Consider the following 57,671-nt stretch of genomic DNA (forward strand, 5'->3'; position numbering starts at 1 on the left):
GATTTGTGTTTTTTCATCAGCTGTAAATTTAGCCATAGAAAAACTGCACCTCCAATTGTTAGACTGTGTCTAACAATTGGGGTGCAGTTCAATGACGTTCTTTTTCTTTTAAAAAATTGTTACCTATAATAAAGGCTTATAAAAATAATCTCTTATTTACGGAAATAAGAGGTTTTTTAAATTACTTTTCGAATCATTTTAAGAGTTTATATATTGAAGGTGAGGAAAAAGAATCATGAAGATAAGAAAAGCGTTAGTAAGTGAAGCAAATGAATTAAGTGAACTCGCACTACACTCAAAAGCAACGTGGAACTATAGCGAAGCATTCATACTTGCTTGTAAGGAAGATTTAACAATTACCGATGAGTACATAAAAAATAATTTTGTATATGTTTTAGAAAACGATAATACGAAGATTGGGTTTTTCTCATTTTTACGTAACGATAAAGCTCTCGATTTCTTATACATTCATCCTCGTTACAAAGGAAAGGGCTATGGGAAAATAATGTGGAAGTTTGTAATAGAGCAAGCAAAGGAACTAGGAATAAAAAGCTTTACGATTGATAGTGATCCGAATGCAAAAGGATATTATTTGAAAATGGGAGCAAAGTTAATCGGAGAGACACCATCAACGGTTTTTAAGGACCGATTACTGCCCCTTTTGAAATATGATGTGTAAAACTATTAATAGTAGGAGAAGCTGAGAATGGATCATATAAAGGGAAAAAGAATATATGAAGCACTAATGAGATCTTGGTCAATTGAAACAAGTTCAAAGTGGACAAGTGAAAATCCAGCAAAAGGACAGTGTGGTGTAACGGCTCTAGTTATTCAAGATATATACGGAGGGAAAATCAAAAAGACAAAAGTTGGAGAGGAGTGGCACTTTTATAACTTTATAAATGGATATAGGTTTGATTTTACAGAGTCTCAATTCAATGAAAACCTGAACTATTTGGATGTGGAATCAAACCAGGAAGAAGCATTTGCAGATACAAATGAAAAACAATATAGCATTTTGAAGGAAAAGATAATGAAAGAATTGAAATTATCTTTTGACTCTTAATCTTTAATAAGTTACTATAATGGTGGTAACTTATTAAAGGGAACTTCATAGAGTTGAAAGGGGAAATACTTTTGAAAACAACTTATGTAAACGCTACAATCGTAACGATGAATGAACAAAACGAAGTGATAGAAAATGGATATATCATTGTAGAAAATGATCAAATTATAGATGTAAAGAGCGGAGAATTCGCTAATGATTTTGCAGTAGATGAAGTAATTGACATGAAAGGAAAGTGGGTATTACCAGGGCTTGTAAATACACATACACACGTTGTAATGAGTCTCTTAAGAGGTATTGGCGATGATATGTTATTACAACCGTGGCTTGAGACGAGAATTTGGCCACTTGAAAGTCAGTTTACGCCAGAGCTTGCGGTCGCTAGCACGGAATTAGGATTACTTGAAATGGTGAAAAGTGGTACAACATCATTCTCTGACATGTTTAATCCAATTGGAGTAGATCAAGATGCAATTATGGAAACGGTATCAAGGAGTGGAATGCGAGCTGCTGTTTCAAGAACTTTATTTAGCTTCGGAACGAAAGAGGATGAAAAGAAAGCAATTGAGGAAGCTGAGAAATATGTGAAGCGCTACTATAACGAAAGTGGCATGTTAACTACGATGGTTGCACCGCATAGTCCATATACATGTAGTGCAGAACTGTTAGAAGAATGCGCACGTATTGCAGTAGAAAATCAAACGATGGTTCATATTCATCTTTCAGAAACAGAGCGTGAAGTACGTGATATTGAAGCACAGTACGGAAAACGTCCAGTAGAATATGCAGCAAGTTGCGGGTTGTTTAAACGCCCAACAGTTATTGCACACGGTGTAGTATTAAATGAAAATGAGCGTGCATTTTTAGCAGAACATGATGTTCGAGTAGCACATAACCCAAATAGTAATTTAAAACTAGGTTCTGGTATAGCAAATGTAAAAGCGATGCTAGAAGCAGGAATGAAAGTAGGAATTGCAACAGATAGTGTGGCATCTAACAACAATTTAGATATGTTTGAAGAAATGCGCATAGCGACTTTACTACAAAAAGGTATTCACCAAGATGCAACAGCATTACCAGTTGAAACAGCTCTTACACTTGCGACTAAAGGAGCTGCTGAAGTAATCGGCATGAAACAAACAGGATCACTTGAGGTTGGAAAGTGTGCTGATTTTATTACGATTGACCCATCTAATAAGCCGCATTTACAACCAGCAGACGAAGTATTATCGCACCTTGTATATGCTGCTAGTGGAAAAGATATTAGCGATGTAATTATTAACGGAAAACGTGTCGTTTGGAATGGCGAATGTAAAACGTTAGATGAAGAGCGTATTATATTTGAAGCGAGTCGTTATAAACGAGGTTTACAAAGATAGGTATTTTTAGGCTGTGGGGAAGGTCTTCTCCACAGCCTGTTTTTGTACCTTTCCCTGTGCTATGTGTCAACACTGATAAAAAGAGGGAAAGGAGAAATTTTTTATGAGTGTTGATTAATAAAACAGAAGAGAATGGTTTAGATAAAATCACTAGTTTCAAAAAAGCCTTCACGCAATAATGATTGCATGAAGGCTTTTGATGTTTTCTTATTTTTTTGTCTCATTGACCCATGTAATAATGTCCTGGATGACGTACTCGGGAACATTTGCAGGGATTTCGTACTCACTTGGAAGACTCAATTCCCCGTCACCCTCCGTGAAGAAATGATTCAATTGCGGATATTCTTTGAACTGAACATTCCTGCGGTTTGAAAGTCCCTCCTGCCATTTTGTATAATCTTCTTTTACTGTTACTTGATAATCGCGTGCCCCTTGCAGAATCAGCAAAGGCTCTTTTCGTGATTTTGCCTCCTCAACTGGACGCCACCTAGTAACGTCATACATAAAATGAGGAGACGGAAATGGAAAATTGTAGCCAGCTGGCGGATGGTCAGGATCGAAAGTAGGATCCAGGATAAAAGCGAACTGTCTTTTTAGTTCATCGATTACTTCCTTTGGCGCCCCAAGGTATTGACTCACATCAATGGCAGTGTCAGTCAAAGGGCGTGCAGGTGGTGCGAGTAAGATGCTTCCTCGAACAAGTGAGGAAGGCGCTTTGCTCAGTATTCGCGGCATTGTGCCAGCACCTTGGCTATGTCCGAGAATGAAAATATTATTTGGATCAATGCCTTCCTGCTGCGCTGCTGATTTTGCTGCATGTATGGCATCATCTGTAGTATCACGGTCTAACGTAACGGGTTCTGCACTCATCTTTAATGCGTGTTCAAAGGTGCGTTTTTCATAGCGTAACACCGCAATTCCGTTGGACGAAAGGCCCACCGCAATGTCTCGTAAGATTTTTGTTCCCAGATATGTACTATCGCGATCATGGATGCCAGCACCATGAACAAGAACAACTACGGGTACCTTTTCACCAGGCTTATGTTTCGGAACCGTTAATGTGGCAGGTAACGGATAGGTAGAACTTCCAATGACGATTTCACGTTCTTTATAGGAAGCAGGTTGATCGTAGCTAGGCTGCGGGATAATATAAGATTCTGGAGGCGTCCTTACCCCAACTTCATCTACTTTCCCACCAGGTGTGAATTTAAGGAGTAACGGTATGGTAGCTCCTTGGGTGGTTCCTGGAATTTCCACCGTCTGATGGACCAAATTTCGTTCTTTTATCACGGGGGTTCCCATACTTTTTATCCCGCTCCAGTCACTTTGTTTCCACCAGTTTTGTAATGTGTTTGCTGTAAACTTAGATTGAAAAGCAGCAGACGTCAACTGAAGTGCCTCTGCATACTTACCTTGCTGGAGATATTCAAAAAATAACGATGTACGCTCTGTTAAAGAGACTCGTTCCTTTTCTGTAGATTGTTTCGCATGTGTATTTGCGTGAATAGCTGTTGTAAGCGGGAAAGATGCAATGTCAAAAGAAAAGAGCAGGGTAAAGGAAAGTGCTGTTTTTTGTATTTTCTTTTTTTTATTCATATTTTAACCTCCAATATGTGATGGTAAAAACAGGCATGGTAATTATGGTTCTGGTGCAAAAAGGCCTAATCCATTGATATGTTCATCTAAAACCAACCGTACTGATTTTGTCTTAATAACTCTGGTAACTCTTAATCTCTCTTTCTTCCTTCACTTCATATTTTGACTATACGAAACAAAGCTCTCGTTTTTCTTACTTGATCCTTACAAAAACCTTAAGTGTATAATGTTTGTCAAATACCACTTTCTATCTGAACTTCTTTTTATGTGTTAACACTGATAAAAAGAGAATAAGGAGAGATTTCTTAGGGTGGTACTTTAATAATCATTGTGACGAATGTGTATCAGTTTCTGTTGAAGAGTTAGTTCCGAAAGAACATTTCCTTCATACAATTGAGGGCACAATTAGTTTTGATTTTATTAAGGAAAAGCAATCCTTTTTAAAAAGGATCACTTTTTTCTTGAACGAATAAATATTCAAAAGAATGTCGCATCTTTCTGTTCATATTTCTGCTATAATATAAAACGCTTTATAATATTTTATACTTAAGGAGAACAACTCATGAAGCGAAAAAAGAGCCATTTAATGGTAATGGCACTTGTTACAACTTTATTATTAGCAGCTTGTAATAATAAAGCGAATAAAAGTGATACAGAGGCAAAAAAACAAGTATTAAATGTAACAGTATCAGAAGAAATTCCTTCTCTTGATACTGCGAAAACGATGGATGGTACATCAGCACACGTTATGCAAAACATATTTGAAGGTTTGTATGTATTAGATGATCAAGATCAGCCTATTCCAGCAGTAGCAAAATCGTTTAAAAGAAGTGAAGATGGTAAAAAATATACATTTGATTTGCGTAAAGATGCAAAATGGTCAAATGGAGACAGTGTGACAGCAAATGATTTTATGTTTGCATGGAAACGTGCAATTAACCCTGAAACAGCGTCTCAATATGCGTACATGCTCTTTCATGTAAAAAATGCGAAAGAAATTAATAAAGGAACAATGGCTCTTGATAACCTTGGAGTTAAAGCAATAAATGATTATAAGTTAGAAGTGGAACTCGAACAGCCAATTCCGTATTTTTTACAGTTGTTAGCACTACCTATTTACTTACCACAGCATGAATCATTTTTGAAAGAACAAGGAAAGAATTATGCATTGGAACCTAGTAATCTCATATATAACGGGCCATTTGTATTAGAGAAATGGAAGCATGAACAAGAGTTTCAATTAAAGAAGAATGCTACATATTGGGATCAAAAGAAAGTGAAATTAGACGAGATAAACTTTCAGATTGTAAAGGATACAATGACAGCTGTTAATTTATACGAAGCTGGTAATTTAGACCGGGTGCCTATTAATTCTCAATTTGTAGATAAGTATAAAGGGAATAAGGAATTACATATGTCGAGCGAACCTGGAATGGCTATGCTACGTTTTAATGAGAAAAATAATGCGTTAGCAAATAAAAAGGTGCGTCAATCTATTTCATTAGCGTTAAATAAAGAAGATTTCGTTACTCACTTTATTAATAACGGGGCAAAGTCTGCAAGCGGACTTGTACCGGCTGGTCATATAAATGAAGAGACTGGTAAAGATTTTAGAAAAGAAAACGGAGATCTTTCTCCATATGATTTGCAAAATGCGAAAAAGATTTGGACAGAAGCGAAAAAAGAACTGGGAGTAGACGAAGTAAACCTCGAATTTTTAACATATGAACAAGATAATGCAAAACGTATGGCAGAATATATAAAAGGTGACTTAGAAAAGCATTTGCAAGGATTAACGATACAAATTAAACAACAGCCATTTAAGCAAAAATTACAGTTAGAACAAACAGGAGATTACGATATATCTATGGCAAATTGGGGACCAGATTATAAAGACCCAATTAGTTATTTAGAACTCTTTACGACGGATAATCAGAATAACAAAATGAATTATTCTAATCGACACTACGATGAATTAATAAAAAAAGCGAAAAGCGATCTAGTACTAGATCAGAAGAAAAGATGGGAAGCATTGCAAGAGGCCGAGCGTACTTTATTAGAGGATACTGCAATCGCACCACTTTATCAAATGGGATCAGCTTACGTACAAAAGGATTATGTAAAAGGAATTGAGAAGCATCAATTTGGTGGTGTTTATACTTATAAGAATGCTTATATCCTAAATTAATAAATACAAAAAACCTTACTTTTTAAAAGTAAGGTTTTTTACACATACATTCTATTAAACTGATTTTAATAAAGAATAAAAATTCGTATCAAATGGGATATCATCTTGATACATATAATTTTTTAGAACGCCTTCTTTTTCAAATCCTAATTTTAATAGCACTTTATTGGAAGCTTCATTTTCAAGAAAGACAATTGCTCCGATCCGTTTTAAATGAAGTGTGTGGAAACCGTATGATATAACTTCAGAAACAGCTTCCGTCGCATATCCTTTTCCCCAGTGTTCAGGGAGAAAGGCATAACTTATATTGGCTCGTTTATGTTCAGAAGACCAATCATGAAACCCAATTGTTCCAACGAGCTCTTTCTTGTCCTTTAATTCAATTCCCCATTTTATTCCGCTTCTTGTATTGTAACTGAGCTTAAAGTTATGAATGACTTGTTTCACTTGAGCAACATCTTGTAATGGTTTTTGGCCATAATAGCGCAGTACGTCAGTATTAGAAAAGCATTGTAGTATACCCGGTGCATCTTCTTCGGTAAGTTCTCGTAAAATGAGTCGGTCGGTTTTCAATATAGGAAACATGCTTTCACTCCATTTCTTCTGAAACTAGAATTTGTTGTTATTATATAATGTAATCTGAAAATAAAGATTATTCAAGAGGGAAGCATGGTTTTGATCTGTGGTAAAATTGATTGTGGAATATATTTCAAAAAGAGGTTTGTATATGGAGAAAAATTCAATTTTAATTGTAGATGATGATCAAGATATTGTTCGATTTGTGAACGTGAATTTAATGCAAGAAGGTTTTAAAGTTTTTAGTGCTCATAATGGAGAAGAGGCTTTAGAAATAATAAATAATAACAAAATTCAACTTGCTATTTTGGATATTATGATGCCACAAATGGATGGAATAGAATTGTGTAGAAGGATTAGAGAGAAACATAGTTTACCAATTATGTTTTTAAGCGCAAAATCATCGGATGTAGATAAGGTAATAGGATTTAGTACTGGAGCAGATGATTATATTGTGAAGCCCTTCAGTACAATTGAATTTATAGCGAGAGTGAAAGCTCAATTAAGAAGGTATACATATTTCAATCAAAATGCTGTCCAAGAAATAGAAAAGAAAATAAACATTAGAGGTTTAGAAATAGATGAAGTGTCTAGAACAGTAATGTTATATGGAGAAACAATCAATCTTACGAGAACCGAATATGATATTTTGTACTTAATGGCAGCTGCTATGAATCGTGTATTTACTATTGAAGAAATATATGAAAGCGTTTGGAAAGAAAGGGCCTATGAAAGCAATAATACAGTAATGGTTCATATTGCAAGATTAAGAAATAAAATTGAAGAGAATCCAAAAGAGCCGAAGTTTATTCAAAATGTTTGGGGAGTCGGATATAAAATTGAAGATTAAATCATTACAAGGCATTAGAGCTAAGTTTTTTATCGCATTCATATGTAGCATCTTATTAGCAACTGTAAGTATAATAACGTTTCAAATATTAATTGGAAATATATATGGTCAAGTTACCGAATTAGAGAAAAAATATTCATTTTTATATTTAATAGCTTTTTTAACTTTTACTACAATATACTTTGCATTCATGACAAAAACAATGATGAAAAGATTATCTGAAATTAACAAGAGTGTGAAGCAAATAAGTAGTGGTAATTTTGAAATACATATACCTATTTCAAAAAATGACGAGATTGGTGAATTAGCAGCGAATGTTAATAGAATGGCTAAAAGTTTAAAAGAGTCTATCGAAAATGAAAAAAAAACGCAGGAAACGAAAAATGAAATGATTAGCAATATTTCTCATGACTTACGAACACCTGTAACATCTCTAATCGGTTATGCGGACCTGTTAGGAAATCAGCTTCATTCAAATAGAGAAGAATGTGAACAGTATGTAAGTATATTAAAGCGAAAAAGTTATGAATTAAAAAATCAAGTAGATGATTTATTAGAATATTGTCAAATAAATTATAGGGAGATTGAATTACATAAAAGTGTAGTAAATATGAAAGCGTTCATTGAACAAATCATGATTGATTTTGTACCACAACTAGATGATGCCGATATGAGCTTTTGTATTAATGGTGATAAGGAGTTACATGTGGAAATGGATGTAGGGCTTATGGTGAGGCTGTTCGAAAATGTAATTAGTAATAGTATTATGTACGGGAAAGACGGAAAACAGATTTTGATTCAAATTTCTAAAAGAGACATGAATGCTGAAATAGAAATTAAAAATTTTGGACAATGCATTCCGAATGAGAACCTTCCTTACGTTTTTGAGAAGTTTTATCGTGGTGAAAAATCACGTAGCTCTCATACGGGTGGAAAAGGAATGGGACTTGCAATTGCGAGAAGTATAGCAGAGCTTCATAAAGGGGATATCACTGTGTGTAGTAACGAGAAAGAAACTGTTTTCGCCATCGTTTTACCGCATTATAAAGAATTGTAAGAAAGTCGTAAGTATTTCTTTTATATGTCGTAATTTTCACTTCGTATTATGTAGAACAAAGATATGAGGGTGGGGGTACAACATGTGGAAGAGATATGTATTAGTAATGTTAGTTGCGTTTTTAATTATAAGTTGGAGTGTAGTTTATTTAACCCATGGTTTTATATCAGTCATTGTTTGGTGGAGTATACAAGCCTTTAGCTTAGTATCAATCTTTATTTTGATTGGATCAGTATTACTATTTTTGTGGAAAGGCATTTTCAGAAAGCGAATAGATAGAACACTACTCTTCATCGTTTTTTTCTCTATAATTGGAGCTTGGCCTTTAGGATGGTTTGCTAATATAGGGGGACTTGCTTACCCAGCAGATGTACAATCTATGAGTCCTAAAGCAGTCGTTCGATTTCCTTTGGATGAACGAGCATTAGTGGGCTGGGGAGGCGATCGGTTAGAAACGAACTATCATGTTATAAAACCAAATGAACGATGGACATATGATATTCTTATTCCGCCTTCTGAAGTGAGAAGTAGTAATTTAGGGGATTATGGAATATATGGAGTGAAAGTAATGGCACCAGCTTCTGGAACAGTTGTATCTATCAATAATGATGAAAAAGATGTAGTTCCAGGAGAGGATGATTTTCAGTCAATGGCGGGGAATCATATTTATATACGACTAGATGAATCAGGGACATTTTTGATTCTTGCCCATTTAAAAAAAGGATCAATTAAAGTGAGGGAAGGGCAACATGTAAATGAAGGAGAGGTTCTTGCCCAAGTCGGTAACTCCGGAAGTTCAAGTGAGCCGCATTTACATATTCATCATCAAAGGCAGGATCCATCCAAGGTGAGCATGTTTTTTTCGGAAGGATTACCACTTTACTTTCGAACTGAGAAAGGTGCGATAATGCCAGAAAGAGGTACATACATAAGTGGCAATAAAAAAAGGTATTCCAGTTTTATTGGAATACCTTTTTCTATTACCCTACAAATGTTTGATACAGTAAGAAAATATTTAAAATGATAACAAGTGCAGCAATGATCCAAGCGATAAAGGTTGTTATGCGGTGGTTGACGAGCGCACCCATAATTTTTTTATTGCTTGTAAACATAATAAGTGGTACTAATGCAAAAGCAATACCGAATGATAAGACGACTTGGCTCATGACTAGAGCGTAAGTTGGATTTACACCTAAAGCGATAATAACTAATGGTGGAATCATTGTAATAAAGCGGCGTAAGTATAACGGAATATGCATTCGAATGAAACCTTGCATAATAATATCACCTGACATTGTACCGACAGAAGAGCTAGATAGTCCTGCTGATAAGAGCCCAATTCCAAATAAAGCAGCCGATACTGGACCGACTAACGTACTGAACTGGTTAAAAGCAACATCAAGATCTTCAACATGCAAGCCATTTTTAAAGAATAGTGCAGCAGCAACAATTAACATACTCGCATTAATTGCTCCAGCGATAACCATTGCAATAATGATATCAATAAATTCGAAACGGAAAATCTTTTTCTTTTGTTCATCAGTTGTTCCAACCACGCGGCGTTGTGTCAATGCAGAATGTAAATAGATTGCATGTGGCATAACTGTCGCGCCTAATATCCCTGCTGCAAGTAGTATACTGTCTACACCTTGGAATTTCGGAATCAATAGTCCTGAAAGAAGGGGACTTAATTCTGGTTTTGCATAAAAAACTTGAATCCCAAATGCTATTACTACAATAAAAATCATCCCTGTAATAATTGCTTCTAGTGGGCGAAATCCTCTGCGTTGAAACTCAAGAATAATAAATGATCCGACTGCTGTAATTAAAGCAGCTGGTAACATAGGAATTCCAAATAATAAATACAATCCGAGTGCTGCCCCGATAAACTCAGCTAAATCTGTAGCCATAATAACGAGTTCACCTTGTATCCATAAGCCGATAGACACAGGTTTTGGAAAGTGCTCGCGAGCTATTTCAGGTAAATTATTTCCCGTAGCAATTCCTAATTTAGCTGATAAAGTTTGAATTAATACTGCCATTAAGTTAGACGCGAATATAACCCATAATAGTAAATATCCATATTGTGAACCAGCTGCGATATTTGTAGCAAAGTTACCAGGATCAATATAAGCTACAGATGCGATAAATGCGGGCCCTAAAAACGGTAACAGTCTTTTCCAACCTTTCGTTTCGCCACTTAAAGCTAAGTGTGCTGATTGAACAGTTGTACTTTGAGAAGGGACTTGTTCATCTTTTGATATATCTTTATTCATAGTAGTTTTCCCCTTTGAAATGTTAACTTGATGAAATTATTGTAAGTATTCTTGTTGTTTATTTCAATACATTTAAATGTATTAGATGATATTTTTATTTGAACACAAATGTTTCCTTAGTGCAAATTATATGCCTTGCTGCAATGGATGGTGTCGTATAATAAAAAATTGGGAGTTTATGGTGTGATGACGTGGGGAAACATAATGAATTAAAGGGCTGTTTTTGAAATTTATGTGAACAAAAAGCTGATAATACAGCATATTAATTGATGGAATTGCATTTGTATGATATATAATATATTGGGATTACAACATAACCACAGGGTTTTGGTGTGTAATCTTGTTTTTTATTTTTGTTAACTGATAGAAAATAGTATAAAGAGAAGAAAATGGATTCATTTTCTTATTATATATGTTTTGATATGAACGTTAACTTATACATGATTTTAAAAATTAGATAGGTGGTAGAAACACATTGGCAACTACAAAACCATATAGAGTATTACTATATTACATGTACACAACAATTGAAAACCCGGAAGAATTCGCGGCAGAGCATTTAGCATTTTGTAATTCACTTGAATTAAAAGGTAGAATTCTTGTAGCAACAGAAGGAATTAACGGAACTTGTTCTGGTACTGTAGAGCAAACTGAGAAATACATGGAAGCAATGAACAATGATCCACGTTTTGACGGTATCGTATTTAAAATAGATGAAGAAGAAGGGCATGCATTCAAGAAAATGCACGTACGTCCTCGTCCAGAATTAGTGACACTTCGTTTAGAAGACGACATTAATCCACACGAAATTACTGGTAAGTATTTAGAGCCAAAAGATTTTTATGAGGCAATGAAACAAGAAGATACAGTTATCATTGATGCACGAAATGATTATGAGTTTGATTTAGGACACTTTAAAGGTGCGATTAAACCTGATATTGAATCATTCCGTGAATTACCAGATTGGATCAGAGAAAACAAAGAAACACTTGAAGGTAAAAAGATTTTAACGTATTGCACAGGTGGAATTCGTTGTGAGAAGTTTTCTGGTTGGTTAGTTCGTGAAGGTTATGAGGATGTAAGTCAGCTTCACGGCGGTATTGTAACGTACGGAAAAGACCCAGAAGTACAAGGTGAGCTTTGGGATGGACAATGTTACGTGTTCGATGAGCGTATCGCTGTACCAGTAAACCAAAAAGAACATGTTATCGTTGGTAAAGACCACTTTACAGGTGAACCTTGTGAGCGCTATGTAAACTGTTCAAATCCAGAATGTAATAAGAAGATTTTATGTTCTGAAGAAAACGAAGCGAAATATTTACGTGCATGTTCTCATGAATGTCGCGTAAGCCCACGTAACCGCTACGTAGTACAACACGAATTAACGGAAGAGCAAGTAGCTGCTGCATTAGAGAAAATCGAAGCAGGAAAGTAAGCTAAATGAGTGTAATAAAAAAGTACTCCAAATTTTAGTTTGGAGTACTTTTTTACTATGTAGTTTTTCTTTTATCAGTTTTTGTCGGTACGTCTATATATTATAAAAGTCGCTGATATAATCGGAAAATCGCTCGTAATAATTTCATTTTCTGAATCCTGCCATGTATTTGTAATTTGAAAATAACCTTCTTTACTTCTTATCATCTTTCTCTTTCACAGCAGAAAGGACAGTTTGTTTTACCCATGCTTTTCTTCGTTTATGTTGTAGGCTCCATTGGTATAAACTTTGCGCACCTAAAATAAGTGAAATGACGATACCGCTAATTGCTATTAAAAGTGCGAAAAATTCAAGTGGTGACGATATTTTGTTTGTATCGGTGTTTCTTAAAAGATCAATCATAGTAAACCCTAACATTTGTCCTACTACAGAGTAGAGCGTTAAAATTAATAGTAAAAGGCTATCTTTTTTAGAAGCGACGTTTTCTTGATACTTAAACAAACTATCAAGATTTTGTTTTGCATTTGAGTATAGTACTTCAATGTTAAATAGATTTCTTAAGCGGAAGAAAATATCTTCACTCTGTGATTGGGATACTAGCTCTAAAGAAAAGTAATTCGCTGTAAACGAATTGATTGAATAAATTAATTTCTCTATTTCATTTGTATCTTGTTCAATATTTAGTTCAGCATAAGCGTTTGCCATTTTTAATAAAACAACTTTATGAAATAGATTCAATAACAAGGCGTAATAAAACTCCCCGTACATTTGACTAGCAAGTTTAGCGAATTCGTGTTCACCCTCGTTTGTTATACATGTGAAAATATGTTCTTCCATAATAAAGTAGCGATTTGGAGCCCATCTTTGATATGAATGTTTTAATAAATAATCTTGAATATAAGGAATATTATTTGCGCTAATATACGGCTTACCATCGTCTGTTAATCCGGAAAGACTGGAAGCTCGATATACATCAACTACATGAAGGGCCGATTCTTTATTTATGGATAATAAAGTTTGTACATACATTCGTTGATCTTCAAAGAATGGGAATGTTTGAAAGTAAGAGCTCCGCAATCTCTTTTTCTCAAAGAAGTCTGTTAGGCCATGAAATAAATCGCCGAATATGAGCTTCTCTACTTGTGAATATTGTTTGCCATTACATTCAATACAGATAGTTTCAGTTGTATCATTTTTAGTTTCAAGTACACGGAAGCGGGCGGCAAATTCAATTGCTTCTGATAATGTCATGTTTGGAGCGGTTTCTACTCCTGTCCGAATTGTTAAAAAGCCAAGCTCATAAGGACAAAGTGTTACGTCAATAGAATGAATCTTGAATGGAACGGAAATCAAATTTGTTGTTAAGTGTCCAGTTAAGTTAAGGTCTTTAGAATAGCGCTGCAATCCTTTTTGATGCTCTGAATGAGGAAAGAGTATTTTATTTGTAAATGAAAGATAGTATGCTTCCATATTTTGATGTGAAACTTGAAACTTTCCGTAGTATGTATTTTCATTTTCAAGATGATCAAGTCGAAAAGGGCGAAAACCATTTTTCTGTAAGAAAGGGAACATATTTTGTTCATATCCAGTTTTAAAAGAAAACGGGAATATAAATTGAAATATAGCTGTTGTTACATCTTTTTCCTCGATTGTTCGTATTGCCTCCATTTACTTTGTTTCCTTTCATATATGCTATAAAAACAACATGCCCAAATTCATTTGAAAATAACCACTGTTTTACACTTGATTAAGAATGAAAATTCTGCTTATTTAGCAAGGGACATGTATAATGTTATGTATACGAAATGTTATAAAATTGTATTTTGAAAAGGGGGATGTTGTATGCGTATTTTAGTATTAGGAGCGGGTGGCGTCGGTGGGTTTTTTGGTGGCCGATTAGTTGAAAAAGGGGAAGATGTTACGTTTCTTGTCCGCAGTAAAAGAAAACAGCAATTAGAGGGAACGGGACTTGTTATTCGTAGTGTGAACGGGGATTTTTCCTTTCAACCGAAATTAATAACGAAAGAAGATCGAACTTCTCCTTTTGATGTTATTTTATTCTCAACAAAAGCGTATCACTTAAACGAGGCAATTCAAGATTTGAAGCCGTTTGTAGGTGAAAATACTATGATTATTCCATTGTTAAATGGCATTGCTCATGTATCACTATTACAAAAAGAATTTGGCGTGGAAAAAGTGATTGGCGGTTTATGCTTTATCGAGACGACGCTAAACGATCAAGGAGAAATTGTACAAACTAGCGCTGCCAACAGACTTGTGTTTGGAGAAATGAAGTCTCAAGATTCAGAGAGAATACAGCATATCGCTAAAGCATTTGCAGGTACGAAATCTAGTTTTGTTTTGAGTGAAAATATTACACAAGATATGTGGCATAAATATTTATTCATCACTGTAATGTCAGGTGTGACAACATTAATGCGTGCACCGATAGGACCGATTCGTGAAAGCGAAGGTGGCCGCGATTTTATCCAAAACTTATTTGAAGAATGTGTGCAAATTATGAAATATATAGGGGGACCAGTTAAGGAAGGTATTGCCCAGGAACATATGAAAACAATTGATAAAATTTCGTATGATATGAAGTCATCAATGCAGCGGGATATGGAAAAAGGTTCGTCTATTGAAGGGAAGCACTTACAAGGATACTTACTAGGTGCAGCAGAACAATTTCCTATAGAAGCACCATTATTGAGTGCGGTATATCAAAACTTAAAGGTGTATGAAGAAATGACCTTTAATAAATCAGCAATACAATTGGATGTATGAAAAAATAAAAAAGAAAGCAATATATAAGTGTATTGCTTTCTTTTTTATGACAATTTATTTATTTCTTTTCGTTCTATCTGTCAAATTTATTTCCTGTTCACGTTTACCGTATAATTGATTAATTTCATTTGCTAACGCATCTAAATAGGAATCGGAAAAAATAGGCTTCTTTTCTTTAGACATGTGGGTCTCCTTTATCGATTTTTTAGTATTCATTATGTATATTTACCGGCGGATTATACGCAATCATTTAAATTTTTTCTTTTTAAAAATTTTTGTTTACATTTTGAAAATAAAGGAGTATTATAATCCACAGTTTCAATTTTCTAAATCGCTGAAACCGCATGGTGCGGGGGACCCGTTTTTATGGATTAGTTCTTAATCCAATGGGGTGAATCCTTGAAAAAGGTAGGGCTACTCATAGGCCCGAATCCGACAGCTAACCTCGTAAGCGTTATATTGAGAAGGAAGGTGGAGCTTGTGCGACAAAAAAAATAATGTCTACAAGTTTATTTCGCTATGGCTTGTAGACGTTTTTTGTTTTCTGAAGAAATAGTTTGCTGGCTGTAACAAGCAGCATCGTTCGTACAAAATTATTGGAGAGTGGACAGCAGTGGTTTCATCTATTAAAAGATTTTTAATTGGAAGACCGTTAAAATCAACTGAGCTAGGAGAGCAAAAGCTTAATAAAACGAAGGCACTAGCCATTTTATCTTCTGACGCATTGTCATCCGTTGCATACGGACCAGAGCAAATTTTAATTGCTTTAACAGGTCTTGGAGCGATTGCTTATTGGTATTCCATTCCGATAGCTGTTGGGGTATTAGTGTTATTGACAGCCCTTATTTTATCTTATCGTCAAATTATTTTTGCTTATCCGCATGGCGGGGGAGCGTATGTTGTATCAAAAGAAAATTTAGGGATGAATCCAGGGTTAATAGCTGGAGGGTCTTTATTAGTCGATTATATTTTAACTGTTGCAGTAAGTGTATCTGCGGGTACAGATGCGATTACATCTGCTTTTCCGAGCTTACATGCACATAAAGTAATTATTGCAGTTATATTTGTTATATTGATTACGATATTAAATTTAAGAGGTGTAACGGAATCAGCTTCCGTTTTAGCATATCCAGTTTATTTATTCGTTTTAGCACTATTCATATTAATTGGGGTAGGGATTTATAATATTTTAACTGGTCACGTGTCGCAGGCCTTACACACGCCGATTGGAACACCAGTTGCGGGAGTTAGTTTATTCTTACTGTTACGAGCATTTGCATCAGGTAGTTCGGCTTTAACAGGTGTTGAAGCAATTTCAAATGCAATTCCAAACTTTAAGGATCCTGCGCCAAACAATGCAGCGAAAACATTACTTGCAATGGGTGCATTACTTGCCGTTTTATTTTCAGGAATTGTTTTCTTAGCTTATTATTACGGAATTTCTCCAAGTAAAGAAGTAACAGTTGTTTCACAAATTGCTGAACAAACTTTTGGGCGTAATTTCATGTACTATTTCATACAGGGTACAACTGCTTTAATATTAATTCTTGCTGCTAACACAGGGTATTCTGCATTTCCGTTATTAGCAGTTAACCTTGCAAAAGACAAATTCATACCGAGAATGTTTACGATTAGAGGAGACCGCCTAGGTTACTCAAACGGTATTATTATACTGGGGATTGCTTCGATTATTTTAATTGTAGCTTTCCAGGGGCAAACAGAACATTTAATCCCGTTATATGCAGTAGGTGTATTTATTCCATTTACACTTTCTCAAACTGGTATGGTATTAAAATGGCTTCGTGAAAAGCCTGAAGGATGGGCTTTGAGATTAACGGTCAATTTAATTGGAGCAGTCATTAGTTTTATTGTAATGAGTATGTTCTTTTTAACTAAATTCGCACAAGTTTGGTCGATACTTATTTTCTTACCTGCAATCATATTCCTATTCCACAGAATTAAGAAGCACTATGATGCGGTTGGTGATCAGTTAAGTTTAAAAACTTGTGAACCTCTAGTTCCGATTAAGGGAAATGTAATTGTCGTTCCGGTAGCTGGTATGACTCATGTAGTAGAAAATTCATTGAATTATGCTAAGGCTCTTTCTGCCGATCAAGTTATCGCTGTATATGTTGCTTTTGACAGAGAAGAGGAGAAGAAATTCGAAGAGAAATGGAAGAAGTGGCAACCGGAAGTTAGGCTTGTTACATTACATTCTCATTATAGAAGTATTATTCAGCCGTTAACAAAGTTTATTGATACAGTGCAATATAAAGCGAGTGAATCAAATTACCGAGTTACTGTCGTTATACCACAGTTCATTCCGAAAAAAGGTTGGCATAACATTCTTCATAATCAATCTAGTTTACTCATTCGTGCGTATTTACTCTATAAAAGAAATGTTGTTATTACGACAGTTCCATATCATTTGAAAAAGTAAGAAGATTTTTTAAGGATAGCTTCATGAAAGTGAAGTTATCCTTTTTGTGTATATGCTATGCATAATTGCATATGACTCTAAAAGATATATTGATATAATTTTTATATCTATGGATAAGTAGGATTTTTTGTTGTGATATATGGATATTTCAATTGAAATAGTGAAGCGGATTATATTTTGAAATAAGGACATGAAAGCTTGAAAATAAAGGGAATGAAAATACTTCTTTACGTTATATAAATAGCTGTGTTTAAATGACCTTACAGTACAAAACTTATATGAAAACAAAACGAAACTTCATATTTACGTACGTTATTTAGTTTAAAATGAATAATATTTTCATGTAATATATTCACTGTGTGAATGTGGAAATGGCTATAAAATAGAAATTTTATACAATGTTATTCATACTAATCACATATGGAATGTTTTATAACAATAAGTAAGTACTGTAGCAATAAAAGTTGAGAGAGGTGGTTCATACATGGATCGCGGTGAGAACGTTCTCTATTTTAACCATCTCAAATTATGTGCAAGAAAATAGAATAATAAAATGCGATAGTAATAGTTGCTAATACATAGGAGGAGTTAAAGTGAAAAAGACTTTAATTACAGGGTTATTGGTTACAGCAGTATCTACGAGTTGCTTCATTCCTGTAAGCGCTTACGCTAAGGAGGGGCAAACAGAGGTGAAAGCAGTATATGCACAAAATGTAATTGCTCCAAATACATTATCCAATTCAATTAGAATGTTAGGATCACAGTCACCGCTAATACAAGCATACGGATTAGTTATTTTACAACAGCCAGACATTAAGGTGAATGCGATGAGTAGTTTGACGAATCATCAAAAGTTTGCGAAGGCAAATGTAAGAGAGTGGATTGATGAATATAATCCGAAGCTAATCGACTTAAATCAAGAGATGATGAGATATAGTACTAGATTTAATAGCTATTATAGTAAGCTCTATGAACTAGCAGGAAACGTAAATGAAGATGAACAAGCAAAAGCAGATTTTACAAATGCATATGGAAAATTACAACTGCAAGTACAAAGCATCCAAGAGAGTATGGAGCGGGATTTATTAGAGTTAAATCGATTTAAAACGATATTAGACAAAGATAGTAGCAACCTATCAATTAAAGCCGATGAAGCAATCAAAACATTACAAGGATCAAGCGGAGATATTGTGAAGTTAAGAGAAGATATTAAAAGAATTCAAGGGGAAATTCAAGCTGAACTAACTACTATTTTGAATAGACCTCAAGAAATTATTAAAGGTTCTATTAATATCGGTAAACAAGTATTTACAATTACAAATCAAACTGCACAAACGAAGACAATTGATTTTGTTTCTATCGGTACTTTAAGTAATGAAATTGTAAATGCTGCAGATAGTCAAACGAGGGAAGCGGCTCTTCGCATTCAGCAAAAGCAAAAAGAGCTACTACCACTTATTCAAAAGCTATCACAAACTGAAGCAGAGGCGACACAAATTACATTCGTTGAAGATCAAGTAAGTAGCTTTACAGAACTAATCGATCGTCAAATCTCAACTTTAGAAACGTTATTAACGGATTGGAAAGTTTTAAATAATAATATGATCCAAATTCAAAAGAATGTTGAAGAAGGCACATATACAGATAGTAGTTTACTTCAAAAACATTTCAATCAAATTAAAAAAGTAAGTGATGAAATGAATAAGCAAACAAATCAATTTGAAGATTACGTTACAAACGTTGAAGTACATTAAAAATAAGTAACGATATAGGGAGAGAAGAAAAATGACAAAAAAACCTTATAAAGTAATGGCTCTATCAGCACTTATGGCAGTATTTGCAGCAGGAAACATCATGCCAGCCCATACGTACGCAGCTGAAAGTACAGTGAAACAAGCTCCAATTCATGCGGTAGCAAAAGCTTATAATGACTATGAGGAATACTCATTAGGACCAGAAGGCTTAAAAGATGCAATGGAAAGAACAGGTTCAAATGCTTTAGTAATGGATCTGTACGCTTTAACAATTATTAAACAAGGTAATGTTAACTTTGGTAATGTATCGTCTGTTGATGCTGCTTTAAAAGGGAAAGTGATTCAGCACCAGGATACAGCTAGAGGAAATGCGAAGCAATGGTTAGATGTATTAAAACCACAGCTTATTTCAACGAATCAAAATATTATTAATTACAATACGAAATTCCAAAACTATTATGATACTTTAGTTACTGCGGTAGACGCAAAAGATAAAGCGACTCTTACGAAAGGGTTAACTAGATTATCAAGTAGTATTAATGAAAATAAAGCGCAAGTAGATCAGTTAGTAGAAGACTTGAAGAAATTCCGAAACAAAATGACGTCCGATACGCAAAACTTCAAGGGTGATGCAAATCAAATTACATCTATATTAGCTAGTCAAGATGCAGGAATCCCGCTTCTGCAAAATCAAATTACAACGTACAATGAAGCGATTAGTAAATATAATGCAATTATTATCGGTTCATCAGTTGCGACAGCTCTAGGGCCAATTGCCATTATTGGTGGTGCAGTAGTCATTGCTACAGGTGCAGGAACGCCGCTAGGAGTCGCGTTAATTGCAGGTGGTGCAGCAGCAGTAGGCGGTGGTACAGCTGGAATCGTATTAGCGAAGAAAGAGCTTGATAATGCACAAGCTGAAATTCAAAAAATAACAGGACAAGTTACAACTGCTCAATTAGAAGTAGCTGGGTTAACGAACATTAAAACACAAACGGAGTATTTAACAAATACAATTGATACTGCAATTACAGCGTTGCAAAACATTTCAAACCAATGGTACACAATGGGATCAAAATACAATTCTTTACTTCAAAATGTAGATTCAATTAGTCCAAACGACCTTGTTTTCATTAAAGAAGATTTAAACATTGCGAAAGATAGCTGGAAAAACATTAAAGACTATGCAGAAAAGATTTATGCGGAAGATATTAAAGTAGTAGATACGAAAAAAGCTTAATCAAATACGAATCGTTAGAGCATTACGTATTGATGAAAGATTTGAAGCTCCTGTTCAGTTGTGAGCAGGAGCTTTTCATACCCTTATAATGAAAATAGGTGAAAAGAATGCAGAAACGATTTTATAAAAAATGTCTTTTAGCGTTAATGATTGCTGGGGTGGCAACGAGTAACGCATTTCCTTTACATCCTTTTGCAGCAGAACCAAATGTAAAAACATTACAAGAAAATGCGGAAAATTATTCTCTCGGACCAGCTGGATTCCAAGATGTAATGGCGCAAACGACATCGAGCATATTTGCAATGGATTCATATGCAAAATTAATTCAAAATCAGCAAGAGACTGATTTAAGTAAAATAAATTCCATTAATAGTGAGTTTAAAGGAAGTATGGTTCAGCATCAAAGAGATGCAAAAATTAACGCGGCGTATTGGTTAAATTATATGAAGCCGCAAATTATGAAAACAGATCAAAATATTATTAATTACAATAATACTTTTCAAACGTATTATAATAGCATGCTAATAGCGATTGATCAAAAGGATAGCGTAAAGTTAAAAGCGGATTTAGAAAAGTTGTATGCGGATATTGTAAAGAATCAAAATGAGGTAGATGTATTATTAGGGGATTTGAAAGCTTTTCGCGATAGAATGGCGAAAGACACAAATAGTTTTAAAGAGGATACAAATCAATTAACAGCGATTTTGGCAAGTACGAATGCTGGTATTCCAGCTCTAGAGCAACAAATTAATACATATAACGATTCAATCAAAAAGAGTAATGATATGGTCATTGCTGGTGGCGTACTTTGCGTAGCGTTAATAACATGTCTTGCTGGCGGACCGATGATTGCTATTGCGAAAAAAGATATCGCCAATGCAGAACGAGAAATCACCAATTTAAAGGATAGAATTTCTGGAGCACAAGCAGAAGTGGCAATATTGACAGATGTAAAAAATAAAACAACAAATATGACTGAAACAATTGATGCAGCAATTACAGCACTGCAAAATATATCAAATCAATGGTATACAGTAGGGGCAAAATATAATAATTTACTACAAAACGTAAAAGGAATCAGCCCTGAAGAATTTACCTTCATAAAAGAAGATTTACATACAGCGAAAGATAGCTGGAAAGATGTAAAAGATTATACAGAAAAATTACATGAAGGTGTGGCGAAGTAAACAGTGGACTAGTTCCGCTGTTTATTTTTTTATCCTGTTTTTGTGAGAGTTGGATTTGTAATTTGATAGATAAATTTCTGATTAAGCTTTTTGTATTTAATGTTTTAATGAAAAAAGCTATACTGTAAGCAAAACTAAAAATTGGAAAGGAAATACTAGAACATGGAAAATTATCTATTATTTATCCTTACAGCAATGTTAATCATAATGATGCCTGGTCCTGGTTTTGCACTAGTTACAAAAAATACTATCTCGCATGGTAAAAATGGTGGGATAAAGACTGTTTTAGGAACGATATCTGGAATGATGATTCATACAATAATGGCTACGTTAGGACTTTCTGCTATCTTAATGAAATTTGCTATGTTATTTACATTTATAAAATATGCTGGGGCAGTTTATTTAATTTACTTAGCTGTAAAGTCAATTAAAAGTGCCTTACATAAAAAAGAAGATATATCTGGTTCAGTAGAAATGGAATCTAAGGATATTGGGGCAATTAAAAGCTTTAGACAAGGATTTACTACGGCAATTTTAAACCCAAAAACTGCTGTATTTTTCCTTAGTTTTTTACCCCAATTTATTGTAAGTAATCAAAATCATTTCCTACAATTTCTTTTATTAGGAGTCACATTTACGACTTTGACAGCAATATGGTATTTACTTTATATCTCACTCATACGTCAATTAAGAACTTTTTTAAGAAAAGAAAGAGTGAATCGTACAATAGAGGGTATTACAGGCGCGGTATTATTAGTATTTGGAGTTAGATTGTTTTTCCAAAAATAAATATATATATGAAAAGAGAAATAATTACTATTGATTATTTCTCTTATTTACTTATTCCAAAACTACTATTTTACAATTGATTTCACACCCTAATACTAATTTTATACACATATCTAATTTGAACTTTAAAACTGACTTCTTCAATAACCTGACCGGTTTGCTTTATAAGAAAAAATCAAGGTAGTTTAGATAACTAACAAAATGTGGAGGTTGCCCCTAAAAATGAATGATTGAAATATGATCTATACTAAATTTTGAGAATAAAAACCCGTTACTATTTTTCAGTTTTACTTATTGTCTAACGGTGCAGATTAATGGAACAGATAAAGGAGTTTTGCTTACCGTAAAGAAAGGATAAATAAAGAAAGAAAAATGTAAGGGGATGAATAAAATTTTAGAACGAAGCAATCATATTATTCAAATTAAACCTTGGGAAGATAAGGACCTTGATTTACTTTTTCGTATTAATACCCCAGTGATGATGCAGCATCTTGGAGGTCCAGAAAATGAAGAACAAATTTTGAAGCGACACAAACGGTACCTTGAACTGGTTAGTAGAGGATGTATGTTTAGCATTTTATTGTTACCAGAACGAGAATCAGTAGGTTCTGTTGGCTATTGGCAAACTACTTGGAATGATGAAAGTGTGTACGAAACTGGCTGGAGCGTCCTTCCCGCATTTCAGGGGAAAGGAATAGCGACAATTGCAGTAAAGTTGGCAATAGAAGAAGCATCGGCTGAGAATAAGTATAGGTATATTCATGCTTTCCCTTCAGTTAACAATCCAGCTTCAAATGCAATTTGTCAGAAGCTTGGATTCAAATTAATTTCCGAATCCGAATTCGAATATCCTCCTGGTAACTTTATGCAATGTAATAATTGGCGTTTTAACTTAATTTCCAGTAAATAGCCTTTGTAAACTAACAGGGGCGTTTATTTATTAGGCGTCACCGCATATGCCCATTAAGCTAAGATTTTAAGACATTCTCATAAAAAGAATGCGACTCTTTTTTTCGTTTTTTGGTACTATAAAACCATTAAATTGATGGACATATAGCGGTACTCCTAACTGAATAGTATAATTATTTATATTAACAACTAAGACAATCAAACGGATCTTAGTTGAAGAATAAGCCATAATAAAAGGCTGTTTAATATATTAAAGAGTTTATGTTCTTTTGTTTTTTAAATTTAAAAGTAAAGAAGAATATAAGAATTAGAGGAGGGAGAAGATTGAGATTTTTTACGATATTTGCATCAAGAAATGATACAAGTGATGTAGAAGGCTTCATTACTCAAGTTTTTCAAAATGGGTTCAAGGTTGAATGCAATAAAAATGAATATACGATTCAATCGAAAAGGCTATTTGGCAAAAATAAAATTATTATTCGGGTGGATTCTGAAGAAGCATCTCCTGATTATTTTTCCAATAATATTCCTGGAATGATGCACATGTACGATCAAATCGAATTTCAAGAAGAACATCTTAAGAGAATGGTTTTGGCACAGATTTCTGTAATTAATACTATAATCGCTATAGAGACGAAGAAGGATTATAGTGATGAGTACGTGGAGCTGTTTCTTAAATTACTTAATGAGGTGAACGGTATTGGTTTTATCCCTGATCGAACTCTCATTGGGAAGGATGGAAAAGTAATCGTATTTCCGGATGGATCCTCTGGTCCTTCAGAATTTACTCCTCAAGCATGTACGAACAAAATAAGGGGACAGAATAGTACTTCTACCGATGGGGAGAAAAGAAAACAGAAATCGATAAGCTATCTGCAAGATAAAGGGATTCCATATATCGAAGGATTGCCTCAATTGCCTCCTTTGACAAGTATTCAGTTAAGAAGTCGAGAAGAGATTACGAAGAGAGCAGTAGCTTTGCTGATTGTTATACAATATGCTTGTGATGTTGCTCAAGAAGGTGATTTGAAAACTTCCAAAGAGTTCGTCATGGAGCTGCTGAACCAATTTGATGTGGTTGAATCATTAACGATGCAGGAAAGGAATTTTCTAAATTCAGAGCAACCTGACAAGAAAGAAGCGATACAGATTGCATGGCAGTATGAAGCCCAATGGGTTTTGCTGTGGTCAATAGGCCTTGTGAATACACTGAAATTTCCAAAAGAAATCTGTGACTGTCATTATGCAATTAAACTTGTTTCTGATTGTAGTTCTTTTAATGAATTTTATCAAAAAACAAAATTGCGAAATGCAGAAGAGATTTTGGACGAGGCTGACCTCGTTTATCGGCTTCATTGGGCTTGTGTGAATGATAGAATTAATGTGAGGGAATCAACTGCAGGTATGCAGGAAAGTATTGTTATTGAAAGAAGAAGGGGCTTGTTTTGGCTAATCAATTATAAAAATGAAGAGTGGGATTGCATCTCCATGGATACATAATGTATATTCTTTGTTCAGTAGAAGTTTTGTATTTTATCTAATAAAATTATTGCTTCATTAGTTCAATCTCTTACAGAAAAAACGAACGGGAATTCCATAAGTATGAGAAAAACAGTCTTTGATATCCTAGTCCTCATATACAACTTTTCTATGTTAAATAACTTGATTCTATCATGCATTTTGAACGGCTTTGTTATCGTTACTGCAGAAAAAATGTGAATTAAATGTTAATCGATTTACATGTTTCAAGCGTATCTATATTGAGTTTGTAAATCTACACAATAAGTTTTCATTATATATAATAAGTGTAGTAAAAGTTCAGTTAGATAAAAATTCGGTAGTCGAATTTTTTTGCATAAAGCTGTATAATGCTTGTAACGAAAAGGAAATACAGGAAAGGATATGTAATGAGTTACTATGGATAAAGATAAACAACAATTAAGCGTTGAAGTTGCAAGATTATATTATCAATCAGATTATAGTCAGCAAGAAATTGCTAACAAATTAAATATTTCAAGACCGACGATTTCTAGATTATTAAAGTACGCGAAAGAAAAAGGGTTTGTTCAAATTAGTATAGCTGATCCATTTGCTGATTTAGATAACGTTGGAAATTTACTGAAAGAAAAGTATAACTTGTTAGAGGCACATGTCGTATTTTCTCCAGTGCCAGAATATGCAACGATTACAGAGTATATTAGTAAATATGCAGCTGAGTATATGGAAAAGACGGTTAAAACTGGTGATATCGTTGGTGTAAGCTGGGGAATGACGATGTATGAAATCGCTAGGAAAATAGTGCCGCAACATGTAAAAGGTGTAGAAGTTGTTCAGTTAAAAGGTGGTATTAGTCATTCGAGTGTAAATACATATGCGAATGAGACAATTGCTTTATTTGCAGATGCTTTTCAAACGACGCCAAGAAATCTACCCCTTCCAGTTATATTTGATAATGCAGTGACAAAAGAATTAGTAGAGCAGGATCGACATATTCATCACATTATCGAAATGGGAAAACAAGCGAATATTGCAATTTTTACTGTAGGAACAGTGCGAGACGAAGCGCTATTATTCCGATTAGGTTATTTCGATAAGGATGAAACGAGTTTACTCAAAAAACAATCAGTCGGTGACATTTGTTCACGATTCTTTGATGGGGACGGAAATATTAGTAGTGAAGAGATTAATCAGCGGACTATTGGAATTGAGTTAGAAGAACTGAAATTAAAGAAACGCTCTATTTTAGTTGCCGGTGGTAATAGAAAAATAAAATCAATTGATGGTGCGTTACGTGGCGGGTATGCAAATGTATTAATTATTGATCAGCATACGGCGAAGGAATTGTTACATTATCAAAAAGGTTAGAAATAAAAGGCTTTCTCAAGATGTTAATTTTGAGAAAGCCTTTTATTTTTTACTATGAGTAAATCAAGGTGTAGTATCTTGTGAAGTATTTGTAAGAAACGCTCTTCATTTGATCTCCCTTTTCAAAGGTTATGGAGTTAGTCATAATATCTCTGTCTACAAAACTCCATCCATCTTGCTCTATCATTTCGATAAAAGGTTCCATTTTTCCGCGTTTTACTAAGTATGGCGATTGATCATCTATCGAACTTACTTCTACCATCTCTTTATTTTGAATAACCATTTTAGACATAGCTAAAGCAAATGGAATGGGGTTTCCTTCTTGGAAAATGACATCCCTTTTATAAAAAATAAATATGGATAGTAAGGTGCATACTAGCAATGTGAATATAAAGAATTTCGACTTAAACAAGTGGTTCACATCCTTTATTTAGAAGCTTATACTACTTTCAATGTATTACAAGAAATTTCCTTCTGAAAAAGAATGAACAAAATTTCAAAAGTGTATTTACATTTGTTCAGCTAAGAGTTAGAATGAAGTTGTTAAAAGATATGAGGAGTGAAGATAATGAATATTGCAAAGTTAATTGACCATACAATTTTAAAAGCTAATACTACAAAAGAAGATGTTATGAAAGTAATCGAAGAAGCAAAGGAATATAAATTCGCTTCTGTTTGTATTAATCCTACATGGGTGAAGCTAGCTGCTGAAGAATTAGCTGGACATGATGTAGATGTTTGTACTGTAATCGGTTTCCCATTAGGAGCAAGCACTACTGAAACAAAAGCTTTCGAAACAAAAGATGCTATCACAAAAGGTGCAACTGAAGTTGATATGGTAATCAACGTAGGCGCTTTAAAAGATGGCGATAACGAGTTCGTTGAAAAAGATATTTATGAAGTAGTACAAGCAGCAAAAGGAAAAGCTCTTGTAAAAGTAATCATTGAAACTTGCCTATTAACAGATGAAGAGAAAGTACGCGCTTGTGAATTATCAGTAAAAGCTGGTGCTGACTTCGTAAAAACTTCAACTGGATTCTCAACTGGCGGAGCAACTGCTGAAGATATCGCATTAATGCGTAAAACAGTAGGACCAAACGTTGGTGTAAAAGCATCTGGTGGCGTTCGTACACGTGAAGATGCAGACAAAATGATAGCTGCTGGAGCTTCTCGCGTTGGAGCAAGTGCTAGTGTTGCAATCGTATTAAATGATGCAAAAGGTGCTACAGATAACTACTAATCATTAATGAAGTCAAAAGCAATAGATACACAAAGTAAAGTGTATCTATTGCTTTAACAATTGAAAAAAATGTAAGCGGATACGAATGGGAGGAGACGGCTTATGAAATACTTAATTGGTATTTTTGGCCTCGTATTGATTTTAGGTATCGCTTGGCTTGCTAGTAATAATAGAAAGAAAGTCAAATATCGCCCAATCATAACGATGGTTATATTACAATTTATTTTGGGGTTTTTATTATTAAATACAAGTGTAGGGAATATATTAATTAGCGGAATAGCAGATGGTTTTGGAGAGTTATTAAAATATGCCGCTGATGGTGTGAATTTCGTATTTGGTGGATTAGTAAATCAAAAAGAGTTTTCGTTCTTTTTAAGTGTATTAATGCCAATCGTATTTATATCAGCTTTAATAGGTATTTTGCAACACATTAAAGTATTACCTATTATTGTGAAATCTATCGGTCTAGCATTAAGTAAAGTAAATGGAATGGGGAAACTAGAATCATATAATGCAGTTGCATCTGCGATTTTAGGACAATCTGAAGTGTTTATTTCAGTTAAGAAACAATTAGGGTTATTGCCAGAGAAAAGAATGTATACATTATGTGCATCTGCAATGTCTACCGTTTCAATGTCTATCGTCGGATCATATATGGTGTTATTAAAACCGCAATATGTTGTAACCGCTTTAGTTCTTAACTTATTCGGTGGTTTTATTATCGCTTCTATCATTAACCCGTATGAAGTTACTGAAGAAGAAGATATGTTAGAAGTACAAGAAGAAGAGAAAAAGACTTTCTTTGAAGTATTAGGGGAATACATTATAGATGGATTTAAAGTTGCGATTACAGTAGCAGCTATGCTAGTTGGTTTCGTTGCTCTTATCGCATTCATTAATGCCGTATTTAAAGGTGTAATTGGAATCTCATTCCAAGAAATACTTGGTTATGTATTTGCGCCATTTGCATTTATTATGGGTGTACCTTGGCATGAAGCAGTTAATGCCGGAAATATTATGGCAACAAAATTAGTATCAAATGAATTTGTCGCTATGACAGATTTAGCACAAGGGAACTTTAATTTCTCAGACAGAACGACAGCGATTATATCGGTATTCTTAGTTTCATTTGCAAACTTCTCTTCAATTGGAATTATTGCAGGGGCAGTTAAGAGCTTAAATGAAAAGCAAGGGAATGTAGTCGCAAGATTCGGTTTGAAATTACTTTTCGGTGCAACATTAGTAAGTTTCTTATCAGCAACAATCGTTGGTTTATTATTTTAATAGATTTATATCATATAAAAAGGAATGGTGATTGTAATGAGAATGGTAGATATTATTGCAAAAAAACGTGATGGCAAAGAATTAACGACTGAAGAAATCAAGTTCTTTATTAATGGATATACAGATGGAAGTATTCCTGATTATCAAGTGAGTGCACTTGCAATGGCAATCTTCTTTAAAGATATGACAGATCGTGAACGTGCGGATTTAACGATGGCAATGGTGGAGTCTGGAGAAACAATTGACTTATCAGCAATTGAGGGAATTAAAGTAGACAAACATTCAACTGGCGGTGTTGGTGATACAACAACATTAGTATTAGGACCATTAGTAGCTGCTTTAGATGTGCCAGTAGCAAAAATGTCTGGTCGTGGTTTAGGACATACAGGCGGAACAATTGATAAATTAGAAGCGGTAGAAGGATTCCACGTTGAAATTACGAAAGAGCAGTTCATTGATATTGTAAACCGTGACAAAGTTGCTGTTATTGGACAAACAGGAAACTTAACACCAGCCGATAAAAAGATTTATGCATTACGCGATGTAACAGGAACAGTAAACTCAATTCCTTTAATCGCAAGTTCAATTATGAGTAAAAAAATTGCAGCTGGTGCTGACGCGATCGTACTTGATGTAAAAACAGGTGCTGGCGCATTTATGAAAACAGAAGAAGATGCAAAAGAATTAGCACATGCAATGGTACGTATCGGAAATAATGTAGGACGTCAAACTATGGCTGTTATTTCAGATATGTCACAACCTCTTGGATTTGCGATTGGTAATGCTCTGGAAGTGAAAGAAGCGATTGATACGTTAAAAGGTGAAGGTCCAGAAGATTTAACAGAATTAGTACTTGTATTAGGAAGTCAAATGGTCGTACTTGCGAAAAAAGCAAATACATTAGAAGAAGCTCGTGAAATGCTAATTGAAGTTATGAAAAATGGAAAAGCAACTGAGAAGTTTAAAGAGTTCTTAAGCAATCAAGGCGGAGATAGCTCAATTGTAGACAATCCAGAAAAAATGCCACAGGCGAAGTATGTAATTGATGTACCAGCTAAAACTTCAGGTGTTATTTCTAACATTGTTGCAGATGAGATTGGTATTGCAGCTATGTTACTAGGTGCTGGCCGTGCAACAAAAGAAGATGAAATCGATTTAGCGGTAGGATTAATGTTACGTAAAAAGGTTGGCGATGCAGTAAAAGAAGGCGAGCCATTCGTAACGATATATGCAAATCGTGAAAATGTAGAAGATGTAAAAGCAAAAATTTATGAGAACATTTCTATCGCTGAAACAGCAGTGGCTCCTAAATTAGTTCATACAGTGATTACTGACTAATCATTATTACACTTACTTTGAGGAGGAAATAATATGGATAAGAAAAAATATATTGAAGAAGCAAATAAGATGTTAGCAAAAGCATATATTCCGTATTCAAAATTTCCTGTTGGTGCAGCGTTAGTTACGAAAGAAGGTAAAATCTATACTGGTTGTAATATAGAAAATGCCTCTTACGGTTTATGTAACTGTGCAGAAAGAACAGCGATCTTTAAAGCAGTATCAGAAGGGGAGCGCGATTTTAGTTACTTAGTTATTACAGGCGAAACGGATGGACCGATTTCACCATGTGGTGCTTGTAGACAAGTGATAGCTGAATTCTGTGAACCGAAAATGCCAGTTTTACTAACGAATGTAAAAGGCGACGAAAAAGAAGTGACTGTTGAGCAATTACTTCCAGGCGCTTTCTCGATAGAAGATTTAAAATAAGTTGAAAAGCCATTCCGCAATTATGAATTGTGGGATGGTTTTTTTATTTTCAAAAATTGAATGTAATATTTTGTTCATATTCCGTTCATAAACTTTGCTTAAAATAATTGCAGCGAATATAGAAAGTTTACAACAGGAGGAATAGAATGAAGAGATTATATAATGCGGCATTCATTTACTTAATTATTGGTTTATTTTCAGGAGTATTTGCAAGAGAGTATACGAAAGCACAAGGAATTAAAGGATCCACAATGTTGCAATTGGTGCATACACATGTATTAGTGCTCGGTTTCGTATTCTGTTTAATTGCTTTAGCTTTATGTAAAGTGTTTCATGTACAAGAAACAAAGAGCTTTCGTGCATGGTTTGTTGTTTATAATGTAGGATTAATCTTTACTATTGCTACAATGCTATGGAGAGGTCTTCTGCAAGTAAATGGAACTGACTTTAACGGTTTAAGCCATATGGCTGGATTAGGTCATGTTATTATAAGTATCGGGCTCGTTTGGTTTATGATTTTGCTCAAAAAGTCTGTTAAATAGATAGGAGTGGGGAGAGTATGATAGCACTTTTATCAAGTATTGTAGCGGTTTGTATGGCTGTTGGTGTCATGTTTCTGCGCTTTAAAGCAGCGAAAAAACCGGTAACGAAAAAGAAAATTATATTACCGCCAATTTTTATGAGTACTGGTGCAATGATGTACTTCTTACCAGAGTTTCGATTAACATCGTTAGAAATAGTAGAGGCAATTAGTGTAGGACTTATTTTCTCTATATTTCTAATTAAAACAACTAAGCTCGAAATAAGGGCCGAACATATATTTATGAAACCGTCAAAAGCATTCATATTTATTTTAGTCGGATTATTGGCTGTACGAGTAGCGTTAAAATCATATTTAAGTCATTCAATTGATTTAGCACAGTTAAGCGGAATGTTTTTCTTACTCGCATTTGCGATGATTGTATCGTGGAGAATTGCGATGTATCGTTCATATGCTAAATTAGAAAAGACAATAAAAAGAGCTGGAATTTCTAAATAGGAATTCCGGCTCTTTTTATGTTTTATACGATTGTTTTTCTCGCTTTAATTTCATTTGCTTAATTTTAAACGTATTTGAGCATCTTGTAATGCAGCTGGTGTAACGTTAAGACCATGTTGATCAACAATTTTTGTGTTTAATAAAATGGAATCTAAGCTTCCACGAAATGTTTTTGTATAGTTTTGACGCAACATTTGTTGTTCTTGTTTTTCATCAACTGTTAATCCAGATGCTTTTTCTTTTTTTGATAATTCGTTAATACGGAATAAAATGTTTTTCATTTGATTCACCTCTAGTTAGATTTAATTATATTAGTTACTTACTAATATATAGTTATTGTAACGCTTAATTTTTATTATGTCAACACCATCTAAAAGGTTAAAAATTGACGAAAAATTATAACAATAATAAAATGAATAACAGAGGACAATTAGCTTTACAAGTATACATAGAACGCTAGGGGGATTATTATGAAATCAACATTTTTTGCTCAAAATAGAGAACGACTAGTAAACACATTACCAGATGAATCTATGACTATTTTATTTGCTGGACAAGCACCTCATATGTCAGCGGATGCACATTATAAATTTGTGCCGAATCGAAATTTTTACTATGTAACAGGGATCGATGAACCAAATGTTATTTTCATGTTGAAGAAGTTTGGAAATAGTGTAGAAGAAACACTTTTCATTGAAAAATCAGATCCAGTAATGGAAAAATGGGTCGGTAAAACAGTTTCTAACGAAGAAGCAGAGAAAATTTCAGGTATAAAGAAAGTTGTATATTTAGATAGCTTTGAAAAGACAATGTCAAATATACTTTTTACAGAAAATGTGAAGCATCTATATTTAGATTTAGAGCGTCGTGAGTGGAATGGTACGGAGACAAAGACGCTAGCATTTTCTAAACATGTAAGAGAACAGTATCCACACGTTTTAATTGGTAATGTATATCCGAATATTTGTGAATTACGAGTGTTTAAAACAGAAGAAGAAGTTGAAATCATTAAAGAAGCGATTGCTGTAACGAAAGAGGGCATTTACAACGTACTTAAGCATGCAAAAGCTGACATGATGGAGTATGAACTAGAAGCTCAGTTTGATTTCACACTGAAATCATCTGGCATTAAGCATCATGCGTTCAATACAATTTTGGCAAGTGGAAAAAATGCTACAGTTCTTCATTATGAAGATAATGATGCACAAATTCAAAATGGTGATTTAGTACTGCTTGATTTAGGTGCTCAAAAAGACTACTATAATGCTGATATTAGTTATACATTCCCGGCAAATGGAACATTCTCTAGTCGCCAAAAACAAATGTATAATATTGTATTAAAAGCATTGAAAGAAACAACGAAACTCATTAAACCAGGAGTAAAGTTTGCTGCATTAAATGAGCATACAAAAAAGGTACTAGCAGAAGAGTGTAAAGCAATTGGTTTAATTCAGGAAGACGAAGAGTTATCAAAATACTATTATCACGGTGTCAGCCATTTCCTTGGTTTAGATACGCATGATGTAGGAACATATAAAGAGAGAGTGTTAGAAGAAGGTATGGTTATAACAATTGAACCTGGACTTTATATTGCAGAAGAATCAATTGGAATTCGTATTGAAGATGACATTCTTGTAACGAAAGACGGACATGAAAACTTGTCAAAAGATATCATTAGAGAAGTTGAAGAGATTGAAGCGTTTATGAGAGAAAATAATGTGAATGTAAAAGAAGATGAAGTAGTTACGAAATAATGATCGGGAAAGACGCTCAAGTTTGAGCGTCTTTTTATTTTGTTCATTTTAAACCGCAATATTTTCTCGGAAATCATCTTCTAATTATAAAGTTGATTATATTCCAAGTGTCAATGTATATGTTGATCATGCCCGGATGAAGGTGGGGGAGTATGATCTGGGAATGTCACGAATACGGCAACGATAATTACTACGCTAATTGAAAGTAATAATAAAAAACGCTTTTGGATAAAAGTAGAAAAGGTTTCTGATAAAAGTTGAATCATACATGACATAGTTATTGTTATCGTAAGTAATAGGCTAATGAATAGTATACTATGGGCTTGTTGAGCATTTAACATTTCTGTAATCATTGCTCCCATCATACTTGCCATTAATCCAGAGAACATTCCTTCTAAAGCAGTATATAGGTGAAAACGTAGACCGACTAAAAAACCGATACAACCACTAATCAAAATTGCAAGCAAAGTAGAATATAGTAAATCACCTTTAAAAAGAATACCTAAATAAAAGCCGATACTTAAACCCGTACTCATACTAAAAGACATAATAAATACCATATACTCCATTAGGGTACCCTTACGTTTAGAAATGTATGATGTAATAAGAATCGAGATACAACAAAGTGTTAAGGCGGCTAATGTGTAAGCGAACATTATGATACCTCCCTGTCCTATCATTCATTTCATCATATGTTCATATGGAGAGTACTTATGCTTATTTATATCTGCATATTATCTGCACAATTTAAAATAAAAGTAAGCAGTAATAAAGGAAAGGGCTCTCGGTATTTGAGGTCTATAAGCATGAGAAAGAAATTTTTATATAATGAGTTTCTATTGTGAACCTACAAAGAATAAGCGTATAATATTATAGTTATCCCATTGTAGGGAGTAACCCGCGAATGATAAATAAGATTGTTGTTTTATCATCGCTTCTAAACAGATAGACAATGAAAGTAACACTGGAATACAGATAGGGAGTTATAAAATGAAATTAATTATTGCCGAGAAACCAGATCAAGGTTTGGCTCTTGTTTCACAGTTTAAATATCGCCGGAAAGATGGATATTTAGAAGTAGAAGCGAATGAGTTATTTCCAAATGGAGCGTACTGTACATGGGCAATTGGTCATTTGACGCAGTTATGTAATCCAGAGCATTATCACGCAGAGTGGAAAAAATGGTCACTTAATACGTTACCGATGATTCCAGAGCGTTTTCAATTTGAAGTAACAAAGTCAAAGTATAAGCAATTTAACGTTGTGAAACAGCTGTTACATAATTCACAGGTAACAGAAATTATTCACGCGGGCGATGCTGGGCGTGAAGGGGAATTGATTGTACGAAATATTATTAACCTTTGCAACGTGCAAAAGCCGATGAAGCGTCTTTGGATTTCATCTTTAACGAAACAAGCTATATACCAGGGATTTAAAAATTTACTAGATGAAGCAGATACAATTAATACGTACTATGAGGCGTATACAAGGTCATGTGCGGACTGGGTTGTTGGTATGAATGCTTCACGTGTCTTTAGTATTTTGCTAAAGAAAAAAGGAATGAACGATGTATTTTCCGCTGGTCGTGTACAAACACCAACGTTAGCGTTGATTGTAAAGCGTGAGAAAGAAATAGAAAACTTTAAGTCTGAGCCATTTTGGGAAGTGTTCGCAACCTTTAATATAGAAGGAAAGAAGTATGAGGGGAAATGGGAGAAGGATAGTGAATCCCGCTTAAAAGATCCTGATATGGCAAATAAAATTGCAGCATTTTGCCAAGGGAAACCGGCTGTAGTAAAAGAAATGAAAACGGAGCGTAAAGAGTTTCAGCCGCCGTTTTTATTTAATTTATCAGCACTGCAAGCGACAGCTAATAAAGCTTTTAAATTTTCACCGAAAAAGACGCTAGATATAACACAAGCACTATATCAAAAAGGGATAGTTTCTTATCCTCGTTCGGATTCTAACTATGTTACACAAGGAGAAGCAGCGACGTTCCCTGATATTTTGCAGAAGTTAAGTCAGTTTGATGAATATAAAGGCTTATTGCCAGCACCAATTGAATCGATTATGAATAATAAGCGTTATGTGAATGAAAAAAAAGTTACAGATCACTATGCTATTATTCCGACAGAGCAAGTTACAAATCCAAGCAAACTATCAGGTGATGAAAAGAAAATTTACGATATGATCGTAAGAAGACTGATTGCGGCGCATTATGAAGTAGCAATCTTTGACTACACAACGATTACAACGCTTGTAGATGAACGGGCTGAATTCATTTCAAAAGGAAAACAGCAAATTCAAGAAGGTTGGCGTAAAGTTATATTCCAAGATGATAAAGATGACGAAACAATTCTTCCAATTGTAGCTGAAGGTGAACAAGGAAAAGTTGTAAAGGTGAAAGTGAAAGAAGGAAAAACACAGCCGCCGAAGCGTTATACAGAAGGACAACTTATTACGTTAATGAAAACAGCCGGTAAGTATTTAGAGAATGAAGAGCTGGAGAAAGTATTAAAGAAAACAGAAGGTTTAGGTACTGAGGCAACACGTGCAGGTATTATTACGATGCTGAAAGACCGTAAATATATAGATGTGCAGAAGAACCAAGTGTATGCAACCGATAAAGGGAAAGTATTAATTACCGCAATCGGTGATAAAATACTAGCTTCACCAGAAATGACAGCGAAATGGGAGCAACGCCTTGCGGAAATTGGTGAAGGCACAGCATCACCAGCTACATTTATGGAGCAAACGAAAAAGCTATCAGCGAAAATTATTGAAGATGCAGTGGAAATGTCAGAGAAGTGGGATTTCACTGGATTACATGTTGAATCGATTGAACGAAAAGGATCGAAATTTACAACAGGTAAAAAGGTTGGTAACTGTAAAAAATGTGATGGCGATGTGATTGATAAATCAACGTTTTACGGTTGTTCTAACTACAACACGACACAATGTGATTTTACTATCTCAAAGAAGATATTAAGTAAAACAATTTCGCAAAAGAATATGACAAAGCTCTTAAAAGGTGAAAAGACCGATTTAATTAAAGGCTTTTCAAAGGGCGAGAAAACATTTGATGCGAAGTTAGAATGGAAAGATAATAAAATTAATTTTGTGTTTGAGAATTAAGTGGTTTTAACAAATAAAAAAATATGATAATTAAACTGTATCCTATAGAATAGACACTAAAAAAAGTCTATTCTATAGGATATTTTTTTGAATAAGTAGTACTATTTATTTTATTTAAAATAAAATATACAATAAAAAAATCTTTATAATTGATAATTATTTATTGTAAAACGATAAATTTTGTATTAAAATCAATACCATGATAAATCAGTGAGGTACTTTTTATAGAAAGGTAGCAACGCTGTTTTTTTATTAGAGGAGGTAAAACTATGAACAATCACAATTTGATTATTGAAAATATGGATAATCCTCATGAGTTGGAGAGAATGTATAGAAAAGACCCAAAAGCTTTTAAAAAGTCATTCTCACAAGCATGGGATGAAAATCCTGACTCGCAGGTTCTAGCTACTTGGTATGAAAGGATGCATTTCAAGGAAACGGAAAATGCAGAAAAAATATCGCTGTTTCAAAAAGGTTTCTTATTCATGGGCATGTTAGCTATTCTAGCTGGGCTAAGCACCAGAATCATTTTCCACTTTGTCGAGCAGGAAGCAATTGCTCCAATTAACCTAGCTTTTGGTGTAATTCCTTTTATTGTTGCTTATTTTATTTACAATAATACTCCGAAAAAAAGTATTATTTATTTCCTTGCGGCGTTGTTCCTAATTTCCGGATTGTATCTTAATATGTTGCCATTAAATTATAAAGACAGCAGTATCCTTGCGTATTTACATCTTCCTATATTGTTATGGGTCTTATTGGGACTTGCGTTTACGGGAAATGAATATTCAAGAGGTAGTACAAGATTAGCGTATATTAAATTTAATTTAGAATATGGTCTTCTCTACGCGAGCATGGCTGTGAGCGGAATGGTACTAGCGGTATTCACCATGAAGTTATTTAGCTTCGTTGACTTGGATATAGGAGAATTCTATTTTAGTAATGTTGTATTATTTGGAGCTGCGGCTTTAGCTGTAGTAGCTGCATACTTAGTATCAATGAACCTTAAACTTGCTAAAAATATTACACCATATATAGCTAAAATTTTTAGTCCACTTGTACTGATTACATTGTTGATCTATCTTATAACGGTTATATGGAGTGGAAAAAATCCATTCTTGGACCGCAATTTCCTAATGGCCTTCAATGGAATACTTCTCGGTGTATTGGCTGTTACTATATTTTCCATCGTTGAGAGTGACTCGGACGAGAAAAAGAGCATTTCAGATTATATAAATTTTGCCTTAATTGTTTTGGCGCTTATTATTGACACTGTCGCATTGTCAGCCATCGTATTCAGACTTTCTTCTTACGGGATTACACCTAATAGACTTGCTGTTTTAGGCGTAAACATACTGATTTGGGCAAATCTCATTTGGATTATGTTTTCCTATATGCGTTTTCTACAAAACAAATCAGGACCGACAGCTATCCAAGACGCCGTTACGAAGTATTTGCCAATCTACGGACTTTGGGCAGCTTTCGTCATATTTACTTTTCCTATAATTTTTAATTAGAAAGACTTTGTTAATATAGCGTGTCTAAAACGTATAAAGTCCTTAGAGCCGATAATTATCGTTACTTCTATAATTTCTCGACAATAAAAAACGTCCTAAAGTAGGACGTTTTTTGTTATGTATATCGCTTTTTTTTCTTAATAAACAACAACACTTGTGAAACACAAGCAAGTACTGGTAGTTCAATCAACGGTCCGATAACGAGTGCAAGTGCAATAAGAGGTTCATCTGGAAAAGCTGTTACAGCAATAGCGAGTGCAACAGGTGAGTTTCTTGCTAATGTTGTTAAATTTAGACTTACTGTATCTTTATAAGATAAACGCATCATGCGTCCGATAAATTGTCCTAGTACAAAATTAATGATGAAGAACAATAGAACAGGAATGAGTAATAGTAAAACGACATTCATATTTTGTAGTAAATATTTTCCTTGTGATGCAAACATCGCTACGATTGCTAAGCTTAAAAATACAATTTGAGCAGAGCTGAAAAACGGAATGAGTTTATTCTCGAGTGTTTCAGTTTTTTTCAGTTTATTCATAATGAACTTTGTAGCATGTGCAAGTACAAATGGTAAGACGATTACGATAACTATACTTTCTACTACAACAGAAACAGCTACAGTCTTCATGACACCAGCAAATAAAAATAAATAAATGGGAAGGAGTAGTACTTGCAATATTAAATTTACAGGCAAAATTGCAGTAGAAAGTGCTACATTTCCTTTCGCTATTTCAGTAAAGATTAAGTACCAATCTGTACATGGAGTAACCATTAACATAATAAATCCAACCCAAAGTGCTGGATGATCTGAAAGAAATAGAGCTCCTAACCCCCAAGCTAGTAGAGGTGTCCATAAAAAATTAATGGTAAGGCTCGTTCCAGCGAATTTTAAATTACGAAATCCATTTTTTATTTCTTTCAATGGAATGCTGAGGAATAATCCATATAGCATGAAAAATAAGAATGGGACAATAAAGTGCTCTGCATACATATGTATCAAATTAAATTGTCCGAGTACGATGCCGCATGTAACAGCAAAAAGAATAATAAAAGTTTGAATTTTTTCTATAGTGCTCATGAGTAAATCCTTTCTAAATATGAATTGCCCTCTCTACATTCATTATACAAACAATAAAGTTACAATGGGTGTTTAAATTGTATTTGGATTTTGTTTTCAATTCGAGATATTATTTTTTATTTAAAGTTACTTGACTAAAGTAAGTGGTGTGTATTACAATCACTTACATAAGGTAATTAAATAACAAAAAGTTTTGGGTATCTTTACTTAAGGTATCAATTGGAACTTTTTATCCCGCTTTAATGGGCAGTAAGACCCCCACCTCAAAATTCAGAGAAAGCAAAGAAGTTAGGTGGGGGATCAACTGCCCATAAAAGTCCGATTGGTTCAACTAATAATCAGTGGGGGATGAAGAAAACCCCCACTGATTAAAGTTTCACTTTATTAGAATAAGAATTTTTATGATGATGAATAATGAATATGATAAGAAAGTTTAGGTGAAGAAAATGGGATTATTTAGCTCGTTATTTGGTAAAAAAGAAGAAAATACAAAAGTAGAGGGGAATAAAACAATGTCAAAAGTATTATTTGTAAAAGCAAACGATCGTCCAGCGGAGCAAGCAGTTAGTTCAAGAATGTATGAAACATTTGTAAGTGCTTATAAAGAAGCGAACCCAAATACAGAAATTACGGAGTTAGATTTATTTGCATTAGATCTTCCATATTACGGAAATATCGCTATTTCAGGTGGATATAAACGTAGTCAAGGAATGGAATTAACAGCAGAAGAAGAGAAGGCTGTAGCAACAGTAGATCAATATTTAAATCAGTTTTTAGAAGCTGATAAAGTTGTATTTGCGTTCCCACTTTGGAACTTCACAGTACCAGCACCATTAATCACATATATTTCATACTTATCTCAAGCTGGAAAAACGTTTAAATATACAGCGAATGGTCCAGAAGGTTTAGCTGGTGGTAAGAAAGTAGTTGTATTAGGTGCTCGTGGTTCAGATTACTCTTCAGAGCAAATGGCTCCTATGGAAATGGCAGTTAATTACGTAACAACTGTACTTGGATTCTGGGGAATTACAAATCCAGAGACAGTTGTAATTGAAGGACACAATCAATATCCAGATCGTTCACAACAAATTGTTGAGGAAGGATTAGAAAACGTTAAAAAAGTAGCTGCAAAATTTTAATTTATGATAGTAAATGGAAAAACCAACATGGATGACCATGTTGGTTTTTTAGTCTGTTTTCTATGTTAAAAAATGTATATTTATAAAATAAATGAAAAGTTTGAAAATAGTATTGCAAAATATTATATATCAAATTATAATGAGTTCAAGAATAGTTGATACTCGAATTAAATATTCAGAAAATTCAATTAGTTAAAAATGGAAAATGAGATAAGGAAATTTGAATGGAGGTTATATTATGACGAACAAAGTACCGTTTTCGTTCATAGTAGTTATTGGTTTAATGTTATTCGCACTATTTTTTGGAGCAGGAAATTTAATATTCCCGGCAATGCTTGGTCAATCGGCAGGGGAGAATGTATGGGTTGCTAACGCTGGATTTTTAGTAACGGGTGTTGGATTACCATTACTAGGTGTACTAGCTTTTGGTTTTTCGGGTAAAGATGATTTACAGTCATTAGCAAGTCGTGCTCACCCAGTGTTCGGGATTGTGTTTACAACAGTTTTATACTTAGCGATTGGCCCGTTATTTGCAATACCAAGAACAGGAAATGTTTCTTATGAAATTGGTCTTAAACCGTTTATGCCAGAAGGGTTAGGTTCTACACCTTTAATTCTTTTCACAATTGTATTCTTTAGCATCACTTGTTTTTTTTCGCTAAATCCTGCGAAAATTGTCGATATTGTTGGAAAAATCTTAACGCCAATTAAGTTAACTTTCATTGGTATTTTAGTAATCGTTGCTTTTATACATCCAATTGGAGATATGCAAGCACCAGTGGAAGCTTATACATCACATGCATTCTTTAAAGGGTTCCAAGAAGGATACTTAACAATGGACACGCTTGCATCATTCGTATTTGGAATCATCATCATTAATGCAATTAAAGAAAAAGGTGCGAAAACGAAAACACAGATTATGATCGTTTGTGCAAAAGCGACAATCATTGCGGCATCTATTTTAGCAATTATCTATACAGCTCTTTCTTATATGGGTGCTTCAAGTGTTGCAAAGCTTGGACATTTAGAGAATGGTGGAGAAGTGTTAGCGAAAGTTTCTAACTACTATTTTGGATCATATGGTGGAGTATTATTAGGATTAATGATTACAGTAGCGTGCTTAACAACTAGTGTGGGACTTGTATCAGCATGTTCTTCATTCTTCCATAAGTTATTCCCAAATGTTCCTTACAAAGCGATTGCAATCACGCTATGTGTATTTAGTGCAATTGTTGCAAACGTAGGATTAACACAATTAATCGCAGTTTCTGTTCCAGTACTAACAGCAATTTATCCATTAGCAATCGTATTGATTTTCTTAACATTCTTCCATTCATTATTCAAAGGAAGAGCTGAAGTTTATCAAGTGAGCTTAATCGTAACATTTATCATCAGCTTATTCGATGGATTAAGTGCAGCTGGAGTTAACATTGAAGTAGTAAGCCGAGTGTTCACTAAATTCCTTCCGATGCAAGAAGTAGGATTAGGATGGATCTTCCCAGCGATTATCGGTGGATTTATCGGATATGGCATTAGCGTTTTAAAAGCAAAAAATCAAGTTCAGCCAGCTAGTGCGAATAAGAAAATAGGGTAAATAAAAAAGTTATAGAACTTGTTTCTATAACTTTTTTTGTTACTATTAATAATGAAAGAAAATAAAGTAGTAGGGGAAATAAAATGAAAAAAACAATTGATCATATTGGCATCGCGGTTCGAGATATAGATAGCACGATACGTTTTTATGAAAAGGTGTTGTTAGGAACTTTAATAGATCGTTACGTCAGTGAAGCTCCTGGTGTGGAAAGCGAAGTAGCCATTCTTGAAGTGGATGGAGATAGAATTGAATTACTTGCACCAACGAATAATACGACTTCACCAATTGCTCGATTTATAAAGCAAAAAGGTAAAGGCGTTCATCACGTTGCATATCGTGTCGATGATTTAGATGTAGCTTTAGAAGAGTTAAAAGAACAAGGTATTCGAACGTTAGAGCATACACTTCGAATTAATAAACACGGCAGAAGATTAATATATCTTAACCCAGCGGATACAGAGGGCACAATCATTGAGTATTGTGATTATCCGGAAGAGAAATAAAGTTCAACCTTAAGCAAAGGAGTTACATTATAATGTAACTCCTTTTTATTTATGTATTTGTGTGAGGTGACAAAAAAGTTATACATTTTATAAGAAAGTCATATCTTATATAAAGATGTAGAATGGGCTGATTATGCTCCTCTTCCACGGCAATATGTTACAGGGGAGACTAATTTGTAGCCAACTATATATTTTTAGGTAATACAATATAATATAAATAGTTAATTACATGTATTGGAGCGTGGCTATTTGTGACGATTTCATATAGTGCTGAAAATTTTAACGTATTATTTGTTAAATCTGGTGCTTCTGTATATTTTCCAGTGTTAGAGGAATCAATATATAATAGTTTGAAAAAAGCAATTGGTAATGTAACGATGGTAACATACAAAAATTTGGTGAAAACAGCTTTAAAGATACAGCCCTCACTCATTATTGTATTCCATGGTTTTGAAGAAGGAATAAGTAAGGGAATTCAAGAGTTAAAACAATATGATTTTACGACTGCACTCTGGCTTACAGATGATCCTTACTTTACAGATGTGACAAAAAATTTAGTGCTTGATTATGATTATGTTTTTACACAAGATACAGGATGTATTGATTTTTATAAAGATTTAGGCTGCGATAATGTTTATTACTTGCCTTTAGCGGCAGAACCTCCTGCATATACGTCGATACGTACGGAAGAGGATTATTTATTTGATATTAGTTTCATAGGGACTGCTTTTGATAATCGGCTAGCGTTTATTGATTCAATTGCAGAGTATTTAGTGACTAAAAACACCTTAATTATAGGATGTAACTGGGATAGACTAAAAAACTATGAATTATTGAAGGATAAGATTATACTTTTACCATTTTTGGTTTATAAAAATAGTATGGAATATTTTACAAAAAGTAAAATTAACATGAATATACATCGATCGATAGAGGATGTAACATTTAATATAAATAGAGTAAAAATAAATGCTTGTTCCATTAATAATCGTACATTTGAAATAGCTAGTACAGGTGCTTTTCAAATGACGGATATTCGTTCAGATTTGGAAAAGTGCTATATTCCAGGGGTGCAAATTGAGACATTTACTTCATCGGTTGATTTTATAGAGAAAGCAGAAAGGTATTTGGAAAATCCAGCACAAAGAAATAAAATTGCGATGGAAGGATTTAGAAGAACACTAATTGAACATACATATGATAAAAGGGTAAAAGATTTATTGGAAATAATTAGCGTTAATCCTAAAAAAGAAAGTGGAATTTAAAAATAGGGTTAGGATATGCAGAAACATAAAATGTTTAAAGAACAAGGTATTAGAGCATTAGAGCATACACTCCCCATTAATAAGCATGATAGAAGGTTATTTTATCTTAACCCAGCAGATACAAAAGAAATGAGCATGGATTATGGTGATTATCTGGAAGAGAAGTAAAAGAATTGTATTAAGAAAAGGTGTTGCGTAATAACGTAATGCCTTTTTTGTTTCTTCGGCTATTTGCGAGCGATAAGACTACCACCTCAAAAGTCTGCGAATATGAGAGAGTTAGGTGGGAGCTTCCCGTCCATAAAGGTCTGACTGGCGTGGGCTAATAATTAGGGGGGAACAAAAACACCCACTGATAAAAGTTTTACTTTATGTATTTCACACTTTCTTCACAAATGATTCACGATAACTTTTCTTCTTCAGGAACTTACATAAATATATTTTATGATATAATTACAATCGACTTTAAAAATGTAAGTTGTATCTATGAAGGTAGTTACTATTTTATTGGAAGTTTAGAGGTGAGAGAGAAATAAAGAGTTATACTGTATAGTAATTTATATTTAATCAGGTTAATATTTCGCCGGAGAATTGAACTTGGGAAGTTAAAGGAATGGAAGTATAGCGATGAGTAAGAAAGAAGTGAAATGATTGTGAAAGTAATGAAAAGGTTAGGGGCATGGCTATTCATTGTATGTGTGCTTATTATATCGATACCAAAAAGTGCATCTGCTCATGCGTACATTGTGAAATCCAACCCTGCTGAAAATGAAACGTTGAAGAAAGCACCAGCTGTTGTGAAAATTGAATTCGATGAGGATATACAAGTTTCGCATTTTAATACATTGTTTGTAAGAGATACATCAGGTACAAGAGTAGATTTAAAAGATACTCATATCGATAAGAAAAATAAAAAATTATTAGAAGCAGGGTTAAAAGAAAATTTGAAAAACGGACTCTACTCTATTCAGTGGAAAGTGATTTCAGCTGACGGTCATCCTATTCAAGGAGTGATTCCGTTCCGAATTGGATCAGCAGAAGCGGGAGCAGACGATATACAAGTAGAAGAGATGGGATATGTCCCGCAAATAGATATGATTATGGAACGTGGCGTTCTTTATACAAGTTTCTCACTATTTATAGGAGTGCTATTCTTTAATCTTATTATGTATAAAGGGAATGCAATCTCGGTTCAATCAAGAAGTAAAAAAATAATACGGATCTCATTAATTGGCATATTCATTAGTTTACTATTCAATCTACCATTGCAAGCGAAAATAAATGCTGATGTTTCATGGCTAGAAGCATTCGATCCTTTACTATTAAAAGAAACATTACAGCTCTCTGTTTTTAGTTACGTATGGCTCACTCAAATGGCTCTTATTAGTTTGCTTATAATCGTTACGTATTTTGCGCTGAAGTGTGAAAAGCTATCGTCGTTTAAAGTATGGAGCATTCCGATAGTATTGTTTATTGGGATACTTGTTATGAAAGCCTTTAATAGTCACGCATATGGTTTAAAGTTTAAAGAAATTGCTGTCGTTATGGACTTTCTACATTTATTAGCAGCTTCATTATGGATTGGCGGTCTATCAACTATTATTCTTCTTTTACGTAAAGAGGATGACAAGTGGAGTATGTATTGGGATATGATTAAGCGTTTTTCACCGTGGGCAACAGGTGCTGTCATCGTGATTTTAATAACAGGTCTTTTTAACAGTACATTTTTTATTCCAACAATCCACTCGTTATTTGATACGAAGTATGGATTAGCTTTATTAGCAAAAATACTTTTATTTATTTGCATGGGGATATTGGGAATTGTTCATTATGTGAAAGGGAAAATGAGAGCACAGCAAGGATTAGGCGCTACGGTGAAAGTAGAGTTTATCATAGGAATTATCATTTTCGTAATCGTAGCTTTTATGACAAACGTACAAACACCGCCGATGCCACCTACTGGACCTTTTACAGAGAGTAAACAATTAGATAATGGATATGAACTTACTTTACATGTAAGTCCTAATAAAGTAGGACAAAATACATTCCATATTACTTTAAAGGATGAGAACGGACAACCTGTTACTGATATGGAGCAAATTATTTTAACTACGCAATCATTGGATATGAACATGGGAAAAGGCTCATTTAAAGTTTCGGCCGTTTCACCAGGAGAATATGAAGCAGAAGGTATGTATATTAACATGATAGGAAACTGGAATATACAAGTGCACGGATTAACAAAATCTCTTGATAGCTTTGATGCGGATTATAAATTTATAGTAGGCGGCAGATAAAGAGAAGGTATAAATAAAAAGGAGTTAATAAAATGAAACGTATAAAAAAAATTGGCACGACAATGATCGCAACAATAATTGCAATGGGGATTTTTTCATTACCTGTTAGTGCGCACGTCACTGTGAAGCCAGCAACTTCAGATGTAAATTCTTGGGAGACTTATACGATAAAAGTACCTGTTGAAAAGAATGTAGCAACGACAAAAGTTACATTGAAAATCCCGTCTGGAGTAGAGTTTCAACAGTATGAACCCGTGCCAGGATGGAAAGTGGAAGAGCAGAAAGATAATGCTGGAAAAGTTAAAACTGTAGTGTGGGAAGCAACGGGAGATGGGATTTTACCTGGTCAGTTCCAGCGATTTACTTTTGTCGCTAAAAATCCGGATAAAGAACAAAAAATAGCTTGGGATGCATACCAACAATATAAAGATGGAGAAATTGTTGAATGGACAGGCGATGAAAAAGCTGAAAAACCACATTCACTTACTACAATTGCAAAAGGTACGTCATTAACAGGTGAACATGGTGAAGTGTCTAGTGTAGAAAAGAATGAAAGCACTAGTAATATGCAATTGATAGCAATTGTCTTATCTATTTTAGCGATTGTATCGTCGGTAGGTGCGTGTGTTTTTGTGGTACGTCGTAAAAAATAAGATATAAAAAAGAGCCTACAAACAGTAGGCTCTTTCTCATATTTATTTCACTTCAACCTGCTGCCTTACAGCAAGTGTTTTCGGCTTTATATTAACAAAACAAATACTCACCACAATAAATAATAGTCCGATGAATAAGCTAATAGTAATGGCCTCGTGTAAGAAAATTGAACTTACAATAATAGCGATTAGTGGAATAAGAAATGTATAAGCCCCAACTTTACTTGCTTCACCAGCTCCAACGAGTGTGAAATATGCAAGCCATCCCATTGCAATAACAAAGAATGAAATAAAGAGAAGTACGCTAACAAACGGTATACTCCAAGCGATGCTGGACCAACTTTCAAACTCTGATCCAAATCCAATTAAGCAAAAACCGCCAATAAGAAGCTGTAGTGTTACCATCCAAATAGCATTCACGCGGTGCCCAGTTTTCTTAATAAATACTGTTCCAAGTGCCCAGCCAATCGCACATCCTAACGCGAGAAGGATTCCGACAATAGAAATATGTTCAGTTAAACTACTAGAGCTAATAACACCTACGCCAATAAATCCAAGAACAAGCCCGAAAATTTTTAAGCCGTACATAGATTCTTCAAGCCAAATCCATGAGAAAATGCCGAGTAAAACAGGTTGTAGAAATACAATGGCGGAAAATAAACCAGCAGGCATATATTGAAGGCCAACAGTTTGTAATCCGTAAAATATAATGATGTTAAGTAAAGAAGAAATAACGTATAAATGCCAAGTTTCTTTTAAGTGTAACTCTTTGTATTTCGGTAATGCGAAAAGGAGTAAAATGAACCCTCCAATTAAAGTTCGAACGCCTGCAAATAAAACGGGTGGTGTATAATGCAGGGCAAACTTAGATAAAGGCCAATTGATTCCCCACATGAAAACGAGAAAGGTAAGGATTATGGCCGTTTTAGTTCGAGAAAGCTGTGTCACGGTAAGACCTCCTTGTTGTTATTCATTTCACTATGATATGATATCGACTGTAATAAATAAAATGAATCTTTTTTATAAGGAGTATAAGTGATTAGTTATGACCATTACACAACTGCAAGTATTAATAAAAACTGTTGAGCTAGGTAGTTTTACGAAGGCTGCTCGGGTGTTAAATATGACGCAGCCAGCTGTAAGTCACGCCATTTCAAGTATTGAGTCAGAGTTAGGAGTTACGATTCTTATACGTGATAAACGAAAAGGATTAATCGTTACGGATGTAGGAAACAGAATTCTTGTACATATTAGAGAGATTTTGAACGGCGTAGAGAAGATTGAACAAGAAGTTGCGATGGAGAAAGGACACGAAGTGGGGACGATTCGAATTGGGAGTTTTCCGAGTGCTTCTGCACATTTTTTGCCGAAAATGATAAACCATTTTAAGGAGAAGTATCCGAACTTAGAAGTCGTTCTTTGTGAAGGAACAATTAAAGAAGTTGAAGGTTGGTTAGTATCAAGGGTTGTTGATATAGGAATTGTTATTTTGCCTAATAAAGAGATGGAGATTGTCCCGTTAACGAAGGGGAAAATGGTTGCTATCTTAAGAGAGGATCATCCTCTTTGTAAAAAGGACTCTATTGCAATTAGTGATTTAGAGAATGAACCGATTATATTATGTAAGGGCGGATACGAACCACCCATTATTGATATGTTTAAACAAGCTAACGTACCACTTCGGGCTGAATATGTAATTTCGACCGTTACGACAGCTTTAAATATGATTCAAGAAGGGCTAGGGATTGCAATATTAGCTGAATTATCTTTAACGAATTTACCACAGAATGTGCAAACGAGAGAATTGGAACCGCAAGTATGGAGAGAAATTGCTTTAGCTGTTCCTTCATTAAAGGATTCTTCAATCGCTGTGCAGCTATTTATTGAAGAATTTCAAGCGCTATTTGCAGAATAACAAGAGGTGTCCCATATATCATTATGGGGCACTTTTAAATTTGTTTATAAAAAATATATGAAAAGGATTGACTTATCTTTTTGTTGTAACTATAATGATTACATCGAGGTGGTGATTACGATGAAAATTAGTAGCCGCTTTTCTATAGCTGTTCATATTTTATCTATTTTGAAAAATAATCCATCTTCACTTTGTACTTCAGACTATATGGCTGAAAGTGTAAATACGAATCCAGTAGTCATTCGTAAAATGATGTCGTACTTGAAGCAAGCTGGATTTGTATATGTAAATCGCGGCCCAGGTGGTGCGGGATTATTAAAGGATTTACATGAAATCACATTGTTGGATGTGTATCATGCAGTAAATGTAGTCGAAGAAGATAAGCTATTTCATATTCACGAGCAACCAAATCCAGATTGTCCAATTGGAGCGAATATTCAAGCTGTATTAGAAGTTATATTAATACAAGCACAATCTGCGATGGAAGAAGTTTTAAGAAATATTACGATGGGGCAGTTGTTTGAAACTTTGCAAGAAAAAATGAATGCTTAAATCATATTTATATTTTTTTATCATCAATGTAACTGGTTTGATTACAACTATAAAGGTAAGGTGTAAAAATTATGACTTTAAAAATGAAAGTATACTCAGATTTTATATGTCCATTTTGTTTTTTAGCAAAAGGTCCATTAGATGAGGTAGCGAAAGAGAATGATGTAGAGATTGAATGGATGCCATTTGAATTACGTCCAAGTCCATATTCAAAAATAGATCCATGGAATGAGCCAGAAAAATTAGGTTCATGGGATGCTTTCATTCTTCCAACCGCGAAAAAGTTAGGAATCGATATGCGTTTGCCGCGTGTTTCTCCGCACCCATATACACATTTAGCTTTTGAAGGATGTCAATTTGCGAAAGAACGTGGACTTGGAAATGAGTATCATCACCGTGTATTCACAGCATTTTTCCAAGAAGAGCAAAATATTGAAGATATTGATGTTTTAACAAAATTAGCGGTAGAAGTAGGTCTTCCTGAAGCTGAATTTAAAGATGCTTTAGTAAATCGAAAATATAAAGAAAAGCATCAAGAAGCGATTCAGCACGCATATGATGAAGCGAATATTATGGCTGTTCCAACAGTCATGATTGGAGATGAAGTCATTCAAGGGCTTGCTAGTAAAGAAACGCTACAAAGAGTAATTGATAAAGAAATTGAAAAGGAAAAAACAAATTCATTTGAAGGTATGCAGTGTAATACAGATGGATATTGCTAATTTGCTTGTTATGAAATAACAAAATAAATTATAAAACAAATATTTGGAGGAATTAACATGTCAGCAACTACAACAAACTTAAAAGAAGCAATCGTGAACCGTCGTTCTATTCGTAAAGTAACAAAAAACGATGCGATTACGAAAGAAAGAATTGAAGAAGTTTTAAAAACAGCTTTACACGCACCAACATCTTTCAATATGCAAAGTGGCCGTATGGTTGTATTAATGGATGGAGAGCATGAAAAGTTTTGGGATATTGTTAAAGAAACACTAAGAGCCCGCGTACCAGCAGAAAACTTTGAAGCGACTGTAGAAAGATTAAAAGGTTTCCATACAGGTGTTGGGACTGTGTTATTCTTTGAAGATCAAGCAACAGTAGAAAAAATGCAAGAAAATGCACCATTATATAAAGATCAGTTCCCATTCTGGTCTCATCAAGGAAATGCAATGTTACAACATACTGTATGGATGTTATTAGCGGCTGAAGGAATTGGCGCATCCCTGCAACACTACAATCCAATTGTAGATGCTGAAGTGAAAGAAACTTGGAACATTCCAGCTGAGTGGAGCTTAGTAGGACAAATGCCATTTGGTGAGCCAAATGAACAACCAGGAGAAAGAACATTTTTACCTACTGAAGATGTAGTGAAATTTTATTAAGAAATTTAATATGTAAAGAGTGAAATAAAAGGAGAGTACATATGAGCCATATATGTACTCTCCTTTCGTATGTAATGTTAAAGATAAACACATACTGCAAGAACAAATTCCTTCATATGAACCGAAGTGTTTCCTTACAATTAAAAATCTATTATGTTTTTGAAATGACAGTAAACATTCCCGTCATATTTGGTGAGTAATCTTTAAAATCAAATTTCTCATAGAACGATTCTTTACCTTCTGATGCAAACAAACCGACAAACGCTTTATCAGGGGCATTTTCATGTAAGTATGTAACTAAACGATGCATGATTTCTTTCCCGATAACCATGTTTCTGATAATCTGGATGAACTACTATATCTTGAATATAGAAATAGATAGATCCATCACCAACAATTCTCCCCATGCCGATAATTTTTTCATTATCATTGACTGTGATGCAGTGAATAGAATGTTTCAGTGAAGTTTCCGCCACTTCAAAATTCATATAATTAGTCCATCCAACAGAATCACATAAATATTTATACTCTTCCAATGTTGGAATGTTATGTTTAAACTCATATGTTTTCAAAATGTACCCTCCAAACCCTTAAATTAAACAAATATATACATTCGACATTTTTTTATCTTTTCCTCTTATGTAACTGAATTCCCTTTAGCTATCGAATTTCGTATGGTTTCCTTATTTGTATTAATTTATATGAGTTTAGGGGAAAAATATTAGAAATAATGCAATAGAAAGGGAAGTGGAAAAATGAATGATGAGAAACAATATACAGTAGTAGGTACTGATGTTGAGGAAGTAAAACGTTTAAATAAGAATTCAGGATTAACATATAATCAGGTGAAAGAATTATTAGCGAAGCAAATGCAAAAAAAGAAGTATTGAAATTGAAATTCTTCATTTTTTCATGTAGCATTTTAATTAGAGAGAGTTACAAGGATAACTCTCTTTTTCAATACAATTTAGCAACTTTTAGAGTGGAGGTAACAACATGAAAAAGTGGGTAAAGATAACGTTGTCGATTGCTGGAGGTATTGTCCTGTTGGTATGTGCCGGAGGATATTACATGTATAAAAATTATTTTCCAAAGGAACCGGAGCGTATCGTATATGATAAAGATAGAGTGTTAAAACCGATACATAATCAGTTGAAAGGTATTAACATAGAAAATATAAAGATAAAAGAAAAAGAAGTCGTAAATGCGACTGTAGATGAGCTTCAAAAAATGATTGATGATGGGAAATTATCATATGAAGAATTAACGATTCTTTACCTTTTTAGAATACAAGAACATGACCAAAATGGAATATCATTAAATGCTGTTACAGAGATTAATCCAAATGCAATAGAAGAAGCGCGAAAGTTAGATAAAGAGAGATCTTTCAATAAGAAGTCAAATTTATACGGCATGCCAGTTATCGTAAAGGATAATATACAAACGGAAAAGGTGATGCCAACAAGTGCGGGCACGTATGTGTTAAAAGATTGGATTGCAGATGAAGATGCGACGATTGTGAAGAAGTTGAAAGAAGAAGGTGCTTTCGTTTTAGGAAAAGCGAATATGTCTGAGTGGGCAAATTATTTATCCTTTACAATACCTAGCGGATATAGCGGGAAAAAAGGACAAAATTTGAATCCGTACGGTCCAATTACGTTTGATACATCGGGATCCAGTTCTGGATCTGCTACAGTAGTTGCCGCAGATTTTGCACCACTTGCAATCGGGACGGAAACGACTGGATCAATTGTAGCACCAGCGACGCAGCAATCAGTAGTTGGATTACGTCCATCACTAGGTATGGTGAGTAGATCAGGCATTATTCCATTAGCTGAAACACTTGATACAGCAGGACCGATGGCAAGAACAGTAAAGGATGCAGCAACGTTATTTAACATAATGGTAAGTTATGATGAAAAAGATGCTATGACAGAAAAAGTGAAAGATAAAGAAAGAATTGATTATACGAAGGACTTATCAATAGACGGATTGAAAGGGAAAAAAGTAGGAGTTCTTTTTTCAATAGATCGACAAGATGAAAATAGAAAAGAAGTAGCAGAAAAGATTAGAAAAGACCTTCAAGATGCAGGTGCGATCTTGACTGATGATATTCAGTTAAACGCTGGGGGTGTAGATAATTTGCAAACATTAGAATATGAGTTCAAACATAATGTTAACGATTATCTTTCAAAGCAAAAAAATGTACCGGTAAAATCGCTAGAAGAGATTATAACGTTTAATAAAAAGGATAGTAATAGACGAATAAAATATGGACAAACATTAATTGAGGGATCTGAAAAATCTGCTATAACGAAAGATGAGTTTCAAAAAGTTGTGCAAACGAGTCAAGAAAATGCAAGAAAAGAGCTAGATAGGTATTTAGTAGAAAAAGGTTTGGATGCTTTAGTTATGATTAACAACGAAGAAGTTCTTCTATCAGCTGTAGCTGGCTATCCAGAATTAGCGGTGCCAGCAGGATATGATGACAATGGAGAGCCAGTAGGTGCAGTGTTTGTCGGGAAGCAATTTGGTGAGAAAGAACTGTTCAATATAGGATATGCGTATGAACAACAGTCTAAAAATAGAAAATCACCAAAACTGTAAAAGGATAAATGAAAAAAAGAGCGCCACTAAATAATGTTGGTCGGCTAATATAAAAAGAATCTAACATTATTAAAAGAAAAAAAGGATTCTTCTCAATTAGTAAGAAAGATTGTCTATAGAAGTTCATAAAATGTAATATATTCAATTTCCATCCATTGAAGGGGGAGGTTAAATCTTAATGAATGAAGTGAAAAATTTCTTTCGAAGTAGAGGGTTCCAACGGTTTCTCGTTTTAATAATAGTAGCGCTTGTATTATATGGATTAAAAAGTATGATTAATTTAATATTAATTACGTTTATACTGACATTTTTAATGGATCGGTTTCAACGTTTTATTTCAAAAAAATTGAAAGTGAATCGGAAAATTGTTATCGCATGTTTGTATATCATATTAGTTACTTTTATCGGCACAACATTATATAAATACTTACCTGTGCTAACGATACAAATTTCCCAATTGATTTATCAGTTTAGGTTGTTTTTTCAAAATCCACCGGATAATGAGATCATTAAATATGCGCTCTCAACAATTAATGGGATGGAAGTCTCAAAATATATAGAACAAGGTGTAGATGTCATATATCAATCGATTGCAAATATAGGAAAAGTCAGTTTGCAAATACTACTCTCTCTTATTTTAAGTTTATTTTTCTTGTTAGAAAAAGAACGTATCATATCATTTACTTCGAAATTTAAAGATAGTAGTCTGAAGGTTTTTTATGAGGAGATTGCATATTTTGGTGAAAGGTTTGCAAGATCGTTCGGTAAAGTAATTGAAGCGCAGTTTTTAATTGCAATTGTCAATTGTATTCTTACTGTCATTGCATTAATCGTTTTAGGATTTCCGCAGCTTCTCGTATTAGCTGTCATGATTTTCTTACTAGGATTAATTCCTGTTGCCGGTGTAATCATTTCCTTGTTCCCGCTATGTATTATTGCTTATAACGTAGGCGGAGTTATGTACGTTGTATACATACTTGTGTTCATTACAATAATCCATGCTCTTGAAAGTTATTTTTTAAACCCGAAGTTCATGTCTGCGAAAACGAATTTACCAATCTTTTATACATTTATGATTCTTATCTTTTCAGAGCATTTCCTTGGAATATGGGGGCTTATTATTGGTATACCAATCTTCATCTTCTTATTAGATGTACTGAATGTAAATAATGAGGAGACGATTAAAAAATAGAAAATAAATAAAAAAAGCAATCCAAAATAAATTGGATTGCTTTTTTGCATACACGCTTAAAGAACGGGTGCCATTGTTTCTTTCAATACTTGAACAGAGTGATCGAATTTTAATTCTTCTTCTTCACTTAATTCCACTTCTAAAATTTCACGAACACCGCCGCGATTTAATACAGCAGGTACACCGATATAAACATCTTTTTGACCGTATTGACCTTCTAAGTAAGCTGATACTGTTAATACACTATTTTCGTCGTTTAAAATCGCCTTAGTAACACGTAGAAGTGACATACCAATACCATAGTAAGTTGCACCTTTTCGCTCAATAATATGGTAAGCTGCATCACGAACATTTATGAAGATTTTGTCTAAATCTTCTTGCGTGTATGTGTTGTCTTTATCAAGAAGTGTTTGTAGTTTTTGAATACCAATGGATACGTGACTCCAAACAGGAAGTTCCGTATCACCATGTTCTCCGATAATATAAGCATGAATGTTGTGAGGACCAATATCGAAATACTCACCTAACATATAGCGGAAACGAGCAGAATCAAGAGTTGTACCAGAACCGATTACACGTTCTTTTGGTAAACCAGATTCTTTCCAAGTTACATAAGTTAAAATATCGACAGGGTTAGTTGCGATTAAGAAGATACCATCAAATCCGCTATCCATAATACTACGAACGATTTGTTTAAAGATTTTCGCGTTTTTCTCAACTAAATCTAAACGTGTTTCGCCTGGTTTTTGTGGTAATCCAGCCGTAATAACTACAAGATCAGCATCTTTACAATCTTCGTAGCTGCCTTTCCATACTCTAGTTGGAGCTGGTGCAAAAGGAACAGCATGACTTAAATCCATTGCCTCTCCTTCAGCTTTTGCCTCGTTTACATCAACTAAAACAAATTCTTCAGCTACAGCTTGGTTAATCATGCAGTAAGCGTAACTACATCCAACTGCTCCTGTTCCTACTAATACAACACGGTTAATACCTTTTTTCATTTCAAAATTCCTCGCAATTTCATTGATTTTATTATGTAAGATAATACGTCTTACTTCTATAGAGTCATATCTAGTTTATTACATTTTATAAAAGATATTCAAGTATTTGAAAATGTATCCGTGCAATTTCTTGCATGAAACATAGTACGTAAGTGAACCGAATATACTGCAATAAAATCCTTTATTGAAGGAGAAAAGGGTATGATGCAGCCATTAACGATGGAAAAAATGCTTCATATTATTAATGTGGGGCTCGTTAAAACGAAGAATCCAAAGCAGATTATTATTGCTGGTGCAGGGATTTCGGGCTTAGTTGCAGCATCGTTATTGAAAGAAGCAGGTCATAATATAACAATTTTAGAAGCGAATAACCGAATAGGCGGAAGAATATATACGATCCGTGAACCATTTAGCTCTGGTTTGTATTTTAATGCAGGACCGATGCGAATTCCTGAAACACATGAGTTAACTTTAGCTTACATTTGTAAGTTTAAATTACCGTTAAATCTGTTTATAAATAAAACCGCTTCAGATATTATTTATACGAATAATATTAAAACGAGATTGAGCATATTCGAAAGAAATCCAAGTATACTTGGATATCCAATTATAGAGAACGAAAAGGGAAAAACGGCAGAAGAGTTAATGTTAGTAGTATTAGAACCAATACTAAATTTTATAAAAAAAGATCCTCATAAAAATTGGATTATCGTTGAAAAAAAGTATAAAGCATATTCGCTTGGCTCATTTTTAATTGAGTATTATTCAGACGGAGCAATAGATATGATCGGTGTACTTCTTGATATGGAAGCATATATGGGAATGTCTTTAATCGAAGTATTACGTGAAATGATCTTTTTTACCTCAACGACAAAATATTACGAGATAACGGGCGGAATGGATGCATTACCAAATTCATTTTTACCGGAGTTAAAAGATAATATTTTTATGTCGTATAAAGTAGAAAAAATTATACAGGAAGATAATAAAGTAATGATGCAAGGAAGTCATGAGCAAACGTTACATCCATTTATCGTAACAGGCGATAGTGCTATTATTACAATTCCATTTTCAGCGTTACGATTTGTAGAAGTTCACCCATATCATTTATTTTCTTATTTTAAAAGACGAGCAATTCGTGAGTTAAATTATATTGCTGCAACTAAAATTGCGATAGAGTTTAAAAGTAGATTTTGGGAGAAAGCGGGACAATACGGCGGTAAATCTATTACAGATTTACCGATTCGATTTACATATTATCCGAGTTATGGCATTCATACACCAGGGGCAGCCATCGTTTTAGCGAGTTATACGTGGGCAGATGAGGCGTTAACGTGGGATAGTCTCCCTCAAAGAGATCGTATTCGTTACGCATTAAAAAATTTAGCAGAAATATACGGTGACATCGTCTATAGTGAATTTGTTACTGGAACATCTTTTAGCTGGAGTGAAAATCCGTATTCTTGCGGCGCATTTACGGCTTTCGAACCAGGTCAAGAGCTCGAGTTATTTCCGTATATTACGCCGCCAGCTGGCAAAGTACACTTTGCAGGAGAGCATACGACATTAACGCATGGATGGATGCAAGGAGCAATAGAGTCTGGAGTTAGGGTTGCACATGAAGTAAACGAACAGTGAATCTGTTATGTTTACAAATGGTCATTCTTTTAATAAAATGATAAATATAAATCGTAATTATTACGCTTTGAATACGTTTGAAGTAAAGAAATGGATGGTCGATCAAATGAATAAAGTAGAAATTCATATATTAGGTGGCTTTTTAGGTAGTGGAAAATCAACATTATTACAAAATTTATTGTTAGCTGAGAAAAAGAAGAATAGAAAAGTTGCAGTATTAATGAATGAAATTGGTGAATACTCAGTAGATACCGATATTATTGGAAAAGAGAATGTTTTAAGAGAGCTTCTGAAAGGATGTATTTGTTGTACGCTAAAAGAAGAGCTTGAAATACAATTGCATTCGTTATATCAGCAAGAAAGACCAGATGTTATTTATATAGAAACGACAGGTGTTGCGCATCCAATTGAAGTGTTAGATGCATGTGTATCACCAATTTTAGCACCTTTCTTAGACGTGAAATCAATTGTAGTCGTTTTAGATGCAGTAAGATGGTTAAATCGAAGTGTATTAAGTGCAAACGTTCAGCAATTATTACATGAGCAACTGAAGTTTGGTAGCCACATTTTAATTAATAAATCAGACTTACTAACAGATGCGGATAAGAACAAAGTAATTGAAGAAGTGAAAGCGATAAATAATCATGCGAAATTGTTTGAAACAAAATATTGTAATATATCTTTAGAAGACATAGAAGAGGCTGAATTTACGAATGACGGGG

52 protein-coding genes, 2 pseudogenes and 1 riboswitch (1 of these 55 running past the window's edge) are annotated in these 57,671 nt (G+C 34.2%); of the genes and pseudogenes, 42 read left to right on the top strand and 12 right to left on the bottom strand.

What is annotated here, in order from left to right; all coding sequences use genetic code 11:
* The first annotated feature begins 235 nt into the window (after window positions 1–235).
* The 3 genes from MR115_RS12805 to MR115_RS12815 are packed head-to-tail and all read left to right on the top strand — an operon-like array spanning window position 236 to window position 2,445.
* Complete coding sequence (locus MR115_RS12805; protein WP_061676666.1) at window positions 236–679, top strand: GNAT family N-acetyltransferase; 444 nt, start codon at window positions 236–238, stop codon at window positions 677–679.
* A 27-nt stretch (window positions 680–706) separates the two neighbouring features.
* Window positions 707–1,066 (top strand): YunG family protein, encoded by a 360-nt coding sequence (locus MR115_RS12810; RefSeq protein WP_242241553.1) that lies wholly within the window; start codon window positions 707–709, stop codon window positions 1,064–1,066.
* 53 nt (window positions 1,067–1,119) lie between these two features.
* Window positions 1,120–2,445 (top strand): bifunctional S-methyl-5'-thioadenosine deaminase/S-adenosylhomocysteine deaminase, encoded by a 1,326-nt coding sequence (locus tag MR115_RS12815; protein WP_242241554.1) that lies wholly within the window; start codon window positions 1,120–1,122, stop codon window positions 2,443–2,445.
* A gap of 207 nt (window positions 2,446–2,652) precedes the next feature.
* On the opposite strand, the gene MR115_RS12820 is transcribed toward MR115_RS12815, so the two are convergent.
* The gene (locus tag MR115_RS12820) at window positions 2,653–4,041 is read right to left on the bottom strand and encodes an alpha/beta hydrolase (RefSeq protein WP_242241555.1); all 1,389 of its coding nucleotides are present in this window, start codon (window positions 4,039–4,041) and stop codon (window positions 2,653–2,655) included.
* 562 nt (window positions 4,042–4,603) lie between these two features.
* Between MR115_RS12820 and MR115_RS12825 the strand changes: the two genes are divergently transcribed.
* Window positions 4,604–6,229, top strand: a complete 1,626-nt coding sequence (locus MR115_RS12825; RefSeq protein WP_242241556.1) for a peptide ABC transporter substrate-binding protein — start codon at window positions 4,604–4,606, stop codon at window positions 6,227–6,229.
* A 54-nt stretch (window positions 6,230–6,283) separates the two neighbouring features.
* Here the strand turns inward: MR115_RS12825 and MR115_RS12830 are convergent, their stop codons facing one another.
* A complete protein-coding gene (locus MR115_RS12830) occupies window positions 6,284–6,814 on the bottom strand; it encodes a GNAT family N-acetyltransferase (RefSeq protein ID WP_242241557.1) in 531 nt (176 codons plus the stop codon).
* Between the two features lie 142 nt (window positions 6,815–6,956).
* Here MR115_RS12830 and MR115_RS12835 point away from each other — a divergent pair, with 142 nt between their 5' ends.
* The 3 genes from MR115_RS12835 to MR115_RS12845 all read left to right on the top strand — a co-directional run bounded on the left by MR115_RS12835 (window position 6,957) and on the right by MR115_RS12845 (window position 9,736).
* Window positions 6,957–7,655: a response regulator transcription factor gene (locus MR115_RS12835; protein WP_242241558.1), complete on the top strand. Its 699-nt coding sequence runs from the start codon at window positions 6,957–6,959 to the stop codon at window positions 7,653–7,655.
* A complete protein-coding gene (locus MR115_RS12840) occupies window positions 7,645–8,712 on the top strand; it encodes a sensor histidine kinase (protein ID WP_242241559.1) in 1,068 nt (355 codons plus the stop codon). The genes MR115_RS12835 and MR115_RS12840 overlap by 11 nt, the downstream gene beginning before the upstream one ends.
* A gap of 82 nt (window positions 8,713–8,794) precedes the next feature.
* Window positions 8,795–9,736, top strand: a complete 942-nt coding sequence (locus tag MR115_RS12845; protein ID WP_242241560.1) for a M23 family metallopeptidase — start codon at window positions 8,795–8,797, stop codon at window positions 9,734–9,736.
* On the opposite strand, the gene MR115_RS12850 is transcribed toward MR115_RS12845, so the two are convergent.
* The gene (locus MR115_RS12850; RefSeq protein WP_001030664.1) at window positions 9,693–10,988 is read right to left on the bottom strand and encodes an Nramp family divalent metal transporter; all 1,296 of its coding nucleotides are present in this window, start codon (window positions 10,986–10,988) and stop codon (window positions 9,693–9,695) included. The two genes, MR115_RS12845 and MR115_RS12850, sit on opposite strands and share 44 nt — an antisense overlap.
* A gap of 475 nt (window positions 10,989–11,463) precedes the next feature.
* Here MR115_RS12850 and trhO point away from each other — a divergent pair, with 475 nt between their 5' ends.
* Window positions 11,464–12,423, top strand: a complete 960-nt coding sequence (trhO, locus tag MR115_RS12855) for an oxygen-dependent tRNA uridine(34) hydroxylase TrhO (protein ID WP_242241561.1) — start codon at window positions 11,464–11,466, stop codon at window positions 12,421–12,423.
* A gap of 192 nt (window positions 12,424–12,615) precedes the next feature.
* On the opposite strand, the gene MR115_RS12860 is transcribed toward trhO, so the two are convergent.
* Window positions 12,616–14,091: a hypothetical protein gene (locus tag MR115_RS12860; RefSeq protein ID WP_242241562.1), complete on the bottom strand. Its 1,476-nt coding sequence runs from the start codon at window positions 14,089–14,091 to the stop codon at window positions 12,616–12,618.
* Window positions 14,092–14,265: 174 nt separating this feature from the next.
* Here MR115_RS12860 and panE point away from each other — a divergent pair, with 174 nt between their 5' ends.
* Complete coding sequence (gene panE / locus MR115_RS12865; protein ID WP_242241563.1) at window positions 14,266–15,210, top strand: 2-dehydropantoate 2-reductase; 945 nt, start codon at window positions 14,266–14,268, stop codon at window positions 15,208–15,210.
* Window positions 15,211–15,264: 54 nt separating this feature from the next.
* Here panE and MR115_RS29830 read toward each other — a convergent pair whose 3' ends face one another.
* Window positions 15,265–15,393: a hypothetical protein gene (locus MR115_RS29830; protein WP_000031869.1), complete on the bottom strand. Its 129-nt coding sequence runs from the start codon at window positions 15,391–15,393 to the stop codon at window positions 15,265–15,267.
* A 139-nt stretch (window positions 15,394–15,532) separates the two neighbouring features.
* Window positions 15,533–15,679, top strand: a riboswitch (cyclic di-AMP (ydaO/yuaA leader).
* 144 nt (window positions 15,680–15,823) lie between these two features.
* On the opposite strand from MR115_RS29830, the gene MR115_RS12870 reads away from it, so the two are divergent.
* The 8 genes from MR115_RS12870 (at window position 15,824) to MR115_RS12905 (ending at window position 26,394) form a co-directional block, all read left to right on the top strand.
* Entirely contained in the window at window positions 15,824–17,650 is a 1,827-nt protein-coding gene (locus MR115_RS12870; protein ID WP_242241564.1) for an APC family permease, read from the top strand.
* Window positions 17,651–18,243: 593 nt separating this feature from the next.
* On the top strand, window positions 18,244–19,404 hold the full coding sequence (nheA, locus tag MR115_RS12875) for a non-hemolytic enterotoxin NHE subunit A (RefSeq protein ID WP_242241565.1): 1,161 nt from the start codon (window positions 18,244–18,246) through the stop codon (window positions 19,402–19,404).
* A 31-nt stretch (window positions 19,405–19,435) separates the two neighbouring features.
* Window positions 19,436–20,644: a non-hemolytic enterotoxin NHE subunit B gene (nheB, locus tag MR115_RS12880; protein ID WP_087980188.1), complete on the top strand. Its 1,209-nt coding sequence runs from the start codon at window positions 19,436–19,438 to the stop codon at window positions 20,642–20,644.
* A gap of 107 nt (window positions 20,645–20,751) precedes the next feature.
* Window positions 20,752–21,831, top strand: coding sequence for a non-hemolytic enterotoxin NHE subunit C (gene nheC, locus MR115_RS12885; protein WP_242241566.1), 1,080 nt, complete (start codon window positions 20,752–20,754; stop codon window positions 21,829–21,831).
* Between the two features lie 162 nt (window positions 21,832–21,993).
* Window positions 21,994–22,620 carry a LysE family translocator gene (locus MR115_RS12890; RefSeq protein WP_098870971.1) on the top strand — a complete coding sequence of 209 codons (627 nt, stop codon included), beginning with the start codon at window positions 21,994–21,996 and terminating at the stop codon, window positions 22,618–22,620.
* Window positions 22,621–23,002: 382 nt separating this feature from the next.
* Complete coding sequence (locus MR115_RS12895) at window positions 23,003–23,530, top strand: GNAT family N-acetyltransferase (protein ID WP_242241567.1); 528 nt, start codon at window positions 23,003–23,005, stop codon at window positions 23,528–23,530.
* A 323-nt stretch (window positions 23,531–23,853) separates the two neighbouring features.
* Window positions 23,854–25,029, top strand: a complete 1,176-nt coding sequence (locus MR115_RS12900) for a DUF4272 domain-containing protein (protein ID WP_242241568.1) — start codon at window positions 23,854–23,856, stop codon at window positions 25,027–25,029.
* Window positions 25,030–25,446: 417 nt separating this feature from the next.
* On the top strand, window positions 25,447–26,394 hold the full coding sequence (locus MR115_RS12905; RefSeq protein WP_242241569.1) for a sugar-binding transcriptional regulator: 948 nt from the start codon (window positions 25,447–25,449) through the stop codon (window positions 26,392–26,394).
* Window positions 26,395–26,446: 52 nt separating this feature from the next.
* Here MR115_RS12905 and MR115_RS12910 read toward each other — a convergent pair whose 3' ends face one another.
* Window positions 26,447–26,806 carry a hypothetical protein gene (locus tag MR115_RS12910; protein ID WP_242241570.1) on the bottom strand — a complete coding sequence of 120 codons (360 nt, stop codon included), beginning with the start codon at window positions 26,804–26,806 and terminating at the stop codon, window positions 26,447–26,449.
* Between the two features lie 156 nt (window positions 26,807–26,962).
* Between MR115_RS12910 and deoC the strand changes: the two genes are divergently transcribed.
* From deoC to MR115_RS12940, 6 genes are all read left to right on the top strand, one after another.
* On the top strand, window positions 26,963–27,634 hold the full coding sequence (gene deoC / locus MR115_RS12915; RefSeq protein WP_242241571.1) for a deoxyribose-phosphate aldolase: 672 nt from the start codon (window positions 26,963–26,965) through the stop codon (window positions 27,632–27,634).
* Between the two features lie 102 nt (window positions 27,635–27,736).
* A complete protein-coding gene (locus MR115_RS12920) occupies window positions 27,737–28,918 on the top strand; it encodes a NupC/NupG family nucleoside CNT transporter (protein WP_000876173.1) in 1,182 nt (393 codons plus the stop codon).
* 36 nt (window positions 28,919–28,954) lie between these two features.
* Window positions 28,955–30,256 (top strand): pyrimidine-nucleoside phosphorylase, encoded by a 1,302-nt coding sequence (locus tag MR115_RS12925; protein ID WP_001983022.1) that lies wholly within the window; start codon window positions 28,955–28,957, stop codon window positions 30,254–30,256.
* Between the two features lie 33 nt (window positions 30,257–30,289).
* Window positions 30,290–30,685, top strand: a complete 396-nt coding sequence (locus MR115_RS12930; RefSeq protein WP_000358522.1) for a cytidine deaminase — start codon at window positions 30,290–30,292, stop codon at window positions 30,683–30,685.
* 146 nt (window positions 30,686–30,831) lie between these two features.
* Complete coding sequence (locus tag MR115_RS12935) at window positions 30,832–31,227, top strand: DUF2871 domain-containing protein (protein WP_087959483.1); 396 nt, start codon at window positions 30,832–30,834, stop codon at window positions 31,225–31,227.
* 17 nt (window positions 31,228–31,244) lie between these two features.
* Window positions 31,245–31,724 carry a CcdC family protein gene (locus MR115_RS12940; protein ID WP_242241572.1) on the top strand — a complete coding sequence of 160 codons (480 nt, stop codon included), beginning with the start codon at window positions 31,245–31,247 and terminating at the stop codon, window positions 31,722–31,724.
* A gap of 50 nt (window positions 31,725–31,774) precedes the next feature.
* On the opposite strand, the gene MR115_RS12945 is transcribed toward MR115_RS12940, so the two are convergent.
* Entirely contained in the window at window positions 31,775–32,005 is a 231-nt protein-coding gene (locus MR115_RS12945) for a DUF896 domain-containing protein (protein ID WP_000789775.1), read from the bottom strand.
* Between the two features lie 189 nt (window positions 32,006–32,194).
* On the opposite strand from MR115_RS12945, the gene MR115_RS12950 reads away from it, so the two are divergent.
* Window positions 32,195–33,478: an aminopeptidase P family protein gene (locus tag MR115_RS12950; RefSeq protein ID WP_242241573.1), complete on the top strand. Its 1,284-nt coding sequence runs from the start codon at window positions 32,195–32,197 to the stop codon at window positions 33,476–33,478.
* A 110-nt stretch (window positions 33,479–33,588) separates the two neighbouring features.
* Here MR115_RS12950 and MR115_RS12955 read toward each other — a convergent pair whose 3' ends face one another.
* Window positions 33,589–34,134, bottom strand: coding sequence for a hypothetical protein (locus MR115_RS12955; protein ID WP_242241574.1), 546 nt, complete (start codon window positions 34,132–34,134; stop codon window positions 33,589–33,591).
* Window positions 34,135–34,468: 334 nt separating this feature from the next.
* On the opposite strand from MR115_RS12955, the gene topB reads away from it, so the two are divergent.
* Entirely contained in the window at window positions 34,469–36,613 is a 2,145-nt protein-coding gene (gene topB, locus MR115_RS12960; protein ID WP_242241575.1) for a DNA topoisomerase III, read from the top strand.
* A 269-nt stretch (window positions 36,614–36,882) separates the two neighbouring features.
* Window positions 36,883–38,130 (top strand): DUF4153 domain-containing protein, encoded by a 1,248-nt coding sequence (locus tag MR115_RS12965; protein ID WP_242241576.1) that lies wholly within the window; start codon window positions 36,883–36,885, stop codon window positions 38,128–38,130.
* Between the two features lie 115 nt (window positions 38,131–38,245).
* Here MR115_RS12965 and MR115_RS12970 read toward each other — a convergent pair whose 3' ends face one another.
* Window positions 38,246–39,211, bottom strand: coding sequence for an arsenic resistance protein (locus MR115_RS12970; RefSeq protein ID WP_242241577.1), 966 nt, complete (start codon window positions 39,209–39,211; stop codon window positions 38,246–38,248).
* Window positions 39,212–39,657: 446 nt separating this feature from the next.
* Here MR115_RS12970 and MR115_RS12975 point away from each other — a divergent pair, with 446 nt between their 5' ends.
* From MR115_RS12975 to MR115_RS13005, 7 genes and pseudogenes are all read left to right on the top strand, one after another.
* Entirely contained in the window at window positions 39,658–40,350 is a 693-nt protein-coding gene (locus tag MR115_RS12975; protein WP_061676831.1) for an FMN-dependent NADH-azoreductase, read from the top strand.
* 238 nt (window positions 40,351–40,588) lie between these two features.
* Window positions 40,589–41,944 (top strand): branched-chain amino acid transport system II carrier protein, encoded by a 1,356-nt coding sequence (gene brnQ / locus MR115_RS12980; RefSeq protein ID WP_141519920.1) that lies wholly within the window; start codon window positions 40,589–40,591, stop codon window positions 41,942–41,944.
* An 83-nt stretch (window positions 41,945–42,027) separates the two neighbouring features.
* Complete coding sequence (locus MR115_RS12985) at window positions 42,028–42,447, top strand: VOC family protein (RefSeq protein ID WP_000750833.1); 420 nt, start codon at window positions 42,028–42,030, stop codon at window positions 42,445–42,447.
* Between the two features lie 251 nt (window positions 42,448–42,698).
* Window positions 42,699–43,712 carry a CgeB family protein gene (locus tag MR115_RS12990; RefSeq protein WP_242241578.1) on the top strand — a complete coding sequence of 338 codons (1,014 nt, stop codon included), beginning with the start codon at window positions 42,699–42,701 and terminating at the stop codon, window positions 43,710–43,712.
* A gap of 36 nt (window positions 43,713–43,748) precedes the next feature.
* A pseudogene (locus tag MR115_RS12995) lies at window positions 43,749–43,880 on the top strand (glyoxalase); the annotation flags it as partial.
* A gap of 479 nt (window positions 43,881–44,359) precedes the next feature.
* On the top strand, window positions 44,360–46,009 hold the full coding sequence (locus MR115_RS13000) for a copper resistance CopC/CopD family protein (protein ID WP_242241579.1): 1,650 nt from the start codon (window positions 44,360–44,362) through the stop codon (window positions 46,007–46,009).
* A 32-nt stretch (window positions 46,010–46,041) separates the two neighbouring features.
* A complete protein-coding gene (locus tag MR115_RS13005; protein ID WP_242241580.1) occupies window positions 46,042–46,662 on the top strand; it encodes a YcnI family copper-binding membrane protein in 621 nt (206 codons plus the stop codon).
* Window positions 46,663–46,704: 42 nt separating this feature from the next.
* Here MR115_RS13005 and MR115_RS13010 read toward each other — a convergent pair whose 3' ends face one another.
* Window positions 46,705–47,610 (bottom strand): DMT family transporter, encoded by a 906-nt coding sequence (locus MR115_RS13010; RefSeq protein WP_242241581.1) that lies wholly within the window; start codon window positions 47,608–47,610, stop codon window positions 46,705–46,707.
* A gap of 97 nt (window positions 47,611–47,707) precedes the next feature.
* On the opposite strand from MR115_RS13010, the gene MR115_RS13015 reads away from it, so the two are divergent.
* The 4 genes from MR115_RS13015 (at window position 47,708) to MR115_RS13030 (ending at window position 50,511) form a co-directional block, all read left to right on the top strand.
* Complete coding sequence (locus MR115_RS13015) at window positions 47,708–48,577, top strand: LysR family transcriptional regulator (RefSeq protein WP_097864465.1); 870 nt, start codon at window positions 47,708–47,710, stop codon at window positions 48,575–48,577.
* 120 nt (window positions 48,578–48,697) lie between these two features.
* Window positions 48,698–49,129, top strand: a complete 432-nt coding sequence (locus MR115_RS13020) for an Rrf2 family transcriptional regulator (RefSeq protein WP_063261795.1) — start codon at window positions 48,698–48,700, stop codon at window positions 49,127–49,129.
* A 71-nt stretch (window positions 49,130–49,200) separates the two neighbouring features.
* The gene (locus tag MR115_RS13025) at window positions 49,201–49,851 is read left to right on the top strand and encodes a DsbA family oxidoreductase (protein WP_242241582.1); all 651 of its coding nucleotides are present in this window, start codon (window positions 49,201–49,203) and stop codon (window positions 49,849–49,851) included.
* A 57-nt stretch (window positions 49,852–49,908) separates the two neighbouring features.
* Entirely contained in the window at window positions 49,909–50,511 is a 603-nt protein-coding gene (locus tag MR115_RS13030) for a nitroreductase family protein (protein WP_001277029.1), read from the top strand.
* Window positions 50,512–50,662: 151 nt separating this feature from the next.
* Here the strand turns inward: MR115_RS13030 and MR115_RS13035 are convergent.
* A pseudogene (locus tag MR115_RS13035) lies at window positions 50,663–51,083 on the bottom strand (GNAT family N-acetyltransferase).
* A 183-nt stretch (window positions 51,084–51,266) separates the two neighbouring features.
* On the opposite strand from MR115_RS13035, the gene MR115_RS29835 reads away from it, so the two are divergent.
* The 3 genes from MR115_RS29835 to MR115_RS13045 all read left to right on the top strand — a co-directional run bounded on the left by MR115_RS29835 (window position 51,267) and on the right by MR115_RS13045 (window position 54,310).
* Complete coding sequence (locus MR115_RS29835; protein WP_097864462.1) at window positions 51,267–51,401, top strand: hypothetical protein; 135 nt, start codon at window positions 51,267–51,269, stop codon at window positions 51,399–51,401.
* 106 nt (window positions 51,402–51,507) lie between these two features.
* Complete coding sequence (locus MR115_RS13040; protein ID WP_242241583.1) at window positions 51,508–53,118, top strand: amidase family protein; 1,611 nt, start codon at window positions 51,508–51,510, stop codon at window positions 53,116–53,118.
* Window positions 53,119–53,296: 178 nt separating this feature from the next.
* Window positions 53,297–54,310 carry an AI-2E family transporter gene (locus tag MR115_RS13045; protein ID WP_061676843.1) on the top strand — a complete coding sequence of 338 codons (1,014 nt, stop codon included), beginning with the start codon at window positions 53,297–53,299 and terminating at the stop codon, window positions 54,308–54,310.
* A gap of 56 nt (window positions 54,311–54,366) precedes the next feature.
* On the opposite strand, the gene MR115_RS13050 is transcribed toward MR115_RS13045, so the two are convergent.
* Complete coding sequence (locus MR115_RS13050) at window positions 54,367–55,311, bottom strand: L-lactate dehydrogenase (RefSeq protein WP_064476369.1); 945 nt, start codon at window positions 55,309–55,311, stop codon at window positions 54,367–54,369.
* A 201-nt stretch (window positions 55,312–55,512) separates the two neighbouring features.
* Between MR115_RS13050 and MR115_RS13055 the strand changes: the two genes are divergently transcribed.
* Window positions 55,513–56,949 (top strand): flavin monoamine oxidase family protein, encoded by a 1,437-nt coding sequence (locus MR115_RS13055; RefSeq protein ID WP_242241584.1) that lies wholly within the window; start codon window positions 55,513–55,515, stop codon window positions 56,947–56,949.
* A gap of 106 nt (window positions 56,950–57,055) precedes the next feature.
* On the top strand, window positions 57,056–57,671 hold the 5' portion of the coding sequence (locus tag MR115_RS13060; RefSeq protein WP_242241756.1) for a CobW family GTP-binding protein. 302 nt of this gene lie beyond the right edge of the window; 616 of the gene's 918 nt are visible here — the first part of the coding sequence; the start codon lies at window positions 57,056–57,058; its stop codon lies off the right edge, out of view.

It is taken from the genome of Bacillus cereus group sp. BfR-BA-01309 (assembly GCF_022664315.1).
Lineage (GTDB): Bacteria > Bacillota > Bacilli > Bacillales > Bacillaceae_G > Bacillus_A > Bacillus_A mobilis.

Bases quoted from the DNA above. Each gene is read 5' to 3' on its own strand.
- MR115_RS12805 (WP_061676666.1), top strand. From the start codon at position 236: ATGAAGATAAGAAAAGCGTTAGTAAGTGAAGCAAATGAATTAAGTGAA.
- MR115_RS12810 (WP_242241553.1), top strand. From the start codon at position 707: ATGGATCATATAAAGGGAAAAAGAATATATGAAGCACTAATGAGATCT.
- MR115_RS12820 (WP_242241555.1), bottom strand. From the start codon at position 4,041: ATGAATAAAAAAAAGAAAATACAAAAAACAGCACTTTCCTTTACCCTG.
- MR115_RS12825 (WP_242241556.1), top strand. From the start codon at position 4,604: ATGAAGCGAAAAAAGAGCCATTTAATGGTAATGGCACTTGTTACAACT.
- MR115_RS12830 (WP_242241557.1), bottom strand. From the start codon at position 6,814: ATGTTTCCTATATTGAAAACCGACCGACTCATTTTACGAGAACTTACC.
- MR115_RS12835 (WP_242241558.1), top strand. From the start codon at position 6,957: ATGGAGAAAAATTCAATTTTAATTGTAGATGATGATCAAGATATTGTT.
- MR115_RS12845 (WP_242241560.1), top strand. From the start codon at position 8,795: ATGTGGAAGAGATATGTATTAGTAATGTTAGTTGCGTTTTTAATTATA.
- MR115_RS12850 (WP_001030664.1), bottom strand. From the start codon at position 10,988: ATGAATAAAGATATATCAAAAGATGAACAAGTCCCTTCTCAAAGTACA.
- MR115_RS12860 (WP_242241562.1), bottom strand. From the start codon at position 14,091: ATGGAGGCAATACGAACAATCGAGGAAAAAGATGTAACAACAGCTATA.
- panE (WP_242241563.1), top strand. From the start codon at position 14,266: ATGCGTATTTTAGTATTAGGAGCGGGTGGCGTCGGTGGGTTTTTTGGT.
- MR115_RS29830 (WP_000031869.1), bottom strand. From the start codon at position 15,393: ATGTCTAAAGAAAAGAAGCCTATTTTTTCCGATTCCTATTTAGATGCG.
- nheB (WP_087980188.1), top strand. From the start codon at position 19,436: ATGACAAAAAAACCTTATAAAGTAATGGCTCTATCAGCACTTATGGCA.
- nheC (WP_242241566.1), top strand. From the start codon at position 20,752: ATGCAGAAACGATTTTATAAAAAATGTCTTTTAGCGTTAATGATTGCT.
- MR115_RS12890 (WP_098870971.1), top strand. From the start codon at position 21,994: ATGGAAAATTATCTATTATTTATCCTTACAGCAATGTTAATCATAATG.
- MR115_RS12895 (WP_242241567.1), top strand. From the start codon at position 23,003: ATGAATAAAATTTTAGAACGAAGCAATCATATTATTCAAATTAAACCT.
- MR115_RS12905 (WP_242241569.1), top strand. From the start codon at position 25,447: ATGGATAAAGATAAACAACAATTAAGCGTTGAAGTTGCAAGATTATAT.
- deoC (WP_242241571.1), top strand. From the start codon at position 26,963: ATGAATATTGCAAAGTTAATTGACCATACAATTTTAAAAGCTAATACT.
- MR115_RS12920 (WP_000876173.1), top strand. From the start codon at position 27,737: ATGAAATACTTAATTGGTATTTTTGGCCTCGTATTGATTTTAGGTATC.
- MR115_RS12925 (WP_001983022.1), top strand. From the start codon at position 28,955: ATGAGAATGGTAGATATTATTGCAAAAAAACGTGATGGCAAAGAATTA.
- MR115_RS12930 (WP_000358522.1), top strand. From the start codon at position 30,290: ATGGATAAGAAAAAATATATTGAAGAAGCAAATAAGATGTTAGCAAAA.
- MR115_RS12935 (WP_087959483.1), top strand. From the start codon at position 30,832: ATGAAGAGATTATATAATGCGGCATTCATTTACTTAATTATTGGTTTA.
- MR115_RS12940 (WP_242241572.1), top strand. From the start codon at position 31,245: ATGATAGCACTTTTATCAAGTATTGTAGCGGTTTGTATGGCTGTTGGT.
- MR115_RS12945 (WP_000789775.1), bottom strand. From the start codon at position 32,005: ATGAAAAACATTTTATTCCGTATTAACGAATTATCAAAAAAAGAAAAA.
- MR115_RS12950 (WP_242241573.1), top strand. From the start codon at position 32,195: ATGAAATCAACATTTTTTGCTCAAAATAGAGAACGACTAGTAAACACA.
- MR115_RS12955 (WP_242241574.1), bottom strand. From the start codon at position 34,134: ATGTTCGCTTACACATTAGCCGCCTTAACACTTTGTTGTATCTCGATT.
- topB (WP_242241575.1), top strand. From the start codon at position 34,469: ATGAAATTAATTATTGCCGAGAAACCAGATCAAGGTTTGGCTCTTGTT.
- MR115_RS12965 (WP_242241576.1), top strand. From the start codon at position 36,883: ATGAACAATCACAATTTGATTATTGAAAATATGGATAATCCTCATGAG.
- MR115_RS12970 (WP_242241577.1), bottom strand. From the start codon at position 39,211: ATGAGCACTATAGAAAAAATTCAAACTTTTATTATTCTTTTTGCTGTT.
- MR115_RS12975 (WP_061676831.1), top strand. From the start codon at position 39,658: ATGGGATTATTTAGCTCGTTATTTGGTAAAAAAGAAGAAAATACAAAA.
- brnQ (WP_141519920.1), top strand. From the start codon at position 40,589: ATGACGAACAAAGTACCGTTTTCGTTCATAGTAGTTATTGGTTTAATG.
- MR115_RS12985 (WP_000750833.1), top strand. From the start codon at position 42,028: ATGAAAAAAACAATTGATCATATTGGCATCGCGGTTCGAGATATAGAT.
- MR115_RS13000 (WP_242241579.1), top strand. From the start codon at position 44,360: ATGATTGTGAAAGTAATGAAAAGGTTAGGGGCATGGCTATTCATTGTA.
- MR115_RS13005 (WP_242241580.1), top strand. From the start codon at position 46,042: ATGAAACGTATAAAAAAAATTGGCACGACAATGATCGCAACAATAATT.
- MR115_RS13015 (WP_097864465.1), top strand. From the start codon at position 47,708: ATGACCATTACACAACTGCAAGTATTAATAAAAACTGTTGAGCTAGGT.
- MR115_RS13020 (WP_063261795.1), top strand. From the start codon at position 48,698: ATGAAAATTAGTAGCCGCTTTTCTATAGCTGTTCATATTTTATCTATT.
- MR115_RS13025 (WP_242241582.1), top strand. From the start codon at position 49,201: ATGACTTTAAAAATGAAAGTATACTCAGATTTTATATGTCCATTTTGT.
- MR115_RS13030 (WP_001277029.1), top strand. From the start codon at position 49,909: ATGTCAGCAACTACAACAAACTTAAAAGAAGCAATCGTGAACCGTCGT.
- MR115_RS29835 (WP_097864462.1), top strand. From the start codon at position 51,267: ATGAATGATGAGAAACAATATACAGTAGTAGGTACTGATGTTGAGGAA.
- MR115_RS13040 (WP_242241583.1), top strand. From the start codon at position 51,508: ATGAAAAAGTGGGTAAAGATAACGTTGTCGATTGCTGGAGGTATTGTC.
- MR115_RS13045 (WP_061676843.1), top strand. From the start codon at position 53,297: ATGAATGAAGTGAAAAATTTCTTTCGAAGTAGAGGGTTCCAACGGTTT.
- MR115_RS13050 (WP_064476369.1), bottom strand. From the start codon at position 55,311: ATGAAAAAAGGTATTAACCGTGTTGTATTAGTAGGAACAGGAGCAGTT.
- MR115_RS13055 (WP_242241584.1), top strand. From the start codon at position 55,513: ATGATGCAGCCATTAACGATGGAAAAAATGCTTCATATTATTAATGTG.